Raw genomic sequence first — 46,949 nt, 5'->3', positions numbered from 1 at the left:
GTATGCCTCTACCTTGTTACATCTTTTTAATGTTCCATCTGCATTTTTAACAAATTCGCCTTTTATAAAATCAAATAAAAAAGAACCCTTTAGGTCCAGTTCATTTTCGTTATTATTTTTTAATTCTACAGTTTCAAAAGTTTCATTTTGTGGAAATAGGTTTGGCATTTACAACCCTCCCAATTACTACAAATTCAGACCCCATAACAGCTACTAACACATTGTCACCTATACTTATTGGCTTTAATTCTTTTGGAGTTTCTATTTTATGCTTATGTCTATATTCTCCACTTAAAACCTCATCTGAAAAAGCAAAATAATCCTCTTTCAAGGTTAAATTCTCTAATACTAAATAGTCCTGTATTTCATCTTTATAACCATTCACCTTAAGACCATTTGTTGTTATTTCTGCAAGTGAACAACCCATTCCAAAGACTCCATCATTAACACTTTTATTCATTTTTTCTTTTAATATTCTAGCAACTCCATTGAATCTAGCATCAGTCATTGTTATAAAATTTCCTCCTTATATAATCTAAAGTTCCTATATTTAGTTTCATTTTTGGTGTAGAGTCTAATGTATGAGTGACATCTATAACATAGTATTCTCTTCCTTTTAGAGATACCTTGTCACCTGCTCTTATTCTGTTTATGTCTACTGCACAATCTACACTTATTGTTTCTTCACCCGAATTAAACATTGCTTCTGCTGCTTTCTTAGCTTCTTTTGCATTAGTTATCTTTTCATCTTGTTTAATCTTTTGTAGTGTCCCATACTTATCTGAGTCCTTCTTATATGTGCCAATGATAGGTGCTTTTGTATTTTCATCTTTACTCTTACCTAACACTTTTACACTTGTTACTGCATCATTAAAACTACTTGTAAAGTTTGCATCTTCTAATATACTATCTAATTTATATACATTTACGTTGGTACCAAGCTTAAATAATTTCAGCTTATTATCCATTCTTACTCTAAATAAATCTCCACCCTTACTAGCGGTTTCTTTTAAGTCTTTTTTAATCATATCTAGTATATTAGTCTTATGTATTACTTTAGCAAGTTTCTTCCCTGTGTTTGCTAAATTGTAGTAAGGTATATTCCATTGTTTACAGTAATATTCAATTCTCTGTGTTGCTGTATTTTCTTTAAAGCTATATTGTTCTTCTGATTCTTCCATATAGACTGTTCTTTCTCTACAAGATAAGGTCAGTTTTTTACTCTTTTCACTTCTTCTATTTTCCCATACGACTCCATTAAATATAGTTTCTTCTTTTTTACTCTCATACGCAATGTCAATTAGAATTATTTTATCACCTTTTTTAATTCCTATATCTTGAAGTTGCTTAGGTTCTACTAATGATACATCCATCTTATATGCAACTCCGTCTATAGCTTCACTTAATGTTATTCCCTCGTTAAAATTTGCAATATCATATTTTCCATTTAATATTATTTTCATTTGCTAGGTATCACCAACTTTTGTCCTTTTTTTATTACATTTGGATTTTTACCAATAACTTTTTTATTTTCGAGGATATTATAAATCTCTTTCCACCTTGAACCTTTACCTAAAAATTTCTTTGCAATGCTCCACAATGTATCTTTAGATGTAACTGTATATATTTTAGATTTAGTTTGAGTATTAGGTCTATTGTCTTTTAAATCTGTTTTAGTATTACTTTTAGTTTCTTTTTTTAATGTCTCTATCTTCAATTCTCTATAAGTTCTAAATGTTATCTCAATGTCTCTATCTTCTTCTCTTCCTGCTGTTTGAGTATTGCTAAAACTAGATATTGTAACTAACCCATTGTAGCCAAAACCAGTCATTATAAGTCTTAGAGGTTCGGTTTGGTCTACCCATTTTTCAAGCATTGCAACTATTTCAATTGGATTTTTTAACTCACTGTATCTACAATAAGAAGCATCATATAAGTTTGGTAAGAAGGTTTTGAATGATATTTCTCTTATCTTCTCTCCTTCTTTTTTAATGTCAAATTCACCTAAATTCACTATATCAACAGTTTCAAATCTTTTTTCTTTTTTAATAGATAAAGAATCTTGTGGAGTAACCGGAAAATGGAAATCTATTTTTTCTTTTTCATTTTTTAGATATATGTCTATTACCAATTTATCACTTCCTTTCTAAAATGTTTTTTGACACTACACCGCAGTCTCCTTACCATATATTCACCTTCTTTGATTTTTTGTATAAAAAAACACCTACATGTTTGTAAGTGATTACTGTATTTACAGTTTTACAATTAAATTTATTCATTAATTTAGATTCATCATTATTTTGTATAAAAAATTTCATCTTTTTATTGACTATAAAAAATATTATAGGTAATATTTTTTATAATTTGTGGTATAATAAAAGCAAGGAAATAATAATTTACTTTATACAAGAGTAGCTATTTCCATCAAAATCGATTTAAAGAATTACTTTTTTAAACCACTCTTATTGGCGTTTGAGTGGTTTTTTATTTTATCATACATGAAAGCTGATATAACACCAGCTAGTATACTCAATAAAAAATTTATCACCATATCGTTCCACCTCCTTCCGTTATGGAATTTGGCGTTTAATATGGAAATAGCCACTCTTAGCACTTTTCAATTATTATTTTCCTTGCTACAATTATTATAGCACATAATTCTTACATATTTTTCCTATTTATTACTTTTTTCATTATAATCACATCCTTTCAATAAAAAAACACCTACTATTTAAGTAAGTGTTTTTAGTATTTTTAATTTTAAATCCGCATAGTTAATATAAAACGTTGTCAAATAAAAATATTTTTACTGAGTATGAAAGCTTTACATACCACTTAGTTAATATAAAATGGATTCTCTTAAAAAGAAACTTTCTACAAAAATAACCTTTACATACCACATAGTTAATATAAAACATTATGATACAGAAGAAATTTGTGCATGGATTAAAACCTTACATACCACATAGTTAATATAAAACAAGTTAAGAGAGTAGCAACAAAATCACTAGGAGGTCACTTTACATACCACATGGTTAATATAAAACAATGTAGGGTAACTATGTCCATTTTCCAAAGCCTTTCTTTACATACCACATAGTTAATATAAAACCAAATATTATTATAACATAAATAATTGATAGGAGTGCTTTACATACCACATAGTTAATATAAAACTTCAATTCTATTAACTTTCATTAAATCTAATTTATCTCTTTACATACCACATAGTTAATATAAAACTGATGTTTCAAATTTTAGAATGATAAGCTTTGATTTCTTTACATACCACATAGTTAATATAAAACTTCCTTGTATTTATGATGCTACTTTTAATATTTTTCACTTTACATACCACATAGTTAATATAAAACTTCAAAATATAAAATTATGGGAGATATTTATAATGACTTTACATACCACATAGTTAATATAAAACATGACAAAAAGCTTGCTAGTGCTGATGTGTCTAATTACTTTACATACCACATAGTTAATATAAAACCCCAAAATAAACTTAGCATTTCCAATACTTACACATATATAACTTTCTCAAATTTGCAGTGAACCATGAGTAGTGCAGTTGATAACACTTATCACACATACTCAATGCCTTACATTGCAACTGTTAAAATCTACTTTATCACAAATATTGCTCACTGCAAAATTTCTATATTTTTATTATATCATAAAATTCAAACTATAAAATTAAAATGGAATAATTTATCAATTTAAGAGCACCTACATATTTGTAATTGCTTACTATATTATCTATTCTAATAATACCTTTTTCTTTTTATTATATTCTTCCTGTGTAATTGCACCTGAGTCTAACAACTCTTTTAGTTTCTTTATTCTATCTAGTGGGTCAATTCCACTGTTTCGAATATAATTATTATCATTGTTTTTTTCTTGTCGTAGCTTTTCTTCTTCTTTAGTTTCAACCTCTTCTTCTCGAAAATATATATTTTCAACTTCATCTACATTATTTCGAATTTTGCTAAAATCTTGAATCCTAAAATGATTCAATATACCACCATCATCTTTTGAATAAAAATCAAAATAGACTGTATCTATTTTAAATTTTTTCACCTCATTAACTATTTCTTTTATAAATTTTTTACACTCACCTAAATCTTTAAATTTTTCGTTTTGCAAACTTAAATCAACAAGCATCCTCCCTCTACCTTTACTGACTTCTAACTCATAACGAGAACCTTTATATTCTTGAGGTATTAATGGTTCTAACTTGGCTTTCAAATCTTCTTCACTTATTTCTATACCATATTTTTCTTCTTTTTCCTTTTTCCTTCTTTCATCCTCTTCTCTATTTGCTCTTTGCCATTCTTCTTCTTTAGCTTTTTCCTCTTTCACTCTTTGCTCTTCTCTAATAGCCATCTTCTCTTCTGTATATGGGCTTATATCTTCCCAAACTGCATATAAATATATTGTAAAAATAAGAAACATATAAGATATAATACACATAACTCTTTGTTTTTTTCTAACAAAATAAATAATTATTAATGATGCCAAAAGTACTAAACTTCCTGGCATAAACCCTATAAAAATAACTATTCCTAATAACATTAATATTATTGCTACTATTATCGCTGACATAATAAAATCCCCCACAAATTACTCATCTCACTCAATATTATAGCATAATTTGGTAAAACAAAAGCACCTACCATTTAAGTAAGTACTTTCTTATTTACAGTTTTTACAATTAGATTTATTCATTAATTTAGATTCATTATCATTGTTTATAAAAATTAACATTAATTAATGTCAAAACTGACAATAATTAATGTTAAAATTTTTTTATTGTGGTATAATAAAAGCAAGAAGAACTACAATCTATTTTGCATTAGAGTGAAGTTCGTAAATTAGTGTTTCCTTTTGAACTTAAACGAAAAGTTAAGCTCAACGTCTAAGTCACTCTCTTGCACAGAGTGGCTTTTTACTTTTTTGATAAATATACAAACTATGTAGCCTATTAGAGTAGCTGTTAAGCTAGCTAATACGCCAATCAAAAAATTATCCATACATACACACCTCCCTTCTATACGTTGGGAGGATAATCTTTTGTATGAACTCCACTCTATAAATTGTAGATTACATCTTCTTGCTTACAATTATTATAGCACATAATTCTTACATATTTTTCCCATATATTACTTTTTTCATTATAATCACATCCTCTCAATAAAAAAACACCTACTATTTAAGTAAGTGTTTTTAGTATTTTTAATTTTAAGCCCATATAGTTAATATAAAACTGCATCTTTTTATCTAAGTGATTTATTAAAACATTTCTTTACATACCACATAGTTAATATAAAACTACTCATGTTTTAGAAGAAATGGACAAAGAGGCTTCTGACAATTTAAGCAAAATGTTATTTAAATAAAAAAACTGACTGTCAGTTAAATGTCAGTTAAACCCATAAAAGTAGGTTTTGTCAGTTAAATGTCAGTCAGTCACCTTATACTCTTTTAGTCCAAATACCTGTAAAAATGCACATTTTAGTGTTTATTAATACTTGTTAATATATAAATATTATTTATAAATCGAATAATATCTATAATTATTTTTATCTTTATATTCTGGAGAAAAAATCCCTATTTTATCATAAAAAATTAATGTCTGTTTAGATATTCCACACAACTTTGCAAATTCTCCTGTGGTGAAATACTGTTTTTCCAAGGGTTATACACTCCTTTTCGTTTTGTTGTCTATATAGTTACTATATTCTTTATTATTGGCTAAATCAAGTAATTCTTATTTATTTTTTATCATCTTAAATGATGAATTATCAAACACTTTACTAAATTTTTAATTATACACTTTATTGCTCACTAAAAAAGGTAGCAACTATTTATAGATTCTACCTTTATGTACTCAACATTATGTTTTATTTTGATTATATCAACGGTTTCAATATTATAATTAAATGCATAAAGTTTCTTTAAAAATAAGCTAAACAAACATAAATTACAAATTTGATTGGTATCAATTGTCTATTTTTAAAATATCTAAAATCTCACTTGCTATTTGTGGCTTTCCAAAAAAATATCCTTGTATGTAATCTGGTTGCATTTGTTTAACTAAATCATACTCTTCTCTTGTTTCCACTCCCTCTAAACAAACTTTTATTCCTACATCGTGACAAATTGCAACAATAAAATGTATAAATGTGGCATCAAACTTACTTTTTAATATGTCTTTAACAAAGACTCTATCAATCTTCACTATATCTATTGGTGCAAATTTTAAAACTTCTAATGATGAATATCCTGTACCAAAATCATCCATAGCAATACGAATGCCTAATTCTTGTAAAACTTTAAACTTATATTGTAAAATACTCATATTCTGTACTGTATGGCTTTCAGTTAATTCTAAAACAAGATTTTTATAAGGAAAATTTTCTTCATCTATAATTTTTATTATATCTTCAATAAATGTATCCTCTAATATTTGAACGGCTGAAATATTTACACTCACTGTAAAAAATGGATAATCAACAATCCATTCTCCACAAGTACGTAATGCCATCCGAAGTACCCATGCTCCTACAGTATTTATCATATCATTTTCTTCTAAAATTGGAATAAATTCTAAAGGAGAAATTGCTTTACCTTCACTATTAGTCCATCTTAAAAGTACTTCTACACCTATTATATTATGGCTTTGTGTATCTACTTGTGGCTGAAATCTAAGACTAAATCCCCTAAAATTATCATTGATTGATGCTTTCAACTCCCACATCATTGCTACAGAGTACATTTTATTTTTTAATATTTTTTCAGAGAAAAAAACAATTCTATTCTTACCATGATCTTTAGCATACTGTAAAGAATAGCTAGCATATTTACTAAGTTCTTTTACTGTATCTCCATGTTTTGGATATATAACACACCCAGCAGAAATTGTTATATTTAATCCATATTTTCTCCATAGGTGAAGATGTATAATTAAATTTTGTATTTGTTCATATAAAAGTTGAATCTCTTTTTCCTCAACATTATCAACGAGAATTCCCAGTTCATCACCATCAAGTTTATAAAGTTCAGCATTACCTGGTAAAATAGATTGTATAGATTGTGCTAAAGTTTTTATTATATTATCTCCAAAATCTCTATCATACATCTCATTAACATTTTTAAAATCATCGATATTCAATAATACTATACATAATTTTTCAATCATCGGATTTGAAAGTTTATCTTCAAACACACTCATAAATTCATAGTAATTCAACAGTTGTGTTAATGGGTCAATCTTATTTTGTTTCCCTAACTGTGTCATTATTCCTGCAAAAATACTTGGTTCTCCAAACTCATCACGCATTAATTGTCCTCTACATCTTAACCAAATATATTCTCCACTGCGATTTTTAGCCCGGAATTCCACTGAGTGATAATCCATATTATTTTTACCTATTTCCATATTTGACTTATAAAAACGGTCCCAGTCTTCTGGATGTACAATGCTCTTCCAGTAAATAATTGGACTTTCTACAATTTCTCCTGGCAAATCAAATAATTCAACTTGTGATGGTGAATATCGAAATACTCCTGTTTTCATATTACAAATATATATATATTCATCTGTACCTCTAATCAAAGCATCATAAAGTAATGTAGAATCATAATCAAATTTACTTCTTAAGGCATTAAAATCTTCAAGATAATCTCTTTCTTCTTTATTATTTGATATTTGATAAAATTCTTCAACTTTACCTTGCTCATTTAAGCTTTTGGAATTTGTAATATCTATAGATTGGTGTATATGAACAACTGTACCATCTTGCCATGAAATTAGACTATCATAATTTTCAAAAACTTGATTTAACTTATTACATTTTTCATACCACTTTATTAATGTTCCTTTTTTATTATTCTTTAACAGCTCTAAAACTTTACAAAAACTACATGGGGCATTTTTTTCAGTATATAATACCTCCCAACAAACTTTTCCTTCTGGAGCTGAAATATTATATTCTTTTTTCATGTTTTCATTCATGAAAATAATTTTATCAGTATGAATATCTGTAATATATATATTAATCTGTAGCTGATTTAATATAACCTCAAGATTATGTTTGTTCATATACTTACCTCCTTCATCATTGCTATTATTTATAACCACATTCCTAGAATTATTTTTATTACAGAGGATTTATTTGTCATTTATATATACATTAAATATACAATTTAATAAAAAAACTTATTACTTCATATTTTAGATTATAGTTGATAAAAAAAAATACATCAATATCATATTGTCAATTTGAACAAGATTATTGTATATAATGCTTATCAGCCTTATATTAAATTTTACTGCTGTATTTATCTTTATAAAATTAGATATAAGAAATAAACTGTATGTTTTTTATTACTTTAAAATTTAAGATAATAAAAAATAATATTAATAATATAAAGTAAAAAAGATTTTTTTTAGAAATAGATGAAATTATTTTCATTATATATTGCAAATAAAAAAAATTTATATTTAATAAATATCATAATTTTTTTACTTATATTTTATTTTATTAAAATAATTCATCTTTCATATACATTATATAAATGTCTTTATTTTATTATTTTTACAAGGGTATTATTTTAATAATTTTCAAAGTCAACTACACCTCCAGCAAAATAATACAACATAAATAAAAGTATATTTACTCAACTTTCATATAATTATTTGTCAATCTTTCATTTAAATGGTAAAATATCCATGGATGGTATCTTGTTATGAGAACTATACTTTAAATGTTTTTAATTATTTTGTCTTATGTAACTCATATCTTCATGAATGAGATTGGAAATTAAGATGTTGTATCACAAAGTGGAGGTGGTACTATTAAAATAGGATTTATTGGTTCCGGAAAAGTTGGTACATCTTTGGCAAATTATTTTTTGTCAAAGGCTTATTATGTAACAGGTTTTTATGGAAGAAATCAATTATCTTTACTAGAATCAACAAATTTAACAAAAACAAAAATTTACAGTAACTTGAAAGACATTATTGATGAAAACGATATATTATTTATTACAACATCAGATGACTCTATTGAAATTATAGACAAAAAACTTTCCAAATTTAATTTAAAACATAAATATATTTGCCACACAAGTGGCTCTTTAAAATCTAGTATATTGTTCTGTTCAAAAAAAGCAGGTGCATTAATTTATTCTATCCATCCTATATTTGCATTTTCCAATAAGAATACTGATATAAAAAAAATGAAAGACATTTGTTTTTCCATAGAAGGTGATAATGAAAAAGATGATTTATTTATTCAAGATTTTATAAATAGCTTGGGTAATCAATTCTTTATAAGAGATAAAAATACTTCATCCACTTATCATTTAGCTAATGTTTTAGTTTCAAATTTAGTGTTATCTTTACTAAATGTAGGTGTAAATTACTTTATCAAATTGGGTTTATCTGAGGAAGAAGCTTTAAAAGCTATAAATCCTTTAGTCAAAATAAATATAGAAAATATACTTGATAATGGATTTTCTAAAGCCCTTACTGGACCTATTGTCCGTGGGGATATAACACCAATAAAAAAACATTTATCAGCATTAGATAAGAAAGATGAAGATATTTACAAAATTCTGTCCTTAAATCTACTAAAAATAATAGCCTTGGAAAATGAAGATTCATTAAAATGTACAAAAAGTATTTCTACAGAAAACGCAGTTGAAAATTTAATAAGTAAATCTGAAAAATACAAAGAGATTTACAAAATTTTAGGAGGAAAAAACGATGAAAAATACTATACTGACTTTTAAAAATGCTAAAAGTAAAGGAAAAAAGTTATCTATGCTTACTGCTTATGATTATTCAATGGCAAAACTAATGGATGAATGTAATATAAATGGTATTTTAATAGGAGATTCATTAGGAATGGTCATAAAAGGTGAAGAAAACACTCTATCTGTTACTATAGATGAAATTATATATCATACAAAAGCTGTGAAAAATGGTGTGAAAAATGCCTTAATAGTAAGTGATATGCCATTTCTATCTTACCATGTTTCTATCGAAGATGCTGTGAAAAATGCTGGTAGACTTGTAAAAGAAGGCGGGGCACATGCTGTAAAGTTAGAAGGAGGTTCAAACGTTATAGAACAAATAAAGAGCATTGTAAATGCTCAAATACCTGTAATGGGTCATTTAGGACTAACACCTCAATCTGTAAATTCATTTGGCGGATTTAAAGTTCAAGGAAATACTAGTGAAACAGCAAAACAACTTATTGAAGACGCTAAATCAATAGAAAAAGCAGGAGCATTCTCTATTGTGCTTGAAGGCGTTCCTGCTAAAATAGCTGAGATGGTAACTAATTCTATTTCAATTCCTACAATAGGGATAGGAGCAGGAATTAATTGTGATGGTCAAATTTTAGTTTATCAAGATATGTTGGGGATGTTTGGAGATTTTGTACCTAAATTTGTAAAACAATATGCTAATATAGGAGATATAATGAAAGATTCAATTAAAAATTACATACTAGAAGTTGAAACTGGTGCCTTTCCACAAGAAAAACATAGCTTTTCAATAAATGAATCTGAATTAGAAAAATTATACTAAGATTAAGGATGGTACAAAATGCTTATAAAGGAAATAGAATCACTAAGAAATGTAATTAAAGATTGGAAAAAATCTGGCTATTCTATAGGGCTTGTTCCTACCATGGGATTTTTACATGAAGGACATCAAAGCCTTATTAAAAAAGCTGTAAAAGAAAATGATAAAGTAGTAGTTAGTGTATTTGTAAATCCAACTCAATTTGGACCTAATGAAGATTTTAATAGCTACCCAAGAGATATAGAAAAAGATTTTAAATACTGTATGGATAGTGGTGCATCAGTAGTTTTTAATCCATCATCAGAAGAAATGTATTTAAAAGGCAACTGTACTACCATAAGTGTATCTGGACTTACAGATTTTCTTTGTGGTTCTAAGAGACCAGTTCATTTTGGAGGTGTCTGCCTGGTTGTTTCAAAATTTCTAAATATAGTAACTCCTGATAAAGCTTATTTTGGAGAAAAAGATGCTCAACAATTAGCAGTAATTAAAAGGATGGTCAAGGATTTGAATATAGGTACAGAGATAATAGGCTGTCCTATAGTTCGTGAAAAGGATGGTTTAGCAAAAAGCTCGAGAAATACATATCTTTCAAAAAAAGAAAGAAAATCAGCTTTGATTTTAAATAAAAGTCTGAATCTCGTAAAAAAAGAGTTAATGAATGGAACTTTAGACGTAAAAAAATTAGAAAATTTAATAATATCTACCATAAACGCTGAACCCTTAGCAAAAATAGATTATGTTGAAATTGTAGACAGTAATACATTACAACCAGTTAAAGAAATAGAAGATTCTATACTTGTGGCAATTGCTGTATTTATAGGAAAAACTAGATTAATTGACAATTTTACATTTGAATTAAACATATAAACATGCTATTACAAAATATTTTGTTATAAAATTCTACTTATTAAAATAGGTAAGAAGTATATTATATAAGATACTCCTTACCTATTTCTAATTATTCATTAATTCAAGTAATAATTTTCATTATAGTTTTTTTATTTTGTGACGAAAGAAAAGGTTTAAAAACATTAACGTCTACTAAATATTTTTTAGTTTGACACAGTAAACATCTTTAATCATCAAACCACTCAGCAGATGATTTATTGAAATAATGGGGCGAAAACTCTATGACTTTGTAATCTTGCACACCAAAAGCTTTAAGAGGTTCATTAAATAAATACTCTTCCAATTTTTCAATTGATTCTGACTTCATAATAAACAATCCTCCACTCATATCTGTTTTAAGTGTAGACATCAAGATTAAGCCATCATCTATCGCTTTTTGAGTATAAGACATGTGCTTTTTCATAATTTTTTCATCAGTTAAATTTGAATCTTTTATAATGCCTTCAATAACAAAATATTTCATACTCTACATTACTCCTTTATCCTATATTGAATCAATACTTTATTATTAGTATGGGTTTACTTAAAAAATAAATACCCTTTATTTTCTATTGTCTCTATGACATTATTCAATACATTCATTACAATTCCCTCTTAAATCTTCAACCACAGTCCATTGAAAAACAATTACTCATAGATTATAATATAAACTACAAATGTGCATGATACTTAACATTCAATATATTATATAATAATTGTTTCAATTTCTAGTGAAAATACCATATATCTGTAAAATACGTACTGGTTACATTCATAATGTAGTTTTTGATTTTTACAGAACAAGTGACACATTGTCTGAAAATACTCATTGCATTTCACAATATAAAAAATAAGTTATTATTAATTAAGAGATTAATTTATTATATATAAGGAGGATAAAAAATTATGAATAGTGGTGTAGTAAAATCTGAGAAAAGTATAAATTTAGAAAAAGTAAGAGTTACAGCAGAACAATATTATCGTAATGGTGACTTTTATTGTTCAGAAGCAGTCGTTAAAGTTATAAAAGATGAGTTTGAATTGGATATAACAGATGAAATTATATCTATGGCATCAGGATTTCCTGTTGGAATAGGAGGATCAGGATGTACATGTGGAGCTATAACTGGTGGCATAATGGCTTTAGGATTATTCTTTGGTAGAAGTGAAGCTAAAGATGAAAAAGTAAATAAGGCTATGGAGCTATCAAAAGAATTGCATGATTTTTTTAAAGGAAAAAATAATTCTTTATGTTGTAGAATTCTTACAAAAGGAATGACACTTGGAACAAAGGAACATATAGACCAATGTATATTATTTACAGGTCAAGTTGCTGAGGAAACAGCAAGAATAATTTCTAGAGAGCTAAATTATAAACTTAAATAACTTATTTTCTTAAATTCGACATATGATATGTAAGAATGCTTTTGACTATTAGGATTTTCAATAATAGTATCATCTGAATTGTGACATTGTTTCAAAAATAAAATACAGTCTCTTGATGATTTAATAATATAAATAAACAAAATTACTAGTATTTTACATAAATAATAATTATCCATTATTAAGTGTGAAATAAGGTGTCTCAAAATAAACTTTTTAGTCCATGAGGCACTCTTTTTTATATGAAAGTAAATATATTTTCATCATTTCAGGAATAAAAATAGGCTTATCTCCATTTTGATCCAACCTTTTTAACTTTATAATTCATTAGATTAAAATCTTCTTAAATTACTAATTCTTCTTTAAGCTTACTTATTGTTAGTTCTATTAATTAAAAAAATAAGTTTGACAGACCAGTAATTTATTATTTTCAAAGAAAAAATATAGTTATAAAAAGACAATTTTAAATATAGTTTTGTCTAACATAAAATAGTTAAAATTCTTAACAACTAAAAGTAACTTTGTATAAAGAAAACTCTACCATAAACTTTCTTATTAATACTAATTTGTATTGTATGATTTTCTAATAAATTTTGATATAATGAGTTTTAAGATTAAGTAGTTATAACTAAGACGAGGGAGATAAAAATATGTACAAAAATTTGAAATTATTAATTATTACTTTACTTACATTGGCATTATTTACTGGTTGTAGCTCTGGTAAAAATGAAACATCAGAAGAAAAACCAATTCAAATTGCTTTAACACAAGATATGTTATCATTTGATCCAATGATGACTTCTGACATTTTCTCAGAAGCTATTCTCAGAAATATATACACAACATTGTACGATTTTGATGATAATCTACAATTAAGAAAATTACTTGTTAAAAGTGAAAAAAGGATAGATGATTATACTTGGAAATTTGAAATTCAAGATAATGTTAAATTTCATGATGGTTCTTCTTTGACAGCAGAAGATGTTGTATTTAGTATTCAACGTGCTATGCTTGGAGGAAGAACAAAAAAGGCTCTTGAAATTTTAGAAAGTATAAAAAAGATAAATGATACTACATTTGAAATTGTTACAAATGAACCTTACTCTGAATTACCTTCATTATTTGCCAAAGCAGAAACCTCTATAGTTTCAAAAAATGTAGTTGAATCTAAAGGATATGATTTTTCCAAACCAATTGGTTGTGGCCCATTTAAACTTATTGAAAGAATAGAAAATAAAAAAATCTCATTAGAGCGATTTGATGATTATTATTTGGAAAAGGTAAAATCTAAGTATCTCAATTTTTTAGTTATTGTTACAGAGCAAGATAGAACTACAGCTCTGTTAGATGGAGATGTTGATATATTATTTAGTGTTTCTGCATATGATTGTGACAAATTGAAATTATCTGACAATGTTACATTATTACAATCTCCTTCATCCAAAATTGAGTATTTATCACTTAACACAAAGTTTCCACCTTTTGATAATCAAAAAATACGTTTAGCTATGAGTTATGCAATCGATAGACAAAAAATTACTGATAGTATATATCATGGCTACAGTATACCTTCTGTAAGTTTAATACCTAAAGGTATTATGGGATATAAAGAACCTGAAATTACATATAATCCAGAAGAAGCAAAACGATTATTAAAAGAATCTGGCTATGAAAACACGTTAGAATTAAATGTAATAACCATAAATACAATCAGAAAAAATACATTAGAACTTATTAAATTAGATTTAGCTAAAGTAGGTATTAAATTAAATTATAATTTAGTTACTATGCAGGAAGCTGCAAATATGATGAATGAGGGTAAACATGAATCTATTCTAGTTGGTTGGGCATTTAATAATGATCCAAATGGTGTGCTTCCAGTTTTATTGGGAACTAATAGTGGTAAGACTCAAAATTCAAGTAATTACAGTAATCCTGTAGTAGATAAATTGCTAGCAGATGCTCGAAAAGAAGATGATAAAAAAAAGAAACAAGATATATATGAAAAAGTAAACTCTATAGTCACTCAAGATTCCCCTATTATCATATTACAAAATCCAATGGTATTAAGTGCTGCCTTAAATGATATAAAAGGAATCCATATAAATCCTCAAGGATTAATTCAATACAATTCAATTTATCGTGAGTCAAAGTAATTATAGGATATGTTTCTATAGTATCAAATTTCTCATACCATTCTTCAACACATAGTTCATTATGTATCGATTGGAACTTTAGCCCAGACTGATTTAATCTAGTCTGGGCAGTATATGTAGCATACATTTTAATTTTTGATTTTTCTAAATATAATTTATTTGATGCTTGCCTTTAATTGTCGCTTTACTCGATACATAGATTCATCTGCCTGTTTTAATAATTCTTCAAATGTTGATGTTGAATCACTATCCCATGTTGCTTTTCCTACACTAGCAGAAATAATAAATTGTTCTTCTTCATATTCATATTTATAAATTAGTTTTTCTTCAATCTTTGACTTTACATCAGTTAAATCATTTTCTGAAGTAATAGGAAGCAAAACTATAAACTCATCCCCACCTAATCTTGAAACAATTCCGTAATCCTTAACAATTGATAATAAATCATTTCCTATCTGAATAAGAAGCCTGTCTCCTTCACTATGTCCAAAGCGATCATTTACCAACTTGAAATAATTCATATCTGCAAATAAAATTCCATACATTTTACTTCTGTTATTTTCTAAACCATCATGAACATAATCCATAAGGCCAAGTCTATTATATAACCCTGTTAAAGAATCTCTCCTAGCTTGTTTATTAGATTCAATTTCTTGCTTTTTAAATCCACTAATATCACGTAACTGTATAAATAAACGAGAAAGTCTACTATCCTCATATAAAGGTACAATAACTACATGAAACCATCTTTGATTCAGATGTGAAGTATAGACTTCTACCTCAACTGATGTTGCAAGGTGTTTATCCCTCATATTTTCAAAAATACTACGTAATTTGTTTTCATCTTCTTTACAAAAGCATTTTACAAAATTTTCTATAACACAATCATTTTCATCTAATTCAATTCTATTCAACAATTCAGTAAAATTTTCTTTATTACTATAAATCTTTTGTTCCTTTACATCGATATCAATATTAATGTCTCTCATATCATTTGATTGATATAACTGATAAATCCCCTTAAAGTTGTGCTGAGCTAATGATACCGTATTCATCAACTCAAAAAATTTCTTTCTTAGATACTTTGTTTCATAATATCCTGCATTCTTTTCATTATCCAAAATTTCTCTATCTAAATTATTCTGATATTCATCCATAACTTTGATTAAACTTATTATTGGTTTAACTACTCTATTTGTAAAATAAAATGCCAACAAAATATCTGCAATAAATATAAATGTAATGATTATAATATAAATATAAATAAATTGATTTGTAAAATTATAAATTAAACTATCCTCCACTAGAATTACTAAATACCAAGGAGTATTATGAATTGATTTATAATATCCAAAGGTATTTTCTTCTCCTATTTTTGATTCAATTTGTCCAAAAGAATTCTTCGAAAAGTCATCTTCAATCTTAATGATTTGATTATCTTCACTATGATAATAACCTTTATAATTAATAGTTTCACCATTCTTTCTACAAATATAAGTTGCAGTATCACTTATATCGTAATAACTGCTAATAATCTTAAATATAAAAGATTCATTGTAAACTGAAATCATGCTTCCTATATATTCACCATTAATCCAGACTGGAGTCAAAATTCCCAAACTATATGAATTTTGTGATAGATTAAATTCTAATACTTTTTGTTTTTCATCTTCTATTTTATTTGGTACCTGATTATAAATCTTATCAACTATTATTTTTTCACCTGTACTGTAAATCAATTTATTATCCTTATCTATCATGATACTAGCCATAATTTTATCTTCAGTAATATCTAGATAGGAGGTAAAAGCTTCTATTAAATACTCTTTGTTTTTATTTTCATTATATTTATTCAACGTTTTTTTAGCAAAACTACTATTATAAATTATATCTGACTCAATTGTTTGAGATATATAATCTCCTTGTACATTTATACTTTCATTTAAATTATTTGCATAAGTTTTTTTTGATAGTTCAAAACCACTTTTATATAATAAAACTGAAACAATCATAATAGGTATTAATGTTAATACAATAAAAGCTAATCTGAGTGCATTTTTTAGTTTCATATATTTTATCATTCCTTTCACTTTGGTCAAGCACAAACATGTATGAAAATGTTGTTCTTCTCTAATCTTTATTTTATAATCCTTGTATGGAATATTACTATTCTATAAATTACAGGAATTATTTTCACACCCAAATAGATATACCCTCAACTTTTCAAGTATAAAAAAGAGGGGCATTAAACTTGGGTTCTTTATTATTTTGTACTAAGCCATGTTTATTTAGCTAAAGGATGATAGTTATTGTTTCTATTCCTATTTATTTTAGGGTAGTGATACCTATTATAAAACTTACTTATCCCCTCTATTGTGGCCTTGATGCATACTAAAATTTTACAGTTACAACTGTCATCATCACTAATTATACTGAAATTTCTGAATATATCCAAAAATCTTTTTCAGCTACCAATTCTAGTATTCCAGTTTTCCTCCAAAAAGTTTTCAATAATTTTGTCAACTTATTCATTATTATTTAGATTAACTCATGTTAAAATACTATTGTATTTATTTTTAATAATTTACATACTACTAACAATAAAATAGCTTATAAACCCAAATTACACTCAACCTAAAACCATATTATATAATAAAAATATTTTTTATATCTTAAAATCTATTTTATTTTTCAAATTTTATCTCAACTTGTTTTTAGTAATTTATACAATGAATTTATTGTTGTTTCAAAGTTAAATATATTATAGCAAATTATATGTAAAATGTCATAAATTAATTAATCCAATGATTTTTTTATAACATAGTAATATAATTATATCTAATATATTATTCTTTTTGAAGTTTTACCCATAATTTAGTAAACTCACGCTTTTATTGTTTTTTATAGTGTAATTAGTATAAAATATTTTTTAAATAATAATAATTTCTCATGCCTTAATTAATGAGAGTTTTAAACAAAAAATATATAATTCACTTAAAATCTAAGTATAAATTTATTAAAAAGAAAAATAAGTAACCTAAATCCTCTTTTTTTACAACTTAAAATTGAATCATTGGTATACTTTAATATTTACTTGCCTCATTATTATAAGTAATATACTGACACTTACTAAACAACTAAATTGTATGCCCAATAAATCTTTAAATCTTTTTTTAAAAAAACAGATAACAAAAATTATTATATAGTTGTCTTTATGTTTATTTATAAAATACTTCTTTTGATTATTTTTGCCTAAATAACAGTCCTTTAAATACTATAGCTTAGTGAAAAGCAGTTCTAAAATTTAGTTAATTTATCCCTAATATACATAAATTTAAATATTAGGAATAAAGTATTATAAATAAGATACTTTCTAAAGGGAGGAAATTATGATAGATAATCAAAAGTATGCTATTTTATCACTAGAATTACATTTATTTTTTGCAAGAATTATGAAAGAACATTCTCTTTTTCTAGAGGCAGGATTTACACATAAAGATTATAATCTTGCTATGGAAGCTGACCACTATAAAAAACAATTTGAAGATTTATTATCATATACTGTTAGTGCTAGTAATGGTATAATTAGACCTGATATATTATATTCAGAAGAGATTGTAACTACTCTTACATTGAATGCAGAACAAAAAACTGAAGAACTTACAGGAATAGAAATAAATCAAAACTTAACTACAAGAGAATTAAACCTACAAAGTGGTGTAAACCCACAGGTTGGTCAAGATTTAGTAGACTATGTAGCTCAGCTTAACTCTGATGCAATAAGATTACTTGATGGACTTATTAATTTAAAAGAAAGGGTTTTAGATGGAGTACTATCGTGCACCTTGTTCACTTCAAACTATCCATTACTTATTGAACATATAATACATGAAGCAAACTTGTATCGTTCCTATGTAATTGACCTTGAAAATAAAGTAGATATTGATTTAAAAAATTTCAAAGAAATAGAATTATTCTGGGACCATATTATGATGGAACACGCACTATTTATGAGAGGATTACTCGACCCATCTGAAAGCGAACTAATAAATACTGCAAATGAATTTGCTATAAAATTTAATGAATTAATTGAAAAAACAAATGAAATGACTGATACTGATGTAGCAAGTATTACAGATGAAACATTAAATGAAACTGTTGAATTTAAGGATTTTAAAGAAGCTGGTACATCAGGAATAGAAGAATGTAAGATAAGGTCTATAATATTACCACTTTTAGCAGACCATGTATTAAGAGAAGCCAACCACTATATTAGAATATTGGAAAGTTATAAAAATATGTAATTATAATTTCTTTTAATCTCTATCTATTTAATCAAAATAAAGGTACACATAAATCGTACCTTTATTTTTTTATATTCTATATAATTCAAATCATTTATTTATGAAAAACTAACCATCTATAATTAATAACTCTATTTTTGATAAATATACTTATAAAAATATCCATAAATATATTTTTATAAGTATATATATGTAATGATTTATTAAAATTTTGATAGTAAATATTATCCTAAATAAATATTTATGTTATAACTATATTATAACTACATTAATAATTTGTGGTTATAATCTTAAAATTTAAATATGGGAGTGATTTTAGTATGATAAGACAAACACCATTGGAAAAACGATATGATAAGTTAGGACCAAATATCATTAAATCTCTTAAAAAACGTTATTTTGATGCTTATTACTGTAAAACTAAGAATGATGCTTTACAACAAATTTTAGATTTGATTCCTCAAAATCATGTAGTATCATGGGGAGGCTCTGAAACGCTTAAAGAAATGGGAGTACAAACTGCTGTTAGAGACAAAGGATTCAAAGTCATCGATAGAGATTTAGCAAAGACTCCAGAAGAAAGAATAGAAATTATGCGTCAAGCACTTCTATGTGATACTTTTTTGATGAGTAGTAATGCAATTAGTGAAGATGGACAACTCTTCAATATTGATGGAAACGGAAATCGTGTAGCCGCAATGATATATGGTCCAAAAAGTGTTATAGTTGTAGCTGGTATGAATAAAATTGTTAAAAATATTAATGATGCAGTTCAAAGAGCTAGAACAATTGCTGCTCCAGCAGTTGTACAACGTTTTCAAGATGTAAACACTCCTTGTTATATCAATGGAAGTTGTATGGATTGTACAAGCCCTGAAAGTTGTTGCGCATATATGGTAACTACAAGAATAAGTCGTCCAGCAAACAAAATAAAGGTAATATTGGTAGGAGAAAATCTAGGTCTATAAAATATACATATATTTAATCAAATCTATAAAGAACTAAATTAAATAACTTACTCATATAAGTGGTAGAATAAAATTCTTTCATAAAACTTTCATTCTACCACAAGAAGCTAGCAAAGAATTTGGTTTTTATAATTATCTCTAAATTTTACAATCTCTAATATAATATTAAGTTCTTTTTTATTTGCAAAATCAATATCTTTCATAATTGAGTTTTATTAATATAGTATAGTTATTCTTATTAATACAAGTTCATCAATTATCAAATACAAATTCATTTCTACATAGCTCTTCGTTGATTTAGAGCCACTTATCGTATAAACAAAGTTTTTCTTGACTATATAGTTACTATATAGCTTATTATATATAGAGAGTAATAAAAGGAGGTAAAATTTATGGAAAATTTATTTACAAGAAAATTCACTACTTTTGAATTTCTAAAATTTGTTTCTCCTGCAATTATATCCATGATATTTATATCTTTATACACAATAATAGATGGTATCTTCGTATCAACATTAGTTGGCTCAGATGCTCTTGCTAGTATAAATATTGTACTACCTATAATCAACCTTGTTTGTGGATTTGGAATAATGATGGCAACTGGAGGAGGAGCTATAGTTTCTATACGTATGGGCGAAAATAGACAAGATGAGGCCAACTCTACATTTTCTTTTATAGTTTTGTTTTCATTGATTGTTGGGGTTTTATTCACAGTAATCTCTTATTTTTTTGTAAAAGAAATATCTATTTTACTTGGAGCAACAGATAAATTACTACCCTATTGCATAACTTATGGTAAAGTTATGATTTTATGTACACCATTTTATATTTTAAAGTTTATATTTGAATACTTTATAAGAACTGATGGAAACTCCAAATTTAGTTTATTTCTATCAGTCAGTGGTGGTGTAACAAATATAATATTAGACTATGTATTTATCAAATGTTTTGGAATGGGCCTTTTAGGCGCTGCAGTTGCAACTGCTATAGGTATTATTTTTACTTGCATTTTAGGTATTATTTACTTCTTATCAAGTAAGTCTACACTAAAACTGAGAAAGCCAAAAACTGATTTTAGACTTATAAGAGATACTATGATAAATGGTTCTTCTGAAATGGTTACAGAGTTATCTACAGGAATTACAACCTTCTTATTTAACATAGTTGCCTTAAGAATAGCAGGAGAAAATGGACTTGCAGCTCTTACTATAGTCTTGTATGCTCATTTTTTAATGACATCAGTTTATCTAGGATTTGCTGCTGGAGTATCTCCTTTGATAAGTTATAATTTTGGTGCTGAAAATAGTGATAAATTAAAAGAAACATTTAAACATTCTTTAAAATTCATATTTGTTTCATCTATTTTAGTGTTTATTGTTGCTTTAGTTTTCGCACCACTTATTGTTAAAGTTTTTGTAAGTCCAAGTAACGAAGTATTTGACTTAGCTTTACACGGATTAAAAATATTTGCCTTTGCTTTTTTATTTGTTGGTATAAATATATTTGCGTCAGGTTTTTTTACAGCATTTCACAATGGAAAAATTTCAGCTATTATATCTTTTAGTCGTGCCTTTGTTTTTATAATCATAGGAATCGTAATTCTTCCTCCTATGTTGAACTTAACTGGATTATGGCTTACTGTTCCATTTGCTGAAATTCTAACCATATTTATATCTATTCCACTTATAAAAAAATATAAAAGTAGATATAACTATTAATAATATATACTTATTAAAATAAATGAACCTACCTTAAAATACAAATTTATAAATTTGATTTTAGGGCAGGTTTTAATTTATTTATAATAAGTCATTTGCATAATCTTTAATTGGCGCCTTTCTAAGCAATAAAATTATAAATATTATACAAATAACTATAATTCCTACTTTTGTTCCTAATAAAATAAAAGGATTCTGAAATGAATAAATAATCTTTTCTAAATACATAAGTATCTTGTTAATATTTTTAGTTGCAAAATTAACTATATAAATTATGATTAGTACAGGTAATCCTATCAATATAGCAACACTGCTAGCTTTTCTAACTCTATACGTAAAAGCACCTAATAATGCTCCTATAAAACCTATACATATTTCATTTATACATATTTGTACAAAATAGTTTAAATAAGTTAGTGGCACACTTGATGTTGTTGGCTCTATTAGTGCAGATATAGATGTCCAAATCATATCTTTTCTTAGTATAACTGACAGGTCTACACTATAACCTGTTATAATCTCTATAAATAACTTTGATAAAAAAATCAAAACCATACCTACAATAGAAATTATAAAGCTTAAAATAATTAAATTCAGCACAATAGCTTTTATACAACTTTTTCTATTTGCTCTTATACTTAAAGCGCCTGAAAAATCTCTATTTACCATATTTATACTATACACAAATATCAGTATAGTCAGATATGTTGAAATAGGATTCACAGTTGTATATAGATTATCTTTAGATACCTCACCAAAAACCTTAAGAGTAACTACTGGCAAAATACTCATAACAATTCCCATAATTACAAATGTAATTATATATAACTTAGTATTTTTATTAAAAAATTTTATATATGGTTTTAATTCATTCACTTATAAGCCCTCCTTTTTAGTCATGTTAACAAACATGTCTTGTAATCCTATGTATCCTACATCGATATTTGAATTTCTAATCACCTTTTCATCATTTTCATTGAAATCGCCATAGTAAAAATAAGCAACTGTATTCCCAAATGTCTTTTTAGGTTTTATATTTCTTATAGCTTCTAATTTTTCTAATTCCTCTTTATTTCCAGTAATATAATGAGCTTTTTGTTTTATAACATCAATTTCTTCATCTATAATAATTTTACCCTCATTTAATATTATTACATGTTCCAATAAGTCATCTATTTCATCAATCAAATGAGTTGATATTATTATCGTTCTTGGATTTTTTATATAATTATCTAAAATTATGTTATAAAATTCCTGTCTGTTTACTGCATCTAGACCTATTGTTGGCTCGTCAAATATAGTTATAGGTGAATTAGAGCAAACCCCTATTATATTTGAAAGTATAGTTTTCATTCCTCGTGACAATTGTTTATACTTTTTTTTAGTATTTAAATCAAAATATTTACATAATTCTTCTTCTAATCCTTTATCGTAATTTTTATAAAAATTAGAAGAATACTCAAATATCTGACTTACTTTAAAATCTGGACTATAAAATTCTTTTTCTCTCACAATACAAACTTCTTCCAATACTTTTATATCTTCTTTTAAGTTCTTTCCTAATATTTCTATCTCACCTTCATTTTGAACTAACTGATTTACTATTATGTTTAACAGTGTTGTTTTTCCAGCTCCATTTTTACCTAATAAACCATATATCTTATTTGTTTCAAAATTTATAGACATATTACTAAAAACTTTTTGTTTTTTAAAACTATGAGATAAATTTTTTATTTTAATAGAACTATTCATATCTTATATCCTCCTTGAAATTGATTATAATATCAACCAATTCTTCTCTATTTATTTCTAATTTGTCAGCTTCTTGAAGTAGATTTTTTATGAAGTTATGTTTAAAATTTTCCTTTCTAGCTTCTTTTATAATAGTTTTTGCACCCTCTGATACAAACATCCCTATACCTCTCTTTTTATATAGAATATTCTTGTCAACCAGTATATTTATTCCCTTTAACACTGTAGCTGGATTAATTTTATAAAGCTTTGAAAGCTCTGTTGTTGATGGAACCTGTTCTTCTTCTTTTATCCCATTTGATAATATCTCATCTTCAATTGCTTGTGCTATCTGAATAAATATAGGTTCTTCATTGTTTAATACTAATTTCATAGGTTCCTCCTTTCTTTATTAGTTAATTACTCAAGTAACTAACTATATAACTTATATTATCTTGAAAAAGATTATCTGTCAATACTAAATAAAAAACAGAGGAAAAATTTCCTCTGTTTTTTATTTAGTATATTCATAATTAAATTTTAATCATTACTAGTTATCAATAAATTCAAAGCTTTAATAGTCTGTTGTATTCTCATTCTTTAATATCTTACATATCGAGCTAGTTCCTAACCTTTCAGCTCCTGCTTCTATAAATTTTTCTGCATCAGAAATTGATTTAACTCCTCCAGCAGCTTTTATCTTTACATTTTTTCCAACATGTTCTTTCATAAGTTTTATATCCTCTAAGGTAGCTCCATCTGTTCCCATTCCAGTAGATGTTTTTATGAAATCTGCACCTGATATTGTCACTATCTCACACATCTTTATTTTTTCATTTTTATCTAAATAACATGTCTCTATAATAACTTTTAAGATGTTCTCTCCAATAACTTTTTTTATTTCTTTTATCTCATTTTCTATATTATTATAATCTTTATTTTTTATATCTGAAATGTTTACAACCATGTCAACTTCATCTGCTCCATTTTCAATAGCATCTTTTGCTTCAAATACTTTTGTAGCAGTAGTTTGATATCCCAGAGGAAATCCTATTACTGTACATACTTTCATTTTCCCATTTAGATATTCTGTAGCTCTTTTTACATATGAAGGTGGTATACAAACTGATGCTACATTCATATTTACAGCTTCATCACATAAAATTTTAATATCTTCCCATGTAGTGGTTGCTTTTAAAATGGTATGGTCTACCGTTTTTAGTATATGTTTCATAAAATCCTCCTAAACGTGTGATTAATATAATTAAACTACCTTTTTAAATGCAGTTTTCTTTTTGCGATATTTAGTATCATGTCGACTTCTTCAACTTTAAAAATAGTCATTAATAATGTATAGACTCCTCCTCCAACTAAAACTGAAATAGTTAATGATATAAATTCATTAAATGTACCTAATCCCAAAATCCCAAATACAAATTTATAAGTAAAGTATGATAAAATAGCCATAATAAAAGATGCAACTAAAGATTTCAAAGTTGCTTTTATTATTTTATCTTGACCAAAATACCCAACCTTTCTTTTTAAATTCCAGAAAAGTAATAATATACATGCGATTGATGATGAACTAGTTGCAAGTGCAAGACCACCATGAGCCATTGGTCTTATTAAAATCAAATCTAGCACTATATTTACACATACAGATATAATCCCATTTACCATAGGTGTTTTTGTGTCCTGTAATGAATAAAATACCTTCCCTAAAATATCTCTTAAACCAAATGCGGTCATACCAACTGCATAAAAGGTTAGAGCAGTAGCTGTCATTTGAGTTGCTCTAGCATCAAAAGCCCCTCTCTCAAAAATGATTCTAACAACAGGAGTTGCAAAGAAAATGGATGCAACTGAAATGGGAATCATAGAGATTATTATCATATTTATACTAGATTTAACCGAGCTTGTAAATTTCTTTTGATTATTTTCTGCACTTAACTTTGATAACATCGGATACATAACAGATACTATTGAAGCTGTAAATGTACCTGTAACAAAACCATTTAATCTATCTGCATAAGTAAGTGCAGGAATACTACCTTTAACTAGTGTAGAGGCTAACGTTGTATCCACCAATGAATTCACTTGATTAACAGCAACACCTATAAATACTGGTGAAAGTAATGACAATAATTTAATAAGGCTATCATCTTTAAAATTTAGATAGTATAAATATTTGTAGTTTGTTTTTTTAACAAAAAACATGTAAAAAAGTAGCTGAACTACCATAGCAATCACAGCACCAATTGGAAGTATGTATGGTCCCAATACTGTACTTAACATTATTGAAATAATTATTACTATATTATAAGGTATACTCCCAAATCCAACTACGATAAAGTTTTCTTTAATTTGTAAAAATGCTGACATAACACTAGTAATACCTATAAATATTATTCCTGTTATCAATATTTTAGTAAACTTTACAGTAAGTAAAAATCTCTCTCCTTCAAATCCTATAGCAAATATGCTTACAAGTTGCTTTGAGAAAATAATACCTAATATAGCAACAATTATGCATATACCAACTATTATATTTAAAACATTATTTAAAAACTTTAGTGCTTGCTTTTCACCTTGTTTACTACTTATTTCTTGATACATAGGAATAAAAGTAGTAACTATAGCAGTGCCAATTGCTGCAAATATAATATTTGGTATATTCATAGCTGTTAAATAACTTTCTGTATATAAGCCTGTACCATAAATTGATGATAGCACTAATTCTCTACCCATTCCAAGAATCTTAGAGATTACAGTAACTATCATCAAATAAAAAGTCGCTTTCGCCACCTTGCTCATTTTATCACTCCACTTCTAACCCACTTCTTTTAATTCAGTAAAGATAGCCTATTACATACAATTTAATCTATTATTCCCACATTTTACAAAGATAATAACAGTGTTTATTTTTTAATATATCGTAAATAACACTGTCTCTATGTTTTTATTTCTACAACACTTTCTACATTTGTAATTTAAGTCTAATAGTATAAATTTAATTGAATCCACAGAAATGGAGTTATCATTTTCTAATCCTGGTAAAACAAAAACACTTATATTGGTTATATCTCTAAATTTCATCTTATTAATTTCTTATAATCTAATAATCTCCACATAAGGAAAAAATATAATCATTTTTATCATCTTTTTTAAGTTATATTTTAACATATTTTATCTATTTTGAAAAATTTTAATCACTTTTACTAAATAACCATTCATTTACAAAAATAAAAAAAGAAAATAGTTACTATTTATAACTACTATCTTCTATAAAAAAATAAAAGCAGGAGAGTCTTTCTCCTACTTTTTTATATTCTCTTTAAAAATATTAATAAAAATGCTTTAATTGTTTTAACTTACTTGGATGTCTTAACTTTCTTATTGCTTTAGCTTCTATTTGTCTTATTCGCTCTCTAGTAACTCCAAATACCTTACCAATCTGTTCTAATGTCTTAGGGTCATCATCATCAATCCCAAACCTCATTCTTAAAACTTGTTGTTCTTGTTCTCCAAGACCTGTAAGTAATTCTTCTATTTTTTCTTTTAAATTATGTTGTTCAACTTCTCGTATCACAACATCCTTAAAATCAGCATCTGATGGTATAAATTCAACTAAACTACTATCTTCATCCTCTTTTAATGGAGTATCCAAAGATACAACATTTTTATCTCTTCTTAATAATTCCAATACTTTATCAACTTCAAGACCACATGCATCTGCAATCTCCTCTACAGTTGGTTCTCTTAATAATACATTTAAAAGTTCTTGTTTCTTTTTCTTTACAAAATTTATTCTTTGATGAAGATGTATAGGTATTCTAATAGTATTTTCGCAATCGTCAATATATCTTGTTATACTTTGTTTTATCCACCAAGTTGCATAAGTGCTAAATTTGTATCCCTTTTTATAATCGTACTTCTCTACTGCTTTTATAAGTCCTATATTTCCTGCTTGAATTAAGTCTAACATATCAATACTGTCTCTTTTATATCTTTTTGCTATACTCACTACCAACCTATAATTTGAATTTATAAACTTTTCCTTTGCTACTGAAGATGAGTTGATTATTTCCTTAGCCAGCTCTACCTCTTCTCCTGCTGACAACATTTTGTATTCCTCAATTTCCTTTAAATACATTTTCATCGCATTTGATACATTTGATGAACCCACACAAATATAATTTTCATAATTATTTTCTTTTTTAGTATCCATAATCAAACCCCTTCTATTCATAGAATTTGCTAAAACAAAAATAAATAATTTAAATCTACATAATCTACAATTACATAATATCCCCTTCCTCAAACAAGTTGTTTTGTATATTATGTATACAAAGTTATAAAAACTATACCTATAATACTATTCTATTTTTAACACCAATATCCTCCCCATATATATAATTTATTTTATTATATCTTGCTATATCCTTAGTTTTTAGAATGATATATGTCTAAAAAAGGGGCTATTGCACTAGAAAAGGGTGCTACCTCATAACCATCTAATATACTCAACAGCCCCTTAAAGATTTATCTTTAAGGGGCTAAAATAATCTATTTTATTTCACTAACATAAATTTACAACTTGAACTTGGTAAATAACCGTTATTATTTGGCCAGGAACCATAATATTTAAGTTAAATCCAGCTGATGGGTTAAGAGTTTTATCTCCTACTCCATTTATAGTTACTGATCCTAAAACAAATACTGAGTTAGCTGGCGTTGGATCTAGAAATACTACATTAGTAGCATTAATATTACCATTATTAACTATTTTAACAGTATAAGTTATTATATCTCCTATTGTTGCATATTTCTTATCTACTGACTTATTTACACTTAAACTGCCATATGCAATATTAGTAGCTACAACATTAGAATAAGCTGTATCACTGTATGATGATTGTTTTGGATCAATAACATACTGGAATGGTATTACAGCTTGATTTATTACTTGGTTAGTAGAAGGAACTGAAGTTACTATTACTGTAAATACCACTGTAACAACATTACCTATTCCAATACTTCCAAGGCTAAATCCTTTTGTTGGGTCTGCTGATGAATTTGTTACTCCATTTATAACTACACTTCCTTCATTAAATGTTACACCAGTTGAAGGAGTATCTTGGAACATTACATTACTATCTATAACATTACCTACATTTGTCAAAGTTACTGTATAAGTTAGTATATCTCCAATTGTTGCAATTGATTTATCTACCATTTTCACTGCATTTATCTTACCTAATACTACATTGGTTGTTACTGTATTACTATGTTGAGTGTAAGTCAATGGTGTCCCATTAGGATATATATAGTAACTAAATTGAACTTGTGAAGTGTTAGTTATATATGATGGTGTTGGTAAAGTGTTTATCTTAGCACTAAATCCTACAATTACGGTTTGACCTGGAGCCAGATTTGGTAAAGTAAATCCAACGGTTGGGTCTAGTGATGGATAAGTTACTCCATTTATTGTTACAGTTTGTGTAACAAAAGTTAATGATGATTGTAATATATCTAAGAATTGTAGATTATTTGAAATAACATTACCACTATTTACTATAGTTGAGGTATACGTTATTGTATCTCCCACCTTAGCATACATCTTATCAACTGTCTTAGTATTTGTTAATTGCCCCAAGTTAATATTAGTAGTTACAGTATTTGATGTTGCTGATATTTGATATGGAGTTGAGCCTATATTATAACTTCCACTTGATGTTGCGTAGTTGGTAACTATTGGTGGTGTTGGTAATGTGCTATTTACTGTAACTTGGAATTGAACCAAAGAGGTATTCCCAGCTACTAAATTATTTGGTAAAGTAAATCCTCCTATTGGATTATAGTTTGCATAACTTATACCATCTATTATTACAGTTCCATTTGCAAATGTTGCTCCATTTGATAAGAAATCTGTAAATAATATATTAGATATAGGTGTATTTCCTGTATTTTTAACTAATACACTATAATTTAATGTATTGTTTAAAGTTACATATAACTTATCTACACTCTTAGTTAAAGTTAAACTAGGCTGAACTATTATTGTACTTGTAGTATTAGACTGATAAGAACTACTATAAAGAGATCCATTTGGATTTACATAATAGTTAAATGTTCCTATAGCATAGTTTATTACAGAATCGTGAGTCGGATTATTTATTACAGTTACTGTAAATTGTACTGTAACTGATTGTAGTGTTGGTATCGTACCCAAAGTAAACCCTTGAGTTGGGTCATAGTTTGTATAAGGTGTTCCTCCTATAGTTACTGTTCCACTATTAAAAGTTACATCTGATTGTAAGTTATCAAGGAAATTTACATTTTTAGCATCAACATTTCCAGTATTAGCTACAACTACTGTATATGTTAAGACATTACCCATAGTTGCATATGACTTATCTACGCTCTTTGTTAGAGTTATTAATCCTACATTTATTTGAGTGGGTACAGTATTAGAGCTAACTTGAGAGTATATATATGATTCTGATGGATTTATTAAATATGAAAAAGTAACATTTGCTATATTGCTAATCAATGATGGATTTGGTAATAATGTCACTGTAGTATTAAAGCTTACTACCACTGTAGCACCAGGAGCAATATTTCCTAATGTAAAACTAGCATATGGGTCATAACCAGAGTATGATATTCCATTTATACTTACTGAGTTAGTAATAAAAGTCAATCCACTTGGTATCACATCTCTAAAGTTAACATTGTTAGCTACTACATTACCTGTATTTACAATAGTAACTGTATAAGCCACTGTATCTCCTATAGTAGCATATGCTTTATTTACATTCTTAGTAACTGATAATGAACCTACATTTATTGTTGTAGACACAGTATTACTTGTACTTTGAACTGTAACTAGTGGATTAGATGGATTTATATAGTATCCATAATTTGCTGTAGCTATGTTGTAGATATTATCAGTAGATGGCATTGTACTAACTTTTACTGAAAACGTTACTGTTGCACTTGAGTATCCAGCAATATCTGGTATATTAAATCCTGCATTTGTATCAGCATTAGGTTGAGAGATTCCATTTACTACTACTGAGCCACTTATAAGCTGAGCATTTGATTGTATAATATCTTTAAATAGTATATTAGTACAGTTTGCATTACCTGTGTTATTGATTGTTATTGAATAGTTTAATGTATCTCCTATAGTTGCATATGTCTTATCTACTGATTTAGTAAGTGTTAATACTCCTAATTGTATATATGTTTTAACCGTATTAGAAGTAGCAGTCATTGTTTGTTGATTATCTGATGGTGTTAACTGATAATTAAAAGTTGTAGAAGCTGTATTATCTACTTCTCCACTTGTAGGTATAGAAGTTATATTAACACTAAATGTTACTGTATGATATTGATTAGGCGCTAAATCAGTTAAGCTAAATCCTACTGTCGGGTCATAGCTTAATTGTGGTGTCCCATCTACTACCACAGAATTTATATTAAATACTGTTGATGCTGGTGCTAAGTCCTTAAAGTTTAAACTTGTAGCGTTTACAGAGCCTGTATTTTTAACTATTACTGTATAAGTTAAGCTATCTGGTTCAGTAGCATAAGTTTTATTAACTGATTTTGTAAGAGTTAATTCACCTACTGCAACATAAGTTTGTGTAGTATTAGTTTTAATTTGAATACCAGTATAAGTTTCTCCACTTGTGTAATCGTAAGTTATTGTAGCATGGTTGTAGATAATATTGCCTGTCGGTCTAGTCTGTACAGTTGCTTGGAAACTAACTGTTACAGGTGTTCCTGGAACAATGTTTGGTAGAGAGAACCCTTGACTTGGGTCAGCGCCAGTTTGTTGAGTAGTACCTATATAAACTGAGTTTGCTACTAACTTAATATTAGAGTCCAAGATATCCAAGAACTGTACATTTGTTGCATTAACATTACCATCATTAGTAATAGTTATACTAAAGTTTAAAGTATCTCCTATTTTAGCTATTGATTTATCTACAGATTTATCTGCTGATATTATAGTATCATAAACATAAATAGTAGTCGTATTAGAACTTGCACTTGTATTTATTGCACTGCCAGTAGGATTAACATAGTAAGAATAATCTATTGTAGCTGTATTTAACAATTCATTATTTATTGGTATTGAATTGGCAGTTACCTCAAACCTTACTGTAGTTTGTTGTCCTACCTGTATATCATTTAAGCTAAATCCTATATTTGGATTATAGCTTGACATGTTAGTTCCATTTATATATACAGAGCCTGAAACAAAAGATGATTCTACTTGAATGATATCTGTAAAGTTAATATTCTTTAATACTGTGTTTCCAACATTAGCTATTACTACAGTATAAGTTATTATGTTATTTAATTTTATAATAGTTCTATCTGCTGATTTAGTAACAGCTATATTTCCATAGTTAATATAAGTTATAGTAGCATTACTTGTCGTATTAGAAGATATACTCTCTGTTCCAACAGTGTATTGATAGCTTAGATTTGAAGTATTGGTAATGTATCCACTACTTGGTACACTAGCTACTTTTACTTGGAAACTTATAGTTACAGATGCTCCAGCTGCAATAGTTCCTAATGAAAAACCTTTACTTGGGTCATAAGATGATTGTGCTGTTGAGCCTATCATAACTGAGCCTATTACAAAAGTTGTATTACTTGGTATTATATCTAAGAACGTTGTATTTGCAATACTTTTATTGCCATTATTAGTTATTACTGAAGTATAAGTTATTGTATCATTTAAGGTTGCATAACTTTTATCTGCAGTCTTTGTATTAGTAACAGACATAGTTACAATATTTGTAGTAACTGTATTACTTGTTAAACTTCCACTAATATATTGACCTGTAGGACTTAATTGGTATTGGAAGTTCATACTAGCAGTATTGTTTATTTGTGGTGGTGTTGGAATACTAGTTATTGTAACTTGGAAAGTTACAATAGTTCTACCACCTGGGCTTATATTAGGTATAGTAAATCCATTGTTAGGATTAACATTTGAATATCCTGTACTTACACCATTTACTGCAACTGAACCAGGTACAAATGTAGCTCCATTTTCAATAATATCTACCAAATTAACATTTGTTAAAGGTACTGTTCCTGTATTATTTGCTGTAACAGTATAAGTTAATGTATTTCCTAGCATTGCATAAGATTTATCTACTATTTTTGTTATTGTTGCTGAATAAGAATTGATTGTTGTAGTAACAGTATTACTTGTTATATTGTTAGTTACTGGTTGTTGTGATGGATCTATATAATAACTATAAGATGCTGTTGCACTGTTTTTTATAACATTTGGTGAAGGTGTATTATTTACAGTCACTTTGAAACTAATAGTTATTGTTTGCCCAACATTCATAACCCCTAATGAGAAACCTTGTGTTGGATCATAATTTGATTTTGATACTCCATTCACTACTACACTACCTGCTACTAAAGTTGCTTCTTGTTGAAGAGTATCTGTAAAGGTTGCATTAGATATAATAGCAGTACCATTATTTGTAGCTGTAAATGAGTAAGTTAAGGTATCTCCTACTGTTGCATATGCTTTATCTACACTCTTTGTTAAGCTTAGTGAACCTACAGGATCATAGGTTACAACTGTATTAGAGTATATAGTCTTAGTAACTTCTGGCGAAGTTGGATTTACTTGATAGTTTATTACCGCTTCTGAATAGTTTGGTATATATCCCACAGGTGGATTTACAACTATTGTAGTCGCAAATACAACTATTACAGTATCACCAGGATGAATATCTCCTACAGGGAATGATTGAGTAGGATTATATGATGGATAATTTACTCCATTAATATATACAGTCTCTGGATATAAGTTCATGTAAACACCTATATAGTCTGCGAATACAACATTTGTTAAAGGTACTGTTCCTGTATTTTGAATAGTCGTTGTATAAACCAATGAATCCCCTAGCTGAGCGTAGTGTTTATTTACAGTTTTTGTAATTGTATAAGCCACTTGATTTACTGTTGTTTGTACAGTATTACTATATATAGATCCCTTTAGTTCACTATTGTTAGGGTCTGGTTGATAGCTATATACTAAATCACTTTGATTAGATACAATGTTTGGAGTAGGAACTGAATTAACCTTAACTTGGTATGTTACTTCTATAGTATCACTTGCACATATTGTTCCAAGAAGAAATCCTTGATTTGGATTATATGATGAATATGACACACCATTAATTGTAACCGTTCCAGGTATAAGAGTTGTGCCTGATTGAATATTTGATAAAAACATAGTATTAGTTGCATTAATATTACCATTATTAGTAATATTTACAGTGTAATATAATGTATCACCTATTATTGCATAATCTTTATCCACACTTTCAACAATATTCATACATACATAATTAGCTATAGTATCAACTATATTAGAATCTTGCTCTGTAGTTACCACACTAGATGTAGGTGTTATTTGATACTTAAATGGAACTTGAGCTATATTTTGTATTGTATTTGCTGGATTAAGTTGTGTTACTTTAACTTGATAGCTAATATCTGTAGTTGCTTGAGAATTTATAGGATTTGGTAATACAAATCCAGTAAAAGGATTTAACCCTGATTGAGCTACTCCATTTATTTGAACGCTGTCACTTACAAATGTAGTTCCAAGTATTGTTGGCTCAGATATTTGAAATTTAGAAGCTGGTTGATTTCCTACATTACTTAAGCTTAAAGTATAAGTTACTGTATCGCCAATATTAGGATAATTATTATTATTACACCTTTCGCCTATTACATTTACATATCCCACTTGTATACTAGTATGATTACTAAATATAGTCTTTTCTCTTATATAACCATATTGATTATACCTATACCCAAAACTTACACATGAAGAATTATCTATATTTGTTGATGGTGGTAATGAATTTATTTTTGATTGAAATAATATTTGTGTGCTACTTCCTGGCGCTAAATCTTGTAAAGATATACCTACTGTTGGGTCATCTGTTATATCTGTTGTACCATCTATTGTTACACTTCCAGTAACAAAGGAAGAATATCGATTAATTTTATCTTGGAATAATATATTTGTTGCAACTATGTTACCTGTATTAGTTATATTTATTGTATATGTTACAGTATCTCCAATATTTGCAGTACTTGCTGAAGCTGATTTTGATATATTTAAAAGAGCTTCTTGAACCATTATTTGAACAGTATTTGTATTTGCATTGTTTGTAATAGTATTTTGACCTGATGTAAATTGGTAACTATAATTTACAGTATCATATATCAAATTGCCTGGTGTTGTAGGCAATGAATTTGATTTAACTGTAAAATTAACATTAGCAGTCCCATAAGCTGGAATACTTCCTATATTTACACCTTTTGTAATATCTCCACCTTGAATAGTTTGATTGTTTACTATAACTGAGTTTTGAACAAAGCTAACTGATGGGTCTAAAGTTGTAGATAATATAACATTGTTAGCAATAATACTTCCATTATTTTTTATTTGAACTGAAAATACTAATTGTTCTCCAACCTCAGTGTTATATTCTCCATCACCATCTATATCATATAGCTCCAAATAGGCTGTAATATCAGGTGCTTGAGCAAATACTTGAGTACCAAAAGCTACTATTTGTACTCCATCTCCAGATACACTTTCAGTTATTTGAGTAGCTAATAATGATTGATTTGTAATTAATGTATTTGAAATATCTACATCTACAATATCCCATTTATTTCTTGCTCCTACAAGTTGTGTAGGTACAAACCCATCATTGTTATTAGTTGCATTAGTTCCTGAAATATTTAGTAAACCATTACTAGAGCTTGTAGGGTCTGCTACATTTATTACTCCACTAAAGAAATTATTTTCTGGATTGTTTGGTGATGTCCCAGGATTAGTATTTGGTGAAAAAACTGAGTTACCAACATTACTTAATTGAGCAAAAGATGGTCCCACTTCTACATATTCATTTCCATCAAGTGGAGAACCATTTGCACAAGCAATAAACATATTGCCTTTTAACATTGATGCTTCTGTACTAGTTGTATATCCGGACATCGTCATTTGTAATGGTGTATTAGTAGTTGCTACTGATATACCAGAGTTATAAAGAATCATTTGAGGTTTAAATAAATCATTTCTATATATTACTGTTAATGTCCATCCTGCTCTTGTATTACTTAGACCTGTAGAGGGTACACTTATTGGTACATTTGATACTGTATAACTTCCTGATAGTGCTGCCTGAACATATGTTGTTACATCTGCAGCTCTGTATCTATCAACATTTCCTGTTGGCCCATTATAAGTATCCATATACTTAGGTATTATGGAGTATATTCCTTGTGGAGTTGTAAAAGTTATTGCGCTATCTTGAATACTGCTAACACTTTGTGCCCCTGATACACTACTAGTCACTGTAGAATACCAAACAAGCTCTGCATATAATACTTTACTGTTTGATAATATATTTAAATTTGCAGAACTTCCTGCTTTAGTCCAATCTCTTGTTGTTGTTCCATTAGGCATAATTAAATCAGATGTATTTACTGTTAAAGCTGTACTACTACCACATACAACTAAACTGTTTCCTGTACCCACTAAAATAGCTTTATCTATTGCCTTAAAACGTGGTGTTAGTGACATGTTTACCTCCTTGCAAAGAATATTTTTAATTTTACATTATCATTTTTAATAATTACTGTATATTATATTAAAGTAGTAATTTTTTAGTTCCTAAAAATTAAATTTTTAATTAAAACAAATATTTTTTTATCGAAATATGTATATTTATCTTGAATATAATTTATTAATAAACTTAAAGGAGTGATTTAATGGACTCAAACATGTTAAATATTATTGTAAGTAATACTCAAAAGATTCCTATAATAATAGGAAATACTTCTACTTTTAGTATTACTATACAAAATCTCAGCACCGTGCAAAGATTTTATAATCTAGGCCTTACTATTACAATACCTGATGGTTTGGTCCTTTCGACATCTACTTTTTCACAAACATCTAGTATAACAAATGCGGATAATAGCATCACATACTCTTGGATTAATATGAAAGACCTTGCACCTATGGAGGTGAATTTCACTTTTAGTATCACTGTTAAGTGTAATACTAAATTTAAAAATGGAACTGTAATACCATTTGGATATATATTTTCTGGAATAAGTGTATCTTGTCAAGCAGATACTATGCCTAGAGGGAGTTATGATATAGGTGATGTAGTAATTACTAATAGTATAGCTATGTCTTTTCAAACAATAATGTTTAATAGTACTATTACTACACCTGGAAAAGTATTAAAAGGTGCAGGTAGCCTACTCACTTTAAATGATTATACTCAAGTTAGCACTGCTACTTGCAAGTTTTATAATAATTCAAATTCTTCATCCTTAGTTAATATAACAATACTATTAGATGATGGAATTAGATATATAGGAAATGTTACTACTTTAGGTACTGATGCATCACAATTTACAACTCCTACTATTAACTTGGTTAGTATTAATAATAAAATGTATACTCAACTTTATTATAGTAATGTAAATCTTTCAGTAAGTAGCAATACTACTTTAAATTTTAATTTTGCAATATGGAATCAATATAACAGTAATCAAGGAAATTATATTGTTCATGGTACCACATTGAATATGTACATTAGTATGGTATCAGCAAACCCTCAAGTAACAGCCAGTTCTAGCAGTACTACTAGTTTTTCAGCAATGGATTTGATAATAGCTACTTCTACAAGTAAATCTATAGTTGATATACAAAATACAGTAACTTACACCTATGTATATAAGGTTGGGCAATATTACAATATACAAAATGTATTAGTTCATTATTTGTTACCTGATGGAATCCTTTATCTATCTAGCTCTATTAATCCAACATCAGTGGCAAATAGTTCTACAATGAAAGGATATTATCTAACTTACAACTTTGCTTTTATGCCACAAAACTCTACACAGACTGTAACAATAAGTGCAAAAATTAATAGTTTTTATACCTATAAATTTGATACAAATAACATAAATCTACCTGTCGTAGCTTCTGATCCTTTTACTTCAACTACTGATATTACAGGTACTCTTGTAGGTTCATTAACTCAAGTCACTGATAATTCTAGTGTATCTTCAAGTATAAGTGTAGGAACAATTACCAAACAGTTTGTTAAAGGATACTATAAAAATGGAACTTCTAAAACAATAAATTCTTTAGCTCCTGGAGATTTTGCTGAGTATTTATTAACTTACAATGCATCTACATTACAAGCTACTCAAAAACAAGTTTATATAGATGACTTTTTCCCATTATCATCTAATCCTATAACCAACTTAACTTACAACTACACTGGTTATAATCCTGTATCTCAACCTAAACTAATAAGTCCCCATGGAGTGGATTTCTTCTATGGAAATATACCTGGCTTAACTACTGCTACTATTAGTTTTAAAGTACAAATAGAACAACTTGGTTCTTCTGGCCAAAATGCTAATCTAATGAAACTAAAAGGAATAAATACCTATGGATATGCCTATAGCAATCGTGCACAAGTAAACTTTAATATAGGCACCCCTAATATTCAATTAACTAAGACTGTTAATGGTCCTAACACAACAGTTATAAAATCTAATGAAATCTACACATATGCAGTTACTATAAAAAATACTAATACACTAGGAACAGAAACAGATGCATTTAATTTTACTCTTAATGATACTTTATCTAACTGGTTTACTCTTAAGAAGAATAGCTTAATAGTTAATGGAACAGGTAGTTATGATGAAATTAAAATTGAAGATAATAGTATTATTGTTAGTATTGATAAACTTGCTCCAGGTCAATCTATCACTTTAACATACAGTGTAACTATAAGCTCAGTCATGGCTCCAGGAGTAAGTATTACCACTACAGCAACTAATACTAATCCATATTCTCAAGAATATGATGATTATTCAGATAACTACCAATATTCTAATCTTAATAAAAGTGCATCAGTTAAAATCTCTTCAGCTAACATAATAGTATCAAAAAGTAATATCGCATCTACACTTAAGGTTGGCTCTTTAATAACCTACACAATTACAGTGACTATTCCTCAAGGTACCATTGCATATGGACTATATGTAAAGGATGTTCTTCCAAATGGAGGTCAATCTTATGTAGGTTCTGCATTTAAAAACGGTGTATCTATAATACCAACAGTATCATCTTATACAGTTACATTACCTACTGAAGGAACAATAGATGCCAGAGTATCATCAGAAACAATAGCTTACAACATGACCTGTAGAATAATTAGTGCAACTAAGAGTATTGGTGCATTAACTTCTACACAAAATAATATTGCACAATGCCTATATCAACAAATTCAAGGTGGTAGTTATACCACAGTTTCTAATACATTAGCTATAACAGTGAATCATCCAAACTTAGTAATGACATTAAGTGCAACAGATAAAACTACTTCTACTATATATAACCAAACTGCTAGTATAAGTACTAATTCTGTTATGCAATTTTTACTTATATTCCAAAATAACAGTTTAGTAAATTTAGTAAATGGTACTATACAAATTCCTATAAATAATAATTTCTTATTTACTTCTATAAACATAACTTCATTCTGTAATGCAACCTATAATAGTTCTACAAAAAATGTTGTTATTTCAATACCACAGTTAGGTCCATCTATGTCTGGATATGTAACTTTTACAGTAATACCTCAATTAATGTTGGTCTCTGGTTCTTCAATGACTACTCAGGCAACTGCTGTTTCTTACTATAATGATATATGGCCTACTAAAATATATGGTGGTGAACAAAGTAACACTATAACTTGCTCTTTAGTCCCTGGAGTTTCATTATTGCCAAATCCAGCTAATAAAATAGATGATTCAACATCATATATTGTTACACCTGCAGGCAATACTGCAGTTATATTAAATTATTTTAAAAACACTGGTGGAGGCTATGACAGTTATTCAATAACTATACAAAAAGTAGCTATTTCTTATACATTGTACATTAATGGTGCAAAAATAACTGATGTACCTACTAATACATTTTATCAAGCAACTTTACCTCAATTAACAAATTTACCTCCTAATAGTAGCAAATTAATAGAACTAGATGCGGTCATTCCTTCTAATCAACCATTAGGTGTTAGGTATGATTTTTTTATTACTGTTACATCACAAACTAATCCATATCCAAGTAAGACAGTTTTAAATATAGATCCTAGTTAAAAATATCTTCTATCATGAGTATTTATAAATACTATACAGTTTATTTCTTTATTATAAAAAACCATCGATTATACTTGATAATATTCGATGGTTTTAATAATATAGTAATATATTTGAGCTAACAAACAATTTACCTTTATAAATTTGGCTTGTTGATGTATTTTCAATATTTATTTTTATATTATCTTTATTTAAATAGGTAATACCAATAGGTACAAGCATATTACAAGAAAATCCAAAAACACTTATTTTAGTTTTCATTTTTTGGTTTTTGTTTTTTCTATTAGTTTTTTTACATTTTAGTTTATAATTTATTTCGTATTCTATGTTACCTAAAATAATAAAGGTGCATACATCAGAATTTTGTTTTCTATATACATCATTGGCAGGAGTATTAACAACCTTTGTTTCTAGTATATTTACTTTTACTTTTATATCGATTATTTTATCTATTCTTTGAGATATTTTTATATTGTTATCCACTTGTAATGATTTAAATACTTTATTTTCAACATGTGTGTTCACTTTATTACTTTTCATTACTACTCTAGTGGGAGACATCTCAATATTGTAAATATAGTCATGTTCTATAGTGGAGCAATTTTTTATTGTATTACAGAGATAATGAGGTAATACTATAACTTTAAATGTTATTATTATGCATTTTCCTGAATTAATATCATGCAAACTAAACCCTTTTTCTGGATTTATGAAATATTTCTTTATACTATTTATAGTTACTGAATTATTTATAAATTTTGTCCCTGTTGGAATTTTATCTTGAAAAAATGCATTAGTTACAATATACTTACTAACATTTGAAATGCAAACTGTATATGTTACTATATCAAAAGAATAGGAATGTTTCTTATCTACATATTTTTCTATCTTTAATATATCCTTTACTATATCAGTAGAAACTACATTACTACAGATAGTCTTTACTATTACAGGACTTTTAGGTGATAATCTATATTGAAAGTCTATCCTACATTCATTTATTACCTTCATTACATCACTCTTTTCTATTTATGTCTGTTAGATATTAGATTATTATTACTCTAAATATTGCATTAACATAGTTACACTTACAAATATTTTACTCTGATTGAGCTTTACACTGACATCTTCTACAAAGTATCTAAGATTAATTCTTTCCTCATTACTATCATAATTTGGGATAACTATGAAAGTACTAAATGGCAACATAATATTTAATATTTTATTTTTTTTATGTTTATTACGCTTACATTTTTTGTTGGTATTTTCATATTTTAATATTAAACTCATATTAATATTACCCAATATAATAAGATTTTTCCCACTTAAATGTTGCCCTTCTAATGAAGTTCCTTTTATTGTATCCACTATTTTTGTATCACATAATTTTAATGAGTATATTTCTATAGATGGAGTTGTATATTCTATTCTATAATCTTTAGACTTTTTATTAGATAATTGTATATTTTGATACGTAGTAAATTGTTTAAAATATTTTAGTGGATGTAATTCTCCAAAGCAAGATATATTGTATGTCATTTCACCTATACTATAATCCATATTCTTTTTTCTCCCTTTTAGTGTATTCTTCCATACAATGAAAAATTTATAATGTGGTATTCTCTACCTATTAATATATTATATAATATTAAAACTATTAATACTAAATAACCAAAAAGTCTTGTATCATCTATATATTTTTCATATTAACTCCCTTGCTTAATATTTTTTCAAGTTATTACTTTAGTATATATACTAAATGTTGGGTATTATATAATAATTATTTCATGTGGTATTTTTTTATTTATCTAACAAAAAAGAGTCTATCTTTTTTGGATAGACCCTTGTATAAAAAAATGCTACCTTCTTTGTAGAGGGTAACATTTTACAGTATATTTTGACATAAATTATAATATACCTTCAGACTTATAAACTTCTAAATTTTTCATTATATAACTTAGTGTACAAAATTCCTTATCTATTCTTTCTCCAATTAACGTCAATCCATCTATTAATTGCTTTTCTTTAAACTTTTCTAAAAGTATCATTATACTTATATAATTAATGCCACCATCTTTAGTATCTAAAGTTCTTGATTTTTTAACATACTTATTCTCCATTGCAAATTTTATTGCATTTTCTAATCTTTCACTCATCTCTATAACAGGCATTGCTTTAAATACTTTTATTTGAGGTGAGTTTATATCAAAGTTTTTAGCTTTAGTTATATCTGTATTTAAAAATATTACGTTTTTAAATTTAGTACCAGAAAAATCTACTTCTTCTAAATTAACCCCTTCAAATATAGTATTTTCAAATTTTGCATTTTTAAATTTACTTCTTTTTAGGTTTGCTCCTATTATTTCTGCTGATTTGAACGTACACCCATAAAAGTTACAAGACTTAAAGTGAGCTCCTCTTAAACTTGTAAAATTAAAGTTTGAATTTGAAAAATCAGTGTTATAACAGTTACTTCTTTTTAAGTCTTGGTACATAAAGTTTTTGTCCATTTTTTTTGCTTTATTGTATTTTAATCCTGTCTCTATCTTTTGCGTATTATTCATTCTTCCTCCGTAATTTAAAAGTTCATATACTTATAAGTATATACACTTGATAATAATTATTTTTTATATAATTATTTCTAATATTAACATATAATCTCAGCCATAACAACTTTATTATATATTACTTATAATAATAAAATGCTGTCTTTTTGATATAATATAATTAAACTTAGGAGATTTGTAAAATGAATGATGAATTTAACAATAAATATACTTCTAGTAAATATGCATGGAATAATACTATGATTTTATATAAAATACAAGAAATTTTAGAAGACAAAAACATAGATGATTTAGAATTTACTAAAGGAAATCAAAAACAGGATATAAAAGTAAAATAACTTGCTACACTTGTGAAGAGTGTAGTAATTGCCAGTATAAAGGGTAGTAATAGTAAGATTCCTCTTAAGAATAGAACTAAAAGCTTACAAGTATCTAAGTTATTCCATGAGAAAAGAAAACTTAAAAAGAATTATAAGCCTGAATGGTTGTGAATTTAGGATGAATAGAAGTATACAAGCAGAAGGAGCTTTCACTCAAGTAAAACAAAATATGAATTTCAGAAGATTTTTAAGCAGAGGTAAAGAAAATATTCTATCAGAATGTATTATTTTTATATAAAATAATTAAAAATGTATTTATTAAGATAGGTAAAAGAGCTATCACAGAACAAATTTAATTTGCTCATGCAACAGCCCCTTTTAATATATATGCTTAATGTTTAATTTTCATGATGATTGCATCCACATCCACAATTTTCATCGTGATGGTGATGTTCTTCTAATTCTTTGACCTGTTGTTCCATTTCATTAAACTCTTTTACCATTATATCATAAGTTGGAAGAGCTGCCTCAGTATCGTATTCTTCGCCTCTCCAATCAGCATACATCATAGCATCCCCATTAGTTAAAACTAATCTACCTGACATAGTTATATTATCCACTTCTTCTAAAAATTCTATTTGTTTTTGTAAAACTTCGCCTTCTAGCTCTACATCTTCATCCAAACATTGTACTATCATTACAGGTGCATAATAGTCTTCCTCATCTTTAACATTTACAATAATATCTAAAACTCCTTCTGCGCCTTCTTCAAATTCCGCTAATTCAACATTTGTATCAATCATATCCTGAGGTACTAATAAGTCTTCTATTAAATATTTTATTACTCTGTCTTTTACTAATTCTTTTGACATTTATTTTTCTCCTTCCGATTCTATAACATTATCATAATCATTTCTATATTATAGTATACTACATTAATTGTTTTTTCAATCTCTTACAAAAATTATTTTTTTATTATCTTCCTTATATTCCCTTTTTTATTACAATCTTGTAATCGCATTGATTTAAAAAATAGTTTATATTTAGTATAATAGAAATGTAGCACATATTTTTATTCAATATATTAATAAAAAGTATATTTGAAAATGTAATGTATGTTAAATCTAGGAGGAATATTATGAAGTTTAAAAAACAAATTAGCTCTATTATCGTATCTACGATGCTTGTACTTGGAAGTATGAACCTTTCTTATGCAGATGGCACAAATGTAGTTACACTTGGAGCTAACTTATCAGAATCTCAAAAGCAACAAATGCTTAATTACTTTGGAGTAAAAAAAGACCAAGTCTTAGTTTTAGATGTAACAAATGCAGAAGAAAGACAATATTTACAAGGTGTTGCAACAGAAGGTCAGCTTGGAAAAGTTACTATATCTTGTTCATATGTTGAACCTACTAAAAAAGGAAATGGAATTAATGTTAAAACAGCAAATTTAACTTGGGTAACTAGCTCAATGATTGCTTCAACACTTACAACAGCTGGACTTGAAGATGCAAATGTTATCGCTGCTGCTCCATATCCTGTAAGTGGTACTGGTGCATTAACAGGAATTATGAAGGCATTTGAAGATGCTTCAGGAAAGAAACTTGATGAGACAAAGAAAGAGATTGCTTCTGAAGAATTGGTAGTTACAGGTGATTTAGGAGATGATATAGGCCAGGAAAAAGCAACTGGTGTAATGAATGATATAAAAACAGAAATTGTAAAAAATGGAACAAAAGATACTAATCAAATAGCAAATACAATAAACAATGTTGTAAATAATTACAATATTACTATTACACCAGAGCAAAAAGAACAAATTAAGGGTGTAATGAAAAAAATAGCTGACCAAGATTATGATTACAATAACATGAAAAATACATTGGACAATGTATCAGATAATGTAAATGAGCAATTAAAGAAATTAGGTGAAAGTGTTAAAGGCTCTGGTATATTAGACACCATTGGTGGATGGTTTAGTGGAATAGGAGACTGGTTCTCTGGTTTATTCTCAGGTGGAGATAAAAAAGATTTAGGAATCTTAAATAACACTAATGATGAGTCTCTTGGCTCTAATGCTGTAATAAACTCTACAGAAGGTGTTCAAATAAATCCACAAGATAATACTAATTCAAATAATGATAGTAATTCAAATAACTCAGAAAATGATAATACAACTAACAATGAAAATAAAGATAACTCTCAATCAAATAACGAGGACACAAATAATTCAGAAAATCAATCAAATAACAATGATTCAGTTGGTTTTTTTGAAAAAATAAAAAATTGGCTTTCAGGCTTATTTTAAAAATTAAATAAATAAAGAAAAAGAATTGCCTAAAATAGAAATTTTCTATGAAAGGCAATTCTTTTTCTTTGCAATAAATTTTTATTACTCACTCATCTTTTTAGATTTATCTATGCATGCACATATAGCTTTTATAACAGAGGCTCTAAAACCTTCTTCTTCAAGTACCTTAACTGCCTCTATAGTAGTTCCTCCAGGTGAACATACCATATCTTTTAACTCACCAGGATGTTTTCCTGTTTCAAGTACCATTTTCGCAGAACCCATAACTGCTTGTGATGCAAATTTATATGCTTGTTGTCTTGGCATACCTGCAATTACTGCTGCATCTGCCATAGCTTCTATAAATAAAAATACATATGCTGGTGCTGAACCACTCGCTCCAATTACTGCTTCTATAAGATATTCTGGCACTACTTCAGTATTTCCAAAAGAATTAAATACTTCTGTAACTGCTTCTAGGTCTTCATTGTTTATATTTCTATTTATAGAAAGAGAAGACATAGCTTCATTTACAAGAGCTGGAGTATTTGGCATTGTTCTAACTATTTTCTTATCATTTCCTATTATTGACTCTATATCTTCTATAGATTTTCCTGCTGCTATTGTAACTATAATTTTACTATCATCTATAAAATCTTTTATCTCTTCTAAAATATCATCATATATATCTGGTTTAACAGCTACAATCACTATATCAGAGTTTCTAGTTACTTCCTTTGAATCTTTTGTAGTTTTTATTCCAAAACTTTTATATATTCTATCAAGAGTTTCTTGACTATATGCTGATGCTATAACCATATCAGGTTCAACTAATTTTGAATTTACTATCCCTCCTATCATAGCGCTTGCCATATTTCCTGCACCTATGAATCCAATTTTTTTCACTATAGTACCTCCTTATTAGCTAATATTAATAGTTAAAATTTAAACTTCTTTAATTGTATCAGATTTCTCAAATGGATTTGGGATACTTACAACCAAAATCTTTACTAATTTATTAGTGTAATTAACCCAATTATGATTGTTCTTTTCACTATTATAGTGTATTGTGTCTCCTGGATACATTTCTATTTGTTCATCACCCAAAAATACTGTAAGAGTACCCTCTAGCACGTACACAAACTCCTCACCTTTGTGTACATAACAACAAATATCTTCATTACTCTTACTTGGAAGAATTTCAATTAGTCTTGGCAACATTGTTTTTTCTTTTAAATTAGATGATAAATGATAATGTATAAATGTTGAATTTTCTACATCAAACACTTCTTTCTCATAACTTCTCAATACAGCTCTTTTATGCTCTTTTGGCTTCATAAAAAAGTATGTTAATTCTACATCTAATACACTTGCTATTTTTCCTAAGGAATCTGTTGCTACGCTTGTCAATCCTCTTTCAAGCTGTGACAAAAAACCAATTGATAAGTTTGTTTTTTCACTCATATCTTTCAGTGTCATTTGTTTTTGAGTTCTAAGTTGTTTTATTTTTGCTCCTATGTCCTTATTCAAAACCATCACCCCTAAATAATTTTAATTTTTTCATAATATAAATACAAAAATATAAATATAGGCTATTATACCTATTTTATTTCACTTTTTAAAAATTTTATTAGTATTACTATAATTTATTATTTTTGTTTTGTCTATATTTTTAAGATTTATTTTTCACATATTTTTATATAACTTTGCCAACTAAATATCTATTCT

The 46,949-nt window shown here is 27.4% G+C and carries 34 protein-coding genes and 1 pseudogene; 12 read left to right on the top strand and 23 right to left on the bottom strand.

From position 1 onward, the window contains the following. Window positions 1-142: 142 nt before the first annotated feature. The 7 genes and pseudogenes from Q3287_RS16390 to Q3287_RS16360 all read right to left on the bottom strand — a co-directional run bounded on the left by Q3287_RS16390 (window position 143) and on the right by Q3287_RS16360 (window position 8,116). Window positions 143-508, bottom strand: coding sequence for a hypothetical protein (locus Q3287_RS16390; protein ID WP_407964434.1), 366 nt, complete (start codon window positions 506-508; stop codon window positions 143-145). Continuing rightward, window positions 501-1,463 carry an XkdQ gene (locus Q3287_RS16385; RefSeq protein ID WP_407964433.1) on the bottom strand — a complete coding sequence of 321 codons (963 nt, stop codon included), beginning with the start codon at window positions 1,461-1,463 and terminating at the stop codon, window positions 501-503. The genes Q3287_RS16390 and Q3287_RS16385 overlap by 8 nt, the downstream gene beginning before the upstream one ends. Continuing rightward, entirely contained in the window at window positions 1,460-2,131 is a 672-nt protein-coding gene (locus Q3287_RS16380; RefSeq protein ID WP_407964432.1) for a LysM peptidoglycan-binding domain-containing protein, read from the bottom strand. Before Q3287_RS16380 ends, Q3287_RS16385 begins: the two co-directional genes overlap by 4 nt. Window positions 2,132-3,771: 1,640 nt before the next feature. After that, the gene (locus Q3287_RS16375) at window positions 3,772-4,617 is read right to left on the bottom strand and encodes an SHOCT domain-containing protein (protein WP_243192861.1); all 846 of its coding nucleotides are present in this window, start codon (window positions 4,615-4,617) and stop codon (window positions 3,772-3,774) included. A 269-nt stretch (window positions 4,618-4,886) separates the two neighbouring features. Beyond that, the gene (locus Q3287_RS16370) at window positions 4,887-5,045 is read right to left on the bottom strand and encodes a type I toxin-antitoxin system toxin (protein ID WP_407964431.1); all 159 of its coding nucleotides are present in this window, start codon (window positions 5,043-5,045) and stop codon (window positions 4,887-4,889) included. A 518-nt stretch (window positions 5,046-5,563) separates the two neighbouring features. Then, window positions 5,564-5,707: pseudogene (locus Q3287_RS16365) on the bottom strand (MerR family DNA-binding transcriptional regulator); the annotation flags it as partial. A 306-nt stretch (window positions 5,708-6,013) separates the two neighbouring features. Continuing rightward, on the bottom strand, window positions 6,014-8,116 hold the full coding sequence (locus tag Q3287_RS16360; protein WP_407964430.1) for an EAL domain-containing protein: 2,103 nt from the start codon (window positions 8,114-8,116) through the stop codon (window positions 6,014-6,016). Between the two features lie 755 nt (window positions 8,117-8,871). On the opposite strand from Q3287_RS16360, the gene Q3287_RS16355 reads away from it, so the two are divergent. From Q3287_RS16355 to panC, 3 genes are read left to right on the top strand one after another with little or no spacing between them, the layout of a single operon-like run. Beyond that, window positions 8,872-9,810, top strand: a complete 939-nt coding sequence (locus Q3287_RS16355; RefSeq protein ID WP_407814423.1) for a Rossmann-like and DUF2520 domain-containing protein — start codon at window positions 8,872-8,874, stop codon at window positions 9,808-9,810. Then, window positions 9,785-10,612, top strand: coding sequence for a 3-methyl-2-oxobutanoate hydroxymethyltransferase (gene panB / locus Q3287_RS16350; protein WP_407964429.1), 828 nt, complete (start codon window positions 9,785-9,787; stop codon window positions 10,610-10,612). The genes Q3287_RS16355 and panB overlap by 26 nt, the downstream gene beginning before the upstream one ends. Before the next feature lie 18 nt (window positions 10,613-10,630). After that, on the top strand, window positions 10,631-11,479 hold the full coding sequence (gene panC, locus Q3287_RS16345) for a pantoate--beta-alanine ligase (RefSeq protein WP_407964428.1): 849 nt from the start codon (window positions 10,631-10,633) through the stop codon (window positions 11,477-11,479). 208 nt (window positions 11,480-11,687) lie between these two features. On the opposite strand, the gene Q3287_RS16340 is transcribed toward panC, so the two are convergent. Further along, window positions 11,688-11,984: a YciI family protein gene (locus Q3287_RS16340; RefSeq protein ID WP_074178998.1), complete on the bottom strand. Its 297-nt coding sequence runs from the start codon at window positions 11,982-11,984 to the stop codon at window positions 11,688-11,690. A 422-nt stretch (window positions 11,985-12,406) separates the two neighbouring features. Between Q3287_RS16340 and Q3287_RS16335 the strand changes: the two genes are divergently transcribed. Continuing rightward, entirely contained in the window at window positions 12,407-12,886 is a 480-nt protein-coding gene (locus tag Q3287_RS16335; protein ID WP_407964427.1) for a C-GCAxxG-C-C family protein, read from the top strand. 647 nt (window positions 12,887-13,533) lie between these two features. Beyond that, the gene (locus tag Q3287_RS16330) at window positions 13,534-15,039 is read left to right on the top strand and encodes an ABC transporter substrate-binding protein (protein ID WP_407964426.1); all 1,506 of its coding nucleotides are present in this window, start codon (window positions 13,534-13,536) and stop codon (window positions 15,037-15,039) included. A 155-nt stretch (window positions 15,040-15,194) separates the two neighbouring features. On the opposite strand, the gene Q3287_RS16325 is transcribed toward Q3287_RS16330, so the two are convergent. Continuing rightward, window positions 15,195-17,108: a diguanylate cyclase domain-containing protein gene (locus tag Q3287_RS16325; protein ID WP_407964425.1), complete on the bottom strand. Its 1,914-nt coding sequence runs from the start codon at window positions 17,106-17,108 to the stop codon at window positions 15,195-15,197. A 1,320-nt stretch (window positions 17,109-18,428) separates the two neighbouring features. Here Q3287_RS16325 and Q3287_RS16320 point away from each other — a divergent pair. The 3 genes from Q3287_RS16320 to Q3287_RS16310 all read left to right on the top strand — a co-directional run bounded on the left by Q3287_RS16320 (window position 18,429) and on the right by Q3287_RS16310 (window position 22,029). Further along, window positions 18,429-19,343 (top strand): DUF2935 domain-containing protein, encoded by a 915-nt coding sequence (locus tag Q3287_RS16320; protein ID WP_054269999.1) that lies wholly within the window; start codon window positions 18,429-18,431, stop codon window positions 19,341-19,343. 320 nt (window positions 19,344-19,663) lie between these two features. After that, on the top strand, window positions 19,664-20,311 hold the full coding sequence (locus tag Q3287_RS16315) for a lactate utilization protein (RefSeq protein WP_407964424.1): 648 nt from the start codon (window positions 19,664-19,666) through the stop codon (window positions 20,309-20,311). A gap of 392 nt (window positions 20,312-20,703) precedes the next feature. Next, window positions 20,704-22,029, top strand: a complete 1,326-nt coding sequence (locus Q3287_RS16310) for an MATE family efflux transporter (protein WP_407964423.1) — start codon at window positions 20,704-20,706, stop codon at window positions 22,027-22,029. Between the two features lie 81 nt (window positions 22,030-22,110). On the opposite strand, the gene Q3287_RS16305 is transcribed toward Q3287_RS16310, so the two are convergent. From Q3287_RS16305 to Q3287_RS16270, 8 genes are all read right to left on the bottom strand, one after another. Next, window positions 22,111-22,905: an ABC transporter permease gene (locus tag Q3287_RS16305; RefSeq protein WP_407964422.1), complete on the bottom strand. Its 795-nt coding sequence runs from the start codon at window positions 22,903-22,905 to the stop codon at window positions 22,111-22,113. Continuing rightward, the gene (locus Q3287_RS16300; RefSeq protein WP_054276452.1) at window positions 22,906-23,781 is read right to left on the bottom strand and encodes an ABC transporter ATP-binding protein; all 876 of its coding nucleotides are present in this window, start codon (window positions 23,779-23,781) and stop codon (window positions 22,906-22,908) included. Then, window positions 23,774-24,154, bottom strand: a complete 381-nt coding sequence (locus Q3287_RS16295; RefSeq protein ID WP_054269994.1) for a GntR family transcriptional regulator — start codon at window positions 24,152-24,154, stop codon at window positions 23,774-23,776. Before Q3287_RS16295 ends, Q3287_RS16300 begins: the two co-directional genes overlap by 8 nt. A 180-nt stretch (window positions 24,155-24,334) precedes the next feature. After that, the gene (deoC, locus tag Q3287_RS16290; RefSeq protein WP_219673513.1) at window positions 24,335-24,994 is read right to left on the bottom strand and encodes a deoxyribose-phosphate aldolase; all 660 of its coding nucleotides are present in this window, start codon (window positions 24,992-24,994) and stop codon (window positions 24,335-24,337) included. Window positions 24,995-25,029: 35 nt separating this feature from the next. Continuing rightward, entirely contained in the window at window positions 25,030-26,574 is a 1,545-nt protein-coding gene (gene murJ / locus Q3287_RS16285; RefSeq protein WP_054269992.1) for a murein biosynthesis integral membrane protein MurJ, read from the bottom strand. A gap of 111 nt (window positions 26,575-26,685) precedes the next feature. After that, window positions 26,686-26,856: a hypothetical protein gene (locus tag Q3287_RS16280; protein ID WP_153885131.1), complete on the bottom strand. Its 171-nt coding sequence runs from the start codon at window positions 26,854-26,856 to the stop codon at window positions 26,686-26,688. Window positions 26,857-27,103: 247 nt separating this feature from the next. Continuing rightward, window positions 27,104-27,988 carry an RNA polymerase sigma factor RpoD/SigA gene (locus tag Q3287_RS16275; protein ID WP_021384276.1) on the bottom strand — a complete coding sequence of 295 codons (885 nt, stop codon included), beginning with the start codon at window positions 27,986-27,988 and terminating at the stop codon, window positions 27,104-27,106. 351 nt (window positions 27,989-28,339) lie between these two features. Further along, window positions 28,340-36,421 carry a hypothetical protein gene (locus tag Q3287_RS16270; protein ID WP_407964421.1) on the bottom strand — a complete coding sequence of 2,694 codons (8,082 nt, stop codon included), beginning with the start codon at window positions 36,419-36,421 and terminating at the stop codon, window positions 28,340-28,342. Window positions 36,422-36,609: 188 nt separating this feature from the next. Here Q3287_RS16270 and Q3287_RS16265 point away from each other — a divergent pair, with 188 nt between their 5' ends. Beyond that, window positions 36,610-40,041, top strand: a complete 3,432-nt coding sequence (locus tag Q3287_RS16265) for an isopeptide-forming domain-containing fimbrial protein (RefSeq protein ID WP_407964420.1) — start codon at window positions 36,610-36,612, stop codon at window positions 40,039-40,041. 93 nt (window positions 40,042-40,134) lie between these two features. On the opposite strand, the gene Q3287_RS16260 is transcribed toward Q3287_RS16265, so the two are convergent. The 3 genes from Q3287_RS16260 to Q3287_RS16250 all read right to left on the bottom strand — a co-directional run bounded on the left by Q3287_RS16260 (window position 40,135) and on the right by Q3287_RS16250 (window position 42,605). Beyond that, entirely contained in the window at window positions 40,135-41,052 is a 918-nt protein-coding gene (locus Q3287_RS16260) for a DUF11 domain-containing protein (RefSeq protein WP_054269989.1), read from the bottom strand. 45 nt (window positions 41,053-41,097) lie between these two features. Continuing rightward, the gene (locus tag Q3287_RS16255; protein WP_407964419.1) at window positions 41,098-41,601 is read right to left on the bottom strand and encodes a hypothetical protein; all 504 of its coding nucleotides are present in this window, start codon (window positions 41,599-41,601) and stop codon (window positions 41,098-41,100) included. 347 nt (window positions 41,602-41,948) lie between these two features. Then, on the bottom strand, window positions 41,949-42,605 hold the full coding sequence (locus Q3287_RS16250) for a pentapeptide repeat-containing protein (protein WP_407964418.1): 657 nt from the start codon (window positions 42,603-42,605) through the stop codon (window positions 41,949-41,951). A 185-nt stretch (window positions 42,606-42,790) separates the two neighbouring features. On the opposite strand from Q3287_RS16250, the gene Q3287_RS16245 reads away from it, so the two are divergent. Further along, a complete protein-coding gene (locus tag Q3287_RS16245; protein ID WP_407964417.1) occupies window positions 42,791-42,946 on the top strand; it encodes a hypothetical protein in 156 nt (51 codons plus the stop codon). A gap of 106 nt (window positions 42,947-43,052) precedes the next feature. Further along, on the top strand, window positions 43,053-43,226 hold the full coding sequence (locus tag Q3287_RS16240) for a transposase (RefSeq protein ID WP_407964416.1): 174 nt from the start codon (window positions 43,053-43,055) through the stop codon (window positions 43,224-43,226). A gap of 100 nt (window positions 43,227-43,326) precedes the next feature. On the opposite strand, the gene Q3287_RS16235 is transcribed toward Q3287_RS16240, so the two are convergent. Beyond that, a complete protein-coding gene (locus tag Q3287_RS16235; protein ID WP_021384283.1) occupies window positions 43,327-43,800 on the bottom strand; it encodes a type I restriction enzyme HsdR N-terminal domain-containing protein in 474 nt (157 codons plus the stop codon). 266 nt (window positions 43,801-44,066) lie between these two features. On the opposite strand from Q3287_RS16235, the gene Q3287_RS16230 reads away from it, so the two are divergent. Continuing rightward, a complete protein-coding gene (locus Q3287_RS16230) occupies window positions 44,067-45,239 on the top strand; it encodes a DUF1002 domain-containing protein (RefSeq protein ID WP_054276445.1) in 1,173 nt (390 codons plus the stop codon). An 84-nt stretch (window positions 45,240-45,323) separates the two neighbouring features. On the opposite strand, the gene proC is transcribed toward Q3287_RS16230, so the two are convergent. Both proC and Q3287_RS16220 read right to left on the bottom strand, forming a co-directional pair. Next, the gene (gene proC, locus Q3287_RS16225; RefSeq protein ID WP_054276444.1) at window positions 45,324-46,127 is read right to left on the bottom strand and encodes a pyrroline-5-carboxylate reductase; all 804 of its coding nucleotides are present in this window, start codon (window positions 46,125-46,127) and stop codon (window positions 45,324-45,326) included. 39 nt (window positions 46,128-46,166) lie between these two features. Beyond that, complete coding sequence (locus tag Q3287_RS16220) at window positions 46,167-46,757, bottom strand: helix-turn-helix domain-containing protein (RefSeq protein ID WP_407812164.1); 591 nt, start codon at window positions 46,755-46,757, stop codon at window positions 46,167-46,169. Window positions 46,758-46,949 lie beyond the last annotated feature (192 nt).

Source organism: Clostridioides sp. GD02404, assembly GCF_045898275.1.
GTDB classification, from domain to species: domain Bacteria; phylum Bacillota; class Clostridia; order Peptostreptococcales; family Peptostreptococcaceae; genus Clostridioides; species Clostridioides difficile_A.
The sequence above is the reverse complement of the archived record's forward strand: the minus strand, read 5'-3'. Positions and strand labels throughout refer to the sequence as shown.

Bases quoted from the DNA above. Each gene is read 5' to 3' on its own strand.
- Q3287_RS16270 (WP_407964421.1), bottom strand. From the start codon at position 36,421: ATGTCACTAACACCACGTTTTAAGGCAATAGATAAAGCTATTTTAGTG.
- Q3287_RS16325 (WP_407964425.1), bottom strand. From the start codon at position 17,108: ATGAAACTAAAAAATGCACTCAGATTAGCTTTTATTGTATTAACATTA.
- Q3287_RS16220 (WP_407812164.1), bottom strand. From the start codon at position 46,757: ATGGTTTTGAATAAGGACATAGGAGCAAAAATAAAACAACTTAGAACT.
- Q3287_RS16255 (WP_407964419.1), bottom strand. From the start codon at position 41,601: ATGGATTATAGTATAGGTGAAATGACATACAATATATCTTGCTTTGGA.
- Q3287_RS16245 (WP_407964417.1), top strand. From the start codon at position 42,791: ATGAATGATGAATTTAACAATAAATATACTTCTAGTAAATATGCATGG.
- Q3287_RS16265 (WP_407964420.1), top strand. From the start codon at position 36,610: ATGGACTCAAACATGTTAAATATTATTGTAAGTAATACTCAAAAGATT.
- Q3287_RS16240 (WP_407964416.1), top strand. From the start codon at position 43,053: ATGAGAAAAGAAAACTTAAAAAGAATTATAAGCCTGAATGGTTGTGAA.
- panC (WP_407964428.1), top strand. From the start codon at position 10,631: ATGCTTATAAAGGAAATAGAATCACTAAGAAATGTAATTAAAGATTGG.
- Q3287_RS16390 (WP_407964434.1), bottom strand. From the start codon at position 508: ATGACTGATGCTAGATTCAATGGAGTTGCTAGAATATTAAAAGAAAAA.
- Q3287_RS16385 (WP_407964433.1), bottom strand. From the start codon at position 1,463: ATGAAAATAATATTAAATGGAAAATATGATATTGCAAATTTTAACGAG.
- Q3287_RS16360 (WP_407964430.1), bottom strand. From the start codon at position 8,116: ATGAACAAACATAATCTTGAGGTTATATTAAATCAGCTACAGATTAAT.
- Q3287_RS16375 (WP_243192861.1), bottom strand. From the start codon at position 4,617: ATGTCAGCGATAATAGTAGCAATAATATTAATGTTATTAGGAATAGTT.
- Q3287_RS16260 (WP_054269989.1), bottom strand. From the start codon at position 41,052: ATGAAGGTAATAAATGAATGTAGGATAGACTTTCAATATAGATTATCA.
- Q3287_RS16250 (WP_407964418.1), bottom strand. From the start codon at position 42,605: ATGAATAATACGCAAAAGATAGAGACAGGATTAAAATACAATAAAGCA.
- Q3287_RS16335 (WP_407964427.1), top strand. From the start codon at position 12,407: ATGAATAGTGGTGTAGTAAAATCTGAGAAAAGTATAAATTTAGAAAAA.
- Q3287_RS16280 (WP_153885131.1), bottom strand. From the start codon at position 26,856: ATGAAATTTAGAGATATAACCAATATAAGTGTTTTTGTTTTACCAGGA.
- panB (WP_407964429.1), top strand. From the start codon at position 9,785: ATGAAAAATACTATACTGACTTTTAAAAATGCTAAAAGTAAAGGAAAA.
- Q3287_RS16310 (WP_407964423.1), top strand. From the start codon at position 20,704: ATGGAAAATTTATTTACAAGAAAATTCACTACTTTTGAATTTCTAAAA.
- Q3287_RS16320 (WP_054269999.1), top strand. From the start codon at position 18,429: ATGATAGATAATCAAAAGTATGCTATTTTATCACTAGAATTACATTTA.
- Q3287_RS16340 (WP_074178998.1), bottom strand. From the start codon at position 11,984: ATGAAATATTTTGTTATTGAAGGCATTATAAAAGATTCAAATTTAACT.
- Q3287_RS16300 (WP_054276452.1), bottom strand. From the start codon at position 23,781: ATGAATAGTTCTATTAAAATAAAAAATTTATCTCATAGTTTTAAAAAA.
- deoC (WP_219673513.1), bottom strand. From the start codon at position 24,994: ATGAAACATATACTAAAAACGGTAGACCATACCATTTTAAAAGCAACC.
- Q3287_RS16370 (WP_407964431.1), bottom strand. From the start codon at position 5,045: ATGGATAATTTTTTGATTGGCGTATTAGCTAGCTTAACAGCTACTCTA.
- murJ (WP_054269992.1), bottom strand. From the start codon at position 26,574: ATGAGCAAGGTGGCGAAAGCGACTTTTTATTTGATGATAGTTACTGTA.
- Q3287_RS16295 (WP_054269994.1), bottom strand. From the start codon at position 24,154: ATGAAATTAGTATTAAACAATGAAGAACCTATATTTATTCAGATAGCA.
- Q3287_RS16315 (WP_407964424.1), top strand. From the start codon at position 19,664: ATGATAAGACAAACACCATTGGAAAAACGATATGATAAGTTAGGACCA.
- Q3287_RS16330 (WP_407964426.1), top strand. From the start codon at position 13,534: ATGTACAAAAATTTGAAATTATTAATTATTACTTTACTTACATTGGCA.
- Q3287_RS16230 (WP_054276445.1), top strand. From the start codon at position 44,067: ATGAAGTTTAAAAAACAAATTAGCTCTATTATCGTATCTACGATGCTT.
- Q3287_RS16235 (WP_021384283.1), bottom strand. From the start codon at position 43,800: ATGTCAAAAGAATTAGTAAAAGACAGAGTAATAAAATATTTAATAGAA.
- Q3287_RS16275 (WP_021384276.1), bottom strand. From the start codon at position 27,988: ATGGATACTAAAAAAGAAAATAATTATGAAAATTATATTTGTGTGGGT.